The organism is Azospirillum sp. B4, assembly GCF_000333275.1.
Taxonomy (GTDB): domain Bacteria; phylum Pseudomonadota; class Alphaproteobacteria; order Azospirillales; family Azospirillaceae; genus Nitrospirillum.
The window spans coordinates 1-45,656 of the sequence record NZ_BACU01000068.1 but is presented as its reverse complement, the minus strand read 5'-3'; the positions used below and the strand labels follow the sequence as shown (position 1 = coordinate 45,656).

The window sequence follows — 45,656 nt, the reverse complement described above, 5'->3', positions numbered from 1 at the left end:
CATCACCCCGCCACCGACAATGTGCTTATAGCATAGTTACGTTGGCGCGGGGGGATTCCGTCGCAGTGAATGCGGGAACGTGCCCCAATCATGTCCCCGGGCCTGGATGTGGCAGGCACCCAGCCGGACAGGTCAACGCCAACGTGGCGACGATTGTCATCGACACGCGGCGGGAGCCATCGAATGTCACCAACGGCCAATCCCGCGTGTCCGACGCCAACTCATCATATGGGACAATCCTTCATTCTGGATGCTGGTACCTTAAGGCGGTACCCCCATCATTTTTTTATCTCAGTTGGCAATCGGATTGGTTGATGAATATAGTCCTAGGCTGACGCGCATTCCCTTGCCTGGGTGAGGCCGCTGGGCATTTATTCAATGGGGTACTATGAGTATGGAAAGCAAATCCAGCATTCGGCGCAATGGCATGGTCTATGATTCCGCTGCCAGGGTCGATGCGCTGAAAGTTCGTGGCGTGAGTGTTTCCTTTTCCGACTTAGCGGAGGATTTTCCCGACGACAAAGTGCCTTACCTCGATAAGGCCAATGTTGACGAATCGACGCTAACACCACTTCAGCGGGATTGGCGACGCGATGGATTTGTGGTTGTCCAGAATTTCCTGAGCGATGATATAATCGCTGAATACAATGAACTTCGCTCCAGCCTCCAACTTGGCAAGAAGCATTTTGCCAATTTCACCCCCTATCTGGACCATGACGTCATCCGGCGTATGACATTGAATGACAGGATTCAATCGGTACTGAAGGAACTTTTGTTCCAGGACATGGGGCTCCATTTTATTCTGACAGCCTATCACAGCACGGAGCGGGGCTGGCATCAGGACGACTACCTCAACCCGGATTATGTTTTCTCCAATTACTGTGCTGTTTGGTTCGCCTTGGACGATATCAGCCCGGATGTTGGTCCATTTGAATTTGTTCCCGGATCGCACAAATGGCCCTGCGTTCGTCGCAGCCGTGTCCAGGCGCTCCTGGCTGACGAATTCGCGAATCAAACCAATCTAGAGAAGGACGGCGGCCACTGGGCCCAATATGCCGAAATCTTCACGAACGAAGCATATGCTTCGGAGATCGAGAGACGAGGACTGCCGATCCGCCGGTTCCTCGGAAACAAGGGCGACATTCTCATTTGGCACGGCAAGCTCGTCCATCGGGGGGCGCCGCCCAACAACCCGCTTCTTGAGCGCCGGGCCATGATCAGTCATTTCAGCGGTACGACGGTTCGACGTGACATAGGGGAAGATGTCCGGCGGTACGGCGAAAATGGCTGTCACTATTGGCATTTCGAACGATGAGGAGGGTTGTCGTCACCGGGGCGACGCGCGGGCTTGGCCTTGAGTTCGCCCGTTTTTACGCGCGCTCTGGTGACGCGGTTGTGGCGACCGGAAGGAACCCTGAGGGAAATGCCGCGCTTTGCGATCTGAAAGCGGCGTTTCCGGATCGCGTGCACACGGCACACCTAGATGTTACGGACGCCGACGCCGTTTCGGCATTCGGGCAACTGATCGAATCTCTGCCGGTGGACATATTAATCAACAATGCCGGTGTCATCGGCCCGGAGGTTTATAAAGGCGAGAGCGGGCAAACACTCGAGACGTTAGAACCGCGCGTTCTGCACGATCTGTTCTCCGCCAACGCGGTGGCTCCTCTGCTGGTAACACGCGCGCTCCTTCCATCCCTGTCCCGGCATGCCGGCAGCAAGGTCTTTGTGCTCGGAACTTCGGTCGGCATCGCAGCTGAAACATTTCCCGATTATTATGGCTACGCGATGAGCAAGGCTGCGGTCCATATCGGCTTCGCCGCGTTGGCCAAAGAGCTTTCCAAGCGCGGAATTGCGGTTGGAATCCTGTCACCAGGCTGGGTTCGTACCGACTTGGGCGGCGCTGCGGCAGCGCTGTCACCGGACGAGAGTGTCGCCGGAATGGCTCGCGTCATTGATGCCTTTGGCTTGGCGGATTCGGGCCGTTTCTTCGCTTATGACGGCACACCGAAGTCCTATTGATGTTCACTCGGCCGGCCGGTCGGCGCGACGGCCACCCCCGTCCCCCTTTGGTGGGCGGTCGCAGGTAAAGCGACGGGGCGCCATTGAGTTCCTTACCGGCAACGTCCGCGCACAGCGGCCGTGACGGCATCGACATCACTGGCACCCTCGCTGCTGCCGGCTTCAACTCCACCATCTCGTCGGTTGGTTCGAAGCCTTTTGGCATGCTTGGCCCACCCGCTTCATCCGGCTCGGAACAAAATGGCCCTGGCCGGCTCGATCAGAGCCGGCCAGGGCCATTTTTCACCGGGAACTGCGCAGAACTCCGTGTTCGAGCCGGCAGGTGCTGCCTCGCGTCATATTACCCTGAACCTCTCAAGGCTGCGAAGGTGCGCGATCTGCGACGATATCGAACAAGTGCCGCTCGAATTGCCGTGCCTGCTCAATGGGGCCTGGAAACCGAATCAAATAGTTCGCGGCGCATTTGAGGCGACGCTCGACCAGTGAGGGGTCGTCCAGCAGGCGCAGCATCGCCGCCAATATCGACTCAGGGTTGGGATCCGCATACTCAAGCATTCCCGTCACCTCAGGGTCGTTGAAACGGGATTCCGGCCACTGGACATCAACGACGGGAAGATTGCATGCGAGCATTTCAAAGGGAACGTGGCTGGGGTTTGTCGGGGAGATCGAGAGGCCAACCGTACCTTCGCTGTAAAGCTGCGCAAGCGTATCCAGGTTACTGATAATTCCTAGGTTCGTGTGTGGGAAACCGACATAGTTCGGGTCCACCGAATTTGATCCGTAAAATACGATATCAAGCTCTGGCCGCAGCGACTTGAGCATCCGAAGAGCAGTCACTGAAATACCATAGCATCGCCGCGGCATTTCCGGGCGAGCAAGAAAGATAATTTTCCGCTTCTTCCGTGTTATGCCTGGCCGTTCATAATAAACGGACCGGTCAATTACCATGTCCACATGGCGGCAGTCGACATTGTAGGATTCCTTGAACTTCCTCGTCAGGAATGGTGTGTACGTGACCATGGCGAGGCCGAGTTTATAGGTGTCCTCAGCTTGGAAATATTCGTTCCCGAGCGGATAGAACCAGGGTTCGAAGTCCTGCACAAAATAGGCTGCCCGGCCACCGACGGCCAGCGCGAGGTCGCGACACCGCCGCGCCGTGGTCCAGAAAGTAGCAATGGCAAGGTCAAAAGCCAGAGGCGGCAGCCTGGTCGTTATGGTGAAATCAAATGATCCGAAGTGTTGCCCGATATAATGGGCGAGCGCCTCATCGCTCGCGCTGCTTTCGGTCAGGTTCAATACCACACGGTGCCCGAAAAGGCTCAGGTGTTGGCATAAGCGGAAGAGGCTTCTGAAGCCACCGCTGCCAGCGGATACGTCTGGTACCACGATGCAAATGTTCAGCGATCGGGCTTTGTTCACACCGCCTGATGCGGCAATCGGATAGCGGACACTAACCGCGGCCAGGTTGTTGATATAGCTTTTGCCAATGCCGGTATCCGAATATTTCTCCAGGGCCGAGGCGCGTGCCCGCTCGCCCATGGCGAGACGTAGATCCCGGTCAACCACAAGGTTTTCAATCGCCGCCAGCCAATCATCTTTGCTTCTCGCCACGAACCCTGACACGCCGTGCTCAATGGCCTCACGGAACGGTTCGGTTGCCGTGGCGACACAGGGAACAGCGAACAAGGCCGCTTCGAAAATCTTAAGTTCGCTCTTGCTTTCGCAATAGGGGTTGGGTTCCAGCGGCGCCAAGGTGATATCGACATCACTGTAAACCGGTAGCATCAGCTGGTGGGGTTGAAAGGGCAATCGACGAACGCGCCCTGCGAACTCCACCCAGGCGGGGCCTAGGTCAAGATGGCCGGCAAGCAGGAATTCCACATTGGGATGTCGGCGCATCACCTCCAGCAGGGCTTCCTCGCATTCCGCAAAGTCCGCGTGGTGCGTCCATGTCCCGCTGAAATATGCGATGACGACCCGATCGCGAACCGGCCTTGGATGCGGGAACAGTCCAGCGATCCTGCGCTCGAACGGGCCATGCGAGTTTTTGATGACCGCGGACGGCAATCCATTCCGCTGCGCGAATTCAGCCAGCAGGCGTGTCGAAAACGTTCCCACGTCCGCCGCGAAAAGGGCGGAACGGTAAAGCTCGATCCCCACTTTCGTGCCGGCGCGTTCCGCCGGACGGAGCAGGTCAATGCCGCGAATGTGCTCCGCCAGTGTCGGTTCAAAGAATAAATCGTCGATGTCATAAACGATCTGGGCTCCCAACTTATGAGCCCTATTTATTATTCTATTGATTTCTTCCACAAGGGGGGCCCTGAAGACAACCAGGCGGCCGATGCTGGCACAGCGGGCAAAGAAGGAATCCTGTTCGTAAGGAAGCAGGGTCGTCACGTGGTAACCAGCATCCTCAAGCGCATCGGCCACATTGAGAACGCGGTACCGCTTCGATTCGCCGTCCTGCAAGCCGGTCAAGAAGACGAAGTCGAAGTCTTTGGTAGGTTCGTCCTCATCGAAGGTCGCGGGCAACTCGGAAACGTGGCGAACCCCAAACAATTCGAAGATCGCGAAGGCGGCGCGTATTTGGTGGGCGCCGAATGTCATACGGAAAGCGGCAAGCAGCACGTCGAAGACGCTTGCGCGCTCAACCGACCCCGTTGAAGCCAGCTGGTCGTACTGGGCAAGGAGAGTCTCCCGGATCCAGCGATAGCACCTGCGTTCCCGGTCGGACACCATTTCCCGCATGAGAGTTACAGCAACTCCCAGCGCGTCTTTTGGCTCTCCCGCCAGTTGCGCGGCGGTGGCCCAGAAAATCATCAGAACCCGGCACATCCGTTCGGATGGCTGTGGCAGGCCTCGTTCCTTCTGCGGGACGGCCGGAGACGGCCGTTCCCATACGGCCAGCATTATGGTGCGAAGGTCGGCATAGGCGTGGCTGGGGGCGATCAGCCATTCCACGAGGCGTGACCACCATGCCAGGTCGGATTCACGATTTGGGTATCGTGCGCCCTTATAGAGCTTCCCAAGAATTGGCGTCAGCCGCTTGAACCATTGCCGGGCAAAGTCCTCCCCTTGAGGCAATAGCGTGGATACCAGACCGGCCGCGAACAGGGTGGGGCCAAGCAACGTCTTACGGTCTGCGAGGTCCAACTCCAAACCGATTTCCAGATCATGCAGCAGTGCCGACGCCGGAATGAAGGGGTTGTCGTTCTTGCGCCCGTCTAGTTGCGCCAACGCCTCACCAAGCGTGGTTATGGCATCACCCTGGTTGCCATGTGCGACGTAATCAAAGGTCTTTAGCAGCGCCCTTGACGCGTCGGTGACCCGACTTTTTTCCCAGTCGGAGAATCCATGGCGGCCTTCTTGGGCTCCATATTCAATCCAATGTGAATACGCGGATATCTTTCCGGTTCGGACGGATTCCCGCACGTCCGGATTCTGATCCAGATATGCCCGATCCCAGAACAAAATAAAATCGGACGCGACCTTGGCGATTAGAATGCCGACACCGGAAATATCTTTTTTTTGAATGGTTCCAACATTCGCCGCTTGCGATGCCTGTTGGTCTTCAACCACCGCCGTAATGTGCTTGGTCTCCACAATGCCCTCTTAGCCAATTTCAGGGTGCCTAATGATCGGAGTATACCCTGCGTCGCTCGCCCCCCGACCGATCCTCGCAAGCTGCGGCAAACTAGCATCAAATCCAACCAATTCCCATGCGCTCGTCTCGGCCAAGGTAATCCTTCAGGTCAGTCGGCGGTATGCCATATAGGGATCGATATTTGGCAAGCCGCGTGCGTCTATCGGCAGGCCTTCGTCGTCAAAGCTGACGAGGGCTTCCGGTGGCACCGGGGACCACCTCGCCTGCGCGGTGATATAGAGCCGGCTGCGTAAAACCAGACGCAGCCGCCTCTAGCTGAGCCTGTCCACGAGCAGCTTCACGCCCAAGGTGATTCCACCTTTGGGCTATCTGCTCTAGGGTCAGCGGATGGCTAGGAGGTCCGGTGTGCCGCCACTGTTTCAATCATGGCCACGCTTGCTGGCGGCGACGGCAAGCCGTGGGTCTACAGGGATGCGGGCCGGACATGTCGCCACGGCCCCACGTCCGGCCGCCAGCCGTGTGGATCCATTGACGTCAATGCACCAGGCATTTCGGCGACGTTTTTCCCGGGACCGGATGCGTCATCTACGGCAATTGGATTTAAACATCGACCTGTTTTCGGAATTAAATATCCGATTCAGATTTGCTTCTGAGCTTGCCAATGAAAGTCAAGAATAAATTCATGTGATCATAAAGTACATCCACCCTGTCAATGCCAACGCGGTCCATCAGCTTTGTAATAGAAGCATCAGTGTAAAATATGAAATGTACAGATTCAACGTACTGCGGACAGAGCATTGGTACCTGGAACATGACAATTCCGCCAGGGGCCATGGTAGCCACAATGGCTGACATGAATTCGACGGGATTTGGCAAATGCTCCAGGACATGCCAACCCACGACGACATGCGCCTGCTTGTCGATGGAACTTAGCTCAGTCGAGACAGACACATTATCCGGCTTGCCGACGACATCGCAGACGGCGCGAAACGGCTGCAGCCCCAAATCAACACCGTGAACATATTTAAAGGCCTTTGCTGCCGCAAGTAAGCCATACCCAGGCCCAAAGCCAACTTCCAGAAGAGTCAAATCCTCGACCTCGCCGATGAAGCTACGGGCAAGGTCGACAATGAACGAATGGCCTGCGACCTCTCGTCCGATATGCTCGATACCTGCGGCATCGGACGCCAAGGGATAGGCTAGCTCGGCACTCTCAATTTGGTGCTCTTGATTATTGAGGGAACCAGATTCTATTTGAGAATAAAGTGTCGAATTAAACAAAGCTATACAGGACTTGCAGATGCTGATGTCGTTAATCTCACCTTGAGGTGTGCGGACAAGTTCAAACCGTACATCATTATCACGACTGTCGCAAACTGGACATTGCATCTTTTCATTCCTGTGCCGTTAGCGCCGGCGTCTGACCCTAGTCGATGCGCCAGTTTGGCGCAGCAGTTCAAATTAAGTACGCCTTCTAAGCGCTCGGTTCTACTATATTATAACGCGATTAAAAGAGGAGGAATGGCAAAGACGGATCCGGTCCCGTACGGGGCGGTGGGGCCGGCTGCGGTATGGCCGGCGCCTTCGGGCGTGCCGCCATTCTGTTGCCTTGGGGGCAACAGCCCCGCGCCACGGCCAAGCTTTCGTCCATCACCCGGACCGCGCCAACCGACGCCAGGCCGCTTGGGCGCCGACTGTCTGGAACTCGGACAGGAATCCTGCGGCCGCGGTGAGGCGGGAAGGGTGCCCGCGCCCGCCAACCCTCCCAGGCTGTGTGTTCGCCGTGATTCCGCCACCTGAGGCCGGCATGGTTGGAGGGAGGCGGTAAGGGGCCTGATATCTCAGTAGTGTGCGGCCCCAGAGGCATCCTGTCCCGGTACCTACGCGCCGCGTGTCATGCGACAGAAGCAGGAGATACAGATGGTATTCAAGAATACCGTAAAATCAAGGATATCGACCAACATCTTATTGGTCGCCGCTTTGGCTGGAGTGTCATTTACGGTGTACAAGCTTGGCGTGGTGGTGAATACGCTGTCATCCACCGTGGCCAGCCAGAACGTCGCGTTGGCCACCATCCTGTCGGATATGAAGGCGCAGGGCTTGGAATATGGAATTTCCCCCACGCGACTTCTGGATGAGACCCGGCGGCTTTGCTCCGAGCCAATCGTTGGATTTGCGGGAACGGCCCTTTGGAACAAGAGCTGCGGGGCAGACTTGGTCAATAAGTTGGACGTTGCTGCTGCCTCCTACAGGCAGGCTTCCGTTGCAGAGGCTGACGCGACCTTGAGACCCGCTGTCTATACGCCGGGGACGATGGAATCGGGGCGGGATCAGACTCCTGAGAGGCGATATATCGCTGCGAACGCGGTAAAGCCGGATGCGCCTCAGCCAAGGCTCGAAATCTTGTCAGAAACAGTGCCTGGCGCGGCGTCAGCTGAATTGCGCGGCATATATACTGGCAACACAACGGCCCGCATGAGCGTTTCCACCGAGATTTCGGCCGCCAATGATCCGCCGGGTGCGGGCGCCGGCCCGCGCGCGGGCATTTTTTCTTTTGTCAAAAACACTGGGAGCGCCGCCGATGGGGTCGGCATCCTTGCTGACTGCGACGTTGCCGTTTCGGGGAAGACCTGCTTTGGAGGAAATGTTATCGCCCGTAGCGAGGCGGTATCAAATGCCAAGTTGGTCGGATTTGAAATCGATCAGGAATTTGCCGTGGGCTCGACCCCCAGCCCCCATTCAATCGGATTGGCGCTCAATGTCTACAGTGTGCCCCGTGGCGGCCCGGCCGTCCAGTTGGGGGCACTGGGTGGGGGTACCTGGACCAACGGCGTCCTGGTTGGACACGTCGACCAAGGCGGTACGGGGCTAGGCGTCGTCAGCGGCTCGCCACGCATGGCGTCTCTGGTCAATACGACCAACGACGGCGGGGGCTACGGCCAAGCGGCGATTGTGATTGGGCCCAACGATGGCCGCAACAATCAACGAATACTGTTGTCCGGTACCGGGGGTGGTTCCGCCTCGATTTCCGAAAGCGACAAGAATCGGCTGAACATTAGCAGCAGCGGTGATGTGGAAATCAAAGGTGGAAACGTCTCAATAGCGGCCGGAGCCGTTAGGATTGATGGTGCCCTCAGTATTGGGACGCAGACTCTCCTATCGACAGTGGTCGCGCTGGCGAATGGCGCCGGCAATAAAACCGCAGCGCTTACCAACGCGCCGGCAGCTGGCAATCCGACAAAGTGGATACCGATCAACGATAACGGTACAACCCGCTACATACCCGCCTGGTAAGGTTGGCCTTGGAGCCGATCGCCCTGGCCGAAAAACGCGTTGGCCCCGGTATCAGCGGCACGGGATCTTCACTCGTGCCGCTATGGGGCGCCTTGATGTCACGTCCGGCGACGGTGCTGACCCGTGCCGCTTGTAAACACCGTCCATATTACCGCGCGGTTGATGCCGGCTGGATGTCAACGCGCTCCGATATTTCGGCAAGCTGTTGCCGTAAAATCGCAATTTCGTGATCGCGCGCGCGCACGAACTCATCGGCCAGCGCGATCCGTCGATCACGCTCCTCTATCAAGGCAGCGGCCTCGCGAAGCTGAAGATCGCGTTCGGTCACAAGCCCATCCGCGAGTTGAAGGCGCCGATCCCATTGGCGAACCAGCGCGTTGGCTTCGTCCAACTGGCGGGCAAGGTCAGCCGCAAGCCATTCCAGAGCCGAAATACGCTTCTGGGCGGACGTGATGTGGGGCGCTTCAAACGCGTCATAAACACCCCCGATCAGCTGCCCCGTCACCGGGGTTAAAGGAACGATGCCAATTTCAAGCTGCGCGTCCGGCGGAAAGCCGGCCGTAGACCCATCGAGATTGAAGGAAATGGACCCCGGCTCAGTGCCGACACAGAAAAGTATCTGGTGTAGACCGACCGTGACGTAACGGACATTAGCGGGACTGTGCCATCGGCTAAGGTCGCCCCGCCATTTCCAATGAACGAAGCCGGAACCATCCAAGACATCCATTTGCTGGATAATGAAACAGGCGGGACCGCAACTAAATTGGATCTCGACAGCCTGCGCCGTTGACGGCAGCGGGATCCGGAGCCGTTGCGCCATGCTGTCATAGCGAAGGTCACGCTCGTGGGCAGCGCATCCGGCAGGGGATGTGACCACGCACCGGCATTTGCCTAATTCCACCCGTCGATCGACGGTGAGATCGTCGTCCCGCTGGCCGGTGACCGGATGCCAGCCGCTATTGTCTTCGGGATGCGGCAACGACGTCAAAAGCTCAGGTAGCCGGCCTTCGTTCAAATGAGCCGTGAATTCATCATAAGAACACAGCCCCAGATATGACCGCTTGTCGGCACTCACAGTTTCGAATTCTATGTCTTCAGAACATGGGTAGTCCAGGGTGAGATTACGATTGACGATAATTCCAACCCCGAAGTCTTCGTCAACCACCATCGCAGCGGATGGATTGTAACGCCGGAATAATGCAAATGCCTTAAACGTTTCCCCAACCCAGGGACCAAATTTCCGTACCCTATCCGTCCACTCTTTGCGGGGTGGGTTGCAATCATGGACAAGGAGAACGCCCCCGTCCTTCAAAAGGGAAGGCAGTGCGCGCAAAGCATAGTCGACATCCGGTCGAATATGTACTGGATCAAAGAAAATAATATCAAATTTCTTTCCTGAATACGCCTGCAATAATTCCTCAACAGAAAATATCTGCCTGGTCGCGAATATTCTTGCCTGGTATAGAAGACGCTCTGCAGTTCCTGCATCAAGAAAAGATACTTCTGGTATGAAAGCTATTTCCTTTTCTGGGCAATTCACATCAGCATAAAGATTCTCGCCATCGTATTTATTATACTCAAGGTACGACTTGAGTTTCCAAGCATGAATAAAGCTATTAGCAATGTCGGCTTTCGTCACGTGATCCCCAGCCATCATAGCTCCACTTCAATTTTAACTACCTGCCCAGCTGAAAATGCTGGACGGGGTGAAAGGTACTGTCTGAAGATTGCTGCGCCAACTTAATAACGCGCTTGGTGTCGCTGCCGTGGTATTGGGGCCGTGGTATTGGGGCCGATGGGTTCCTGTGGGTTCAGGGCAGGTGGCTGCATCAAGCCTGGCGAGGGGCGGTATGATGCCAGCTCTTGATTTTGGCTCCTGCCGCGGGAGGCCTCCGGGACGAGACTCTCGGCAAATTACGGGTGCTGTCCCAAAAAATCCGCCACGAAGGCGTTGGCTGGCCGTTCGCGCAGGTCCTGCGGCGTGCCCACCTGCTGGATGTCGCCGTCGTTCAGCGCCACGATGCGGTCGGCCATGGTCATGGCCTCCGCCTGGTCATGGGTGACGTAGACGCTGGTGGCGCCCAGGTCCTGGTGCAGGGTGCGGATCTCCACGCGCATCTGCGCGCGCAGGCGGGCGTCCAGGTTGGACAAGGGCTCGTCGAATAGGAAGGCCTTGGGCGTGCGCACGATGGCGCGGCCCATGGCCACCCGCTGGCGCTGCCCGCCGGACAGGGCCTTGGGCTTGCGGTCCAGCAACGCCGTCAGGCCCAGCTTGGCGGCCGCGGCGTCGACGGCGGCGGTAATCTCGGCGGCGGGTAGGCGGCGTTGCTTCAGGGGGAAGCTCATGTTCTCCCGCACCGTCATGTGGGGGTAGAGGGCGTAGGACTGGAACACCATGGCCAGATCCCGGTCCTTGGGCGCCAAATCGTTCACCAGGCGCCCGTCGATGCGGATTTCCCCCTCCGTCGCGTCCTCCAGGCCGGCGATCAGGCGCAGCAGGGTGGACTTGCCGCAGCCTGACGGGCCCATGAGGGCCACGAACTCGCCATCGCGGATTTCCAGGTTTATGCCGCGCAGCACCGGTCCGCCGCCATAATCTTTGCCGACGTTGGTGAGGGTGATGGTGGCCATGGGTGCCGCGTCCTCTCAGCCTTTCACGGCGCCGGCCGTCAGGCCCTGCACCAGGTAGCGTTGGATGAAAAAGAAGAAGGCGCCGACCGGCAGCAGCGCCAGCACACCCGCCGCCATCATCTGCCCGAAATCGACCGAGAACTTGGAGACGAAGCCCAGCAGGCCCGCCGGAAAGGTGCTGACGGCGGCTGACGAGTTCAGCATCAGGCTGAACAACAGCTCGCTCCACGCCGCGATGAAGACGAAGCCGCCCGTGGCCGCCAGCCCCGGCAAGGTCAGGGGCAGCACCACCCGCAGCAGGGCTTGGAAGCGGGTGGCCCCGTCCATCATCGCCGCCTCCTCCAAATCCTTGGGCACGCCCTCGAAGAAGGATTGCATGAGGAAGGTGGCGAAGGGCGCGTTGAAGGCGGTGTAGACCAGCACCAGGCCCGAGAGGCTGTTGGTCAGGCCCAGGGGCGCCAGCAGGCGGAAGATGGGCGCCACGATGATGACCAGAGGGAACATCTGGCTGACCAGCATCACCCCCACCACCCAGACCTTGCCCCTGAACCGAAAGCGGGAGAAGGCGTAGCCGGCCGCCGACGCCACCGCCGACGCCGCCAGGGCCGTGGCCGTCGCCACGATCAGGCTGTTGCGGAAGAACAGGGGGAACTGGCTGTGCCGCAGCACGGCGGCGTAATGGTCCAGCGTGACCCGGGAGGGCCATAGCCGCACCCCCTCGCCATACAGGAGGTCATCGGGCGTGACCGAGACCTTCACCAGCCAGAACAGCGGGAACAGGGCGAAGGCGACATAGAGCGCCAGCGCCAGGGCGCGGGCGACGTGGCCGGTGGTGCGGGCCATGCGGCGGCTCGTCATATCACCCCCGATCCGTCAAGGCGTGGCGCAGCACCATCACCGCCGCGGCATAGGCCAGCAGCAGCAACAACAGCACGGCGGCTACGGCGGAGGCGTAGCCGAAATCCAACCGCTGGAAGGCCAGCGTGAAGATGTAGCTGGACAGGATCTGGGTGGCGTCGGCCGGCCCGCCCTTGGTCATCACCACGATCAGCTCGGCGAAATTGGCCACCCACACCGTACGCAGCATGAGGGTGATGGCGATGGTGGGGGCCAGCAACGGCAGGGTGATGCGGCGGAACCGCGTCCAGGCGCCGGCACCGTCCATCCGCGCCGCCTCATGGATGTCCTGCGGGATGGACTGCAGGGCCGCCAGCAGGGTGATGGCGAAGAAGGGGATGCCCCACCAGACGTTGGCGGCGACCGGTCCCCACAGGGCCAGGCGCGGATCGGACAGGATGTTCTCCGGCGTGGCCAGCAGGCCAACCCCGTGCAGCCAGTGGGGCAGGGGGCCGATGACGGGGTTGAACAGCCAGGCCCAGGTCAGGCCGGAAAGGAAGCCCGGCACCGCCCAGGGCAGGAACACCAGGGCCTGCACCCCCCCCCGGCCGGCGAACGGCCGTTCCAGCAGCAGGGCCAGGATCAGCCCGAAGACGAATTGCAGGGCGACCGATACGCCCGTCCACACCACGGTGTTGCGCAGGGCCGTCCAGAAGCCGTCGTCGTCCAACATCTCCCGGAAATGATCCAGCCCGACGAAATCGCCGCTCAGCGGGTCCAGCAGGATCAGGTCGTGGAAGGCGTAGGACAGGCCGGTGACCAGGGGAACCAGCATGACCGCGCCGATCAACAACAAGGCCGGGGCGGTGTAGAAATAGGGCTCCAGCGTCAGGGCCAGGGCGCGGCGGCTCATTTGGCGCCCCCGCCTTGTCCATCCTGGGCCTGCTGGAGTTCGGCTTGCTTGCGCCGGGCCTTGGTCAGGTAGGCCGCCCACTGCTTGTTCATGGTGGCGGGGGTGATCAGGCCCAGCAGCGCCTGCTGGCTGCTGCGCACCACCAGGCTGTCGGCGAAATAGGCGAAGCCCGGGAGGTAGGTCGGCATCAGCGTGGGCACCACGTCCGGGTCGGCCAGTTCCGCGAACCAGCCCTGGTAGATGGGCCCGGCGTACAGCGGGTCGTTGGCGGCGGCGGTATAGACGGGCAGGGCGCCGGTCTGCTTGTTCCAGGCGATGTTGCCGGCGGGGCCGTTCAGCGCCACCACCAGGTCCCAGGCCAGGTCCTTGTGCGCCGCCTTGCGGAAGATGGACCAGCCGGCATAGCCCAGGGTGGGATAGGCCTTGCCGTTCGGCCCCTTGGGCCAGGGCGCCACGCCGAACTCCTCCGGCTTCATGCGGGCCTTCAGCGCGATCAGCGCGTCGGGGTCCTGGTCCACCATGGCGCAGGTGCCGGTGTAGAAGCCGGCCACCACTTCGTTGAAGCCCCAGTTGACGCTGTCCTTGGGCGCCAGGCCCTGCTTGTACAGCTCGATCAGCCAGGTGGTGCCGGCCAGCCAGCCGGGGTCGTTCAGCGCGCTGGTGCCGTCGTCGTGGAAGAAGGCGTTGCCGCCGGCGATGCTGGCCCCGAACATGACCCAGCCGTTCAGCCCGCCCGGCCCGCCGCGCAGGCAATAGCCCGACTTGCCCGGCAGCTGGGCGATCTTCGCGGCATCGGTCCGCAACTCATCCAAGGTGGCGGGTGGGCGGTCGATGCCGGCCTGGCGGAACACCACCTTGTTGTAATAGAGCGCCCGCAGGTAGAAGCCATAAGGCAGCATGTAGGCGACGCCGTCCACCGACCGCGCCACGGTCAGGGCCCGCTCGTTCAGGCCCTTGGAATCCTGCCAGCGGGCGAGGTAGGGCTCCAGGCTTTCCAGCTGGCCGTTGCCGGCGTAGAGCGACAGCCAGCGGTCCGGCATCTCCACCACGTCGGGAATGTCGCCGGCCGCCACCATGGTGGCCAGCTTCTCGAACGCCGATCCCCAGGCCAGCGACGTCACCTCCACATGTGTGCCCGGGTGCGCCGCCTCGAAACCCGCCACCAGTTGCTTCAGCGTCTCCGTCCGTTCCGGGCTGCTCAGCACCTCTACCAGCCGCAGCTGGGTGTCGGCCCAGGCGGGCAGGGCCGCCAGGGTGAGCGCGAGGGTGAGGGCCAGCCGTTTCAGCATCAGCGGGCTTTCCGCGCCACCTGAAGGCCGCGGGCCAGGTCGGCCCACAGCGCCTCCGTCCCCTCCAGCCCGACATGCAGGCGGATCATGCTGGCCGGCACCCCAAAGTCGAGGGCCGAGTTGGGGCCGGCCGCCTGGACATGGGTCACCAGCGCCGGCACCACCAGGCTTTCATGCCCGCCCCAGCTGACGCCCAGGTGGAACAACTCCAGCGCGTCGCAGAAGACGGGAATGTCGATGTCACCGTCCACGGTGAAGGAGAACAGGCCCGAGGTGCCGGTCAGCCCGGGGGGCAGCGGCCCCATCAGGGCCGGATGATGCACCTTGGTCACGTTCGGGTGCTCCGCCAGCCGCTGGGCCAGGGTCAGGGCCGACGTCTCATGCGCCTTCATGCGGATGGGCAGGGTGCGCAGGCCGCGCAGCAGCAACCAGGCCTCGAACGGCCCCAGCTTGGCGCCGATATAGGGGCAGATGGTGCGGCGGATGGTGGCCACCAGCTCGGCCCGCCCCGCCACCACGCCGGCCACCGTGTCGCTGTGCCCGCCGATGTATTTGGAGGCGGAGTGCAGCACCAGGTCCACCCCCAGCGTCGCCGGCCGTTGGAACACGGGCGTGGCCCAGGAATTGTCGATCAGGCTGATGGCGCCATGCTTCCGGGCCAGTGCGGCCAGGGCGCCGACGTCGTGCGCCTCCATCATCCAGCTGTTGGGGCTTTCCAGATACAGCAGGCGGGCGCCGGGCAGGGCCGCGTCCACCGCCGCCAGGTCGGCGCCATCGACGTAGGTGGTGGTGATCCCCCATTTCTTCAGCAGCGTCTCGAACAGGCGGTACGCGTCCGGGTAGACATGGCGGACGCAGACGATGCGGTCGCCCGGCTGCACGAACGCCAGCACGGCGCCCGAAATGGCCGCCATGCCGCTGGGGAAGCCGATGGCGTCGTCCGTCCGCTCCAGCGCCGCCATCTTGCGCTCGAACTCCGTCACCGTGGGGTTGGTGGTGCGGGAATAGACGGCGCGCGCCTGTTTGCCGGCATAGGTGTCCGCCATCTCCTGGAAGCTGGCGAAGGTGAACAACGAGGTCTGGACGATGCCAGGCACCACCGCCTCATAGGCGTGGGTGGTGTCGTCATGGGCCACCAACCGCTGGGCGATGGCGACAAAATCTTCCGGGGTGTCGGTCATGGGCGTTTCAGTCATGGGGAGGACATGGCCTTGATGTCTTCTTCGACGATGGAAAGGATGCCCAGCGTCTTCAGCCGGGCGCCGCCGGCGTCGCCGGCGCGGATGGCGTCGAACAGCTCACGGTGCAGGGCGAAGGACCGGCGGGCGAAATCGGGGCGGTCGAACGGCTTCTCGAAAAAATGCTCGAACGTCTCGCGAATTTGTTCCAGCAGCTGGCGGAACAGCGGGTTGTGGGTGGCGTCGTAGATCGCCAGGTGGAATTCCAGATCCTCCGGCCCCGCCGTGCCCTTTTCCAGGTGCACGCGCTCCATCGCCACCAGCTTCTCCTCCAGCGTGGCCAAGTCGGCGGGCGTCGCCCGCTGGGCCGCCGCCTCGCTGGCCGCCACTTCCAGCCCCCGGCGGATCTCCAGCGTCTGCAACAGCCGGTCGCGCAGCAGCCCCGTGTCGAGGATGAGGGAGACATGGACGGCGCTGGGCGTAACGGCGCGCAGCAGATAGGTGCCACTGCCCTTGCGCGTCTCGACCAGGCCCCGGGCCTGGAACTGGCGGATGACCTCCCGCACCGTGGACCGCCCCACGGCCAGCCGCGCCATCAGCTCCCGCTCCGTCGGCAGCTGGTCCCCCGGCTGCAACGCCGCCTCGGCCATGAAGGCGGCCAGGGCCGCGCTGACCGCCGCGATGCGGTCGGCGCTGGGCAAGGGGCGCAAGGCAGCGCCGGCCGGATGGGAAGGCGTGGGATCCACGGCACCTCGGATGTCGCTGGGCCTTCAGCGCTGTCCCGGCGCCGGCCCAAATTGGTCTGACATCTGATGATTGGGCGGGGCGGCGGCGCTGTCAAGGAAGACTGTCCCCGGTTTGCCAGCGTGCCACCCCTCTCCAACTGGCGATAAGGTGGCCCCGTCCCGCCAGCACCAGCCGCCGTGATAGGCGCCGTGGATGAGGATGATGGGGCGGGCGGCCATGGCTCAGGGTTGGTCCAGGAAGTCGGTGACCAGGGCGGCGATGGCCGGGGCGTGCAGGTGGAACAGGCCCAGCGCCGGCACGCCCGCCAGCTCATGGTGGCGGCTGTGGGGCACGGCGCGGTGGGCCGCCTGGCTGTCGCCGTGGAAACCCTCCGGCTCCAGCACCAACAGGGGCTGGGTCAGGCCCGGCAGACGCAGTGACAGGTCGTACTCGGCCACGGCCTCCTCCCCCCAGATGGCGTTGGGGCCCCCGCGGAAGAACTCCTGGAACAGGTCGCTCTTCAGGTCCAGGTCCATGCTGGTGGGGTAGCGGGCCATCACCCGCCGCCAGGCGGACATCAGGTGCCCGCCCTCGGCGTCCGGCCGCGCGGGCCAGGCGTTTTCCCGGGCCTTCTGCCGCTGTTCCTCGGTGAACCATGGGGGGCCCACCATCACCACCCGTCGCACCAGGTCGGGATACAGCAGGGCCAGTTCCGTGCCGATGGCGGCCCCGGTGAAATAGCCCAGCACATCCACTTGGGCCAGGCCCAGGGCTTGCGGGATGTCGGCGATCCATTGGGTGTAGTCGGCGATGCCGGGCTTCTCCACCGGGCGGAAGGATTCGCCGAACCCCGGCGTATCCACGGCCAGCACGCGCCGTCCGCCCCTGGCCCCCGCCTTGGCCAGGTGCGGCAGGATGGCGGCGAAGGTCAGGCTGGATGAGGGGCTCTGGTGCAGACACAGCAGCGGCGGGGCGCCACCGTCGCGGGGGCCGGCCTCCCGCAGGTGTATTTGGCCGCCGGGGGTGTCGACGAAGGCTCGGATGACTGTTTGCCGCGACGCTTCGTTCCTCAAGGCTGGCTCCCCACCTGATCCGGGCGCGTGCCGCCCGCCGTGTCGTTTCCCGGCCACACCGTTGCGTGGGGGAGATGCCCTCGCCACAGCGCGGTGGCGGCGTGGCCGTCAGGCGGATAGAGCGGCATGCCGCGCTGTCGCGCCGGACGCCGGGCGGCGAGGGTCGGCTTTTCCGCACTGGCATGGGGATAAGGGCGCGTCATGGGCACATCGTTGGAAAGCGACTACAAGGCGGTCTACGGCAACCGCATCGGCTTCGGCGGCAAGCCGGCGCTGGTGCTGGTCGATTTCGTGGAGGCCTATTTCGCCCCGGAATGCGACCTGTACGCCGGGGTGGACGCGGCCCTGGCCTCGGCCCTGCGTATCCGCGCCGCGGCGCGGGCGGCGGGTGTGCCCGTCATCCTGACCCGCGTGACCTATCAGGCCAGTGGCCTGGATGGCGGCCGCTTCTTCCAGAAGGCCCTGCCGCTGCGTCACTTCCTGCCCGGCAGCCCCTACGGCGCCTGGCCCAAGGGGCTGGAGCCGCAGGCGGATGAACTGATCGTGTCGAAGCAGTATCCCAGCGCCTTCTTCGGCACCAGCCTGGCCTCCACCCTGACGGCGGCCGGCATCGACACCGTCATCCTGACGGGGCTGACCACCAGCGGCTGCGTGCGCGCCTCCTGCATCGATTCCTGTTCCCACGGGTTCCGCACCATCGTGGCAGCGGAGGCCTGCGGCGACCGCCACCCCGACCCGCACCGGGCCAACCTGTTCGACATGAACGCCAAATACGCCGACGTCCTGCCGGAGGATGAGGTGGTGGCCTACCTGCAGGGTTTGCCGGCGCGCTGAGGATGCGTGCCAGGGGCACGAACACGTGCCCCTGTAGGCTGCGACCGCAGCCGCCGGACCGTTTTGGGGAGCGTCAGCGGACCGAAACGGGAGGAAGCCAAGCAGCCGGATGGCTGCGCCCCGGCGCTGAAGGACGCATCAGACTCCCTTCTAAATGGCGGCGGTGAAGGGCTGGCCGAATCTCCGCCGCCACGCCCTGCAACTCGCCCAGGTACTTGGCCGCCGCCGCCTCCAGCGTCAGGGCGTTGGCGAAGAAGCTCATGGTCAGCGAGGCGATGGCCCGGTCCTGGTACAGCACCGGCACCGCGATGCTGGAGGTCTTGCCCGGGTTGGCCGTGTACTGGTTGCGCGATTGCGTGGCGTATCCCTGGCGCCGGATGTCCTCCAGCGGGCCGGCGTTGCCCAGCATGACCGTGCCCATGCGGTCTTCCGTGCTGTCCAGGCGCTGCATGCCCCGCAGGATGGACTGGCGCTCATCCTCCGCGCAGAAGGCGGTGTAAACCTTGCCCGAGGCCGATTCCAGCAGCGGCAACTTGAAGCCCGGATGATAGACGGAGAAGGTCAGCGAGGTCATGGCGTGCGTGGTGTCGCGCAGCACCATGGAATTGCCCACCCGCGTTGCGATGGATACGGGCCAGCTGACCTTGCGGCACAGCGCGATCAGCAGGGGGTGGGCCACGGTGACCAGCAGGTCGTCGTCTTGGTACCCCACGCTCAGCGTCTTCACCAGGGCCGTCACCCGGTATTTCTTTTGCGCCGGTTCCTGTTCGATCAGATATTCGTACAGCAAGGTCTGGACGATGCGGCACACCGTGGGATAGGGCAGGTCCGTCTCGTTCGCGATTTCCATCAGCGTCAGCGAGTGGTGCCGGTTGATCGCCTGTAGAACAAGAATGGCCCGGCTGATGGCCCGGATGGGAATGCCCCTGTCCATAACGCCCCCTGATTTATTCGCCTCGCGGTTTCCGCATCCTGCCCAAGCTGTTCGGCGGGCGCCCTGTTCGATGGCCGCCGTATTCGCCTGGCGAATATATTATTAGCCCAACCTCGACCGGTTGAGCGCTGCTGAACCAGCACCGCCCCACTCATGAAGTTGGGCATGGGGCGGGGGGCTGAAGCGCGATGGGCATCATCCGGCACAATACTCCGCCCCTGGATCTGACGGTGCAGGTGGTGGTGGTCGGGGCCGGCCGGGGCCTCAGCGCCGCTCTGGCCGCGCCGACACCGCCCACGCCGGCCGCGTGGCGAAGGAATCGCCCGACACCCTGGCCTGGCTGCCCTTGCCCAGCGCGGATGCCCCCAAGGATATCCACCAGGCGGTCAGATTGGCCATGGCCTGGGGCATCCGGCGGCCCCGTCAAGGATACTGAATCCAGGGCGAAGTAGAGGCATGGGGATTACTGGGCGGTTCAACGCCAGGGGCAAATGAACACCCCGAATTGATCCGCGCCATACTGATAATGGGATGTTTGCATGAAGAAGACAAAGGTCATTGTCGCAGGCGCGGGCCCGGTGGGCACGGTCGCGGCCTATTATCTGGCGCGGGCGGGGATCGAGGTGGTGCTGCTGGAGGCTGGCGTCGACTGCGCCATGGACCTGCGCGCCTCCACCCTGCATCCGCCGACGTTGGAGATGCTGGACACGTTGGGCATCACCCCCACCCTGCTGGAACGGGGGCTGAAGGCGCCCGTCTACCAGTTCCGTGACCGGGGCAGCGGCGACGTCTACGCTTTCGACATGTCGGAACTCGCCGACATCACCCGCTATCCCTTCCGGGTGCAGTGCGAACAGTACCACCTGTCGCGCCTGCTGGCCTCCAAGCTGGAGGCGGAGCCCAACGCCGCCGTTTACTTCAACCACCGCCTGGTCCACTTCGAGCAGGACGACGATGGCGTGACGGTGACGGCCGAGACCCCCGTCAGCCTGGAACGCTTCCGCGCCGACTACCTGATCGGCGCCGATGGCGCCAGCAGCCTGGTGCGCAAGTGGCTGGGCATCGAGTTCGACGGCTTCACCTACCCTGAGAAGTTCCTGTGCCTGACGACGGAAACGCCGCTGGAGCAGTACATCGATGGCCTGTGCCACGTGAACTACGTGTCCGACGCCAAGGAGTGGCTGGTGCTGCTGCGTGTGCCGTCGCTGTGGCGCATCCTGGTGCCGGCGGGCGACGCCTCGGACGAGACGCTGGTGTCGGATGAGAAGAAGAACGCCGTGTTCGGCGGGCTGATCGGCCTGACGGACGAGGTGAAGACCCACCACCGCACCATCTACCGGGTGCACCAGCGGGTGGCCAAGACCTTCCGCGTCAACCGCGTGATGATCATCGGCGACGCCGCCCACCTGAACAACCCCATCGGTGGCTTCGGCATGAACAGCGGCATCCATGATGCCTTCAACCTGTGCGCCAAGCTGGTCGAGGCTTACCGCAACGGGGCGGAGGGCGGTGGCGGCGCCGAGGCGCTGCTGGCCCGTTTCGACCGCCAGCGCCGCACGGTGACGCATGACTTCACCCAGGCGCAGACCATCAAGAACATGGAGTTCATGAAGGAAGGCCAGGCGGCTGGCCATCGCAAGCGCCACGCGGAAATGCAGCGCATGACCGAGGACCCGGTCGCGCGGCGCCAATACCTGATCACCCAGTCCATGTTCGGCAGCCTGCGTCAGGAGGCGGAGATCCAATGACCATCGCTCACAAAGATCGCTACGTCCCCGGCCGGGACGCCCAGGGTTGGCGCCTGAAGCTGGGCGTGCTGGGCCCGTCCACCAACACCACGGTGCAGCCGGACATGGAGGCGATGCGCCCCTACGGCGTCACCAACCATTACAGCCGTATCATCGTGGATGACGCCCAGGCGGTTTCGGACGAAACCTTCCGCATGGGCACCACCCTGATCTCCGACAACACCATAGACGCGGTGAAGGGCGTGCTGACGGCCAAGCCCGACTATCTGGTCATGGGCATGTCGGCCATCACCTTCTACGGTGGCCAGAAGGGGGCGGAGGCGTTCCAGCAGCGCATCCGCGACGTCACCGACATCGGCGCCTCCATCGGCGCCACCTCGGTGGCGGAAGCCCTGCGCGCCTATGGCGGCATCAAGAAGGTGGCCTTCGTCTCCCCTTACTTCCCCACCGCCAATGCCGAGGTCACCCGCTTCCTGGGCGACAACGGCTTTGACGTGGTGCGGGACACGCCGTTGCGCTGCCCCAGCTGGACCGCCATCGCCCAGGTGCAGGAGCCCGAACTGCGCGAGGTGCTGAAGAAGCTGGACGGCGACGACGTCGACGCCATCGTCCAGGTGGGCACCAACCTGTCGATGGTGCGCCTGGCGGCGGCGGCCGAGCTGTGGCTGGGCAAGCCGGTCATCGCCATCAACACGGCCACCTATTGGCATGCCCTTCGCGCCTGCGGCATACAGGACAAGATCTTCGGCCTGGGGCGCTTGCTGGAAGAGTTCTGATCGGCGCCCGTCCGACGACGCCTGGGATGCCTAAGCAGACTTTCCGAACTCCGCCCACACATGGGCGGGCTCGGAAACCTGCTTAGGCCGCGGCTGTGGCCGCCGGAGATTTTTGGGCCGGAGATTTCTGGGGAGCGGAGCGGACTGGAAATCGAGGATAGCCAAGCGGCCGGATGGCCGCGCCGGCGCCTGAGGTACTTGAATAGCGGGGACTATGAAGGGCGGCGCCCCGGGGGAAAGGGGTGCCGCCCTTGAACAGGGAGTGGAGTTTGCATGGAATACGATTACGTCCCCTTGCCGCAGCGCGGCCGGCTGGCCTGGCCGGATGACAAGCGCGTGGCCCTCATCCTCACCTTCAACCTGGAAACCTGGGACCTGACGAAGGACACGGACAAGCCATACTATGCCGGCGGCCCCGCCATCCTGCCCGACATCCTGCCCGGCAACACCCCGGACTTCCCCAACTACACCTGGCGCGAATACGGCCAGCGCGTGGGCATCTGGCGGCTGTACGAGCTGTTCGACGAACTGGGGGTGAAGGCCAGCTGCACCACCAACGCCGTCACCTTCGAGCGGCGCAAGGCCATGGTGGACGCCTGCCTGGAACGCGGCTGGGAGCTGCTGGCCCACAACTACGAGCAGGGTGAGCTGCTGACCAACTTCGCCCACGCGCCGGAGAAGGAGCGGGACGTCATTCTCCGCTCCATCGAGATGTATGAGCGGCATGTGGGCCGCCGTCCGGTGGGCTGGCTGTCGTCCTCGTTGCGCGGCACGCTGAACACCGCCGGCATCCTGGCGGAGCAGGGGTTCAAATTCTATTGCGACATCATGAACGATGACCAGCCCTTCATGATCCGCACGGACAAGGGCCCCATCGTCGCGACGCCCTATTCCAACGAGATCAACGACTTCACCTTCATCACCCGCAAGAACTTCACCACCGACCAGTTCCGCGACGCCCTGATCGAGGAACTGGACGTGCTGTATGCGGAAGGGGCCAAGTCGGCCCGCATCATGAACGTGGGCCTGCACCCGCACGTCTCCGGCCGCGCCCATCGCGTCCGCGCCCTGCGGGAATTCATTCAGTATGCCAAGTCCCTGCCGGGCGTGTGGTGGGCCACCCGCGAGGAGATCGCGGACTGGTACCTGACCCAGCAGGAAAGCCATATCCCCGGGCAGTTGGGGAAGTAAGCCTTCCCGAAGGGGAAGGCGGGGAAGGGGGCCCGGTCCGGCGACGGATCGGGCCCTTTCCCATTCAGCCGCGCCCGGGCCAGCTCAGGCCCGCGCACGTGCCGCCGGCTGCCTAACCCGGTAGCGGAGGCCGCACCCGCGCCCCTGGCGCCCAATCCCCTTTCCCGATCCCGGCCCCGTGCCGCAGCCCCGCCGCCTGACCCGTGGCGGTGGCATGGGCTTGTCCGCGCCATCCGTTCCCTGATCGCATTTTTGATGCGCAGAAATGCAGAAAACCCGTTGCATGGAATTTCATAACGTGGCACTGATATTTCAAACAACGGGCACTGGCATCTCGCTGCCATAAGCCATCGATCAAGGGAGAGGACGTTCATAATGAAGCGTACGTTGATGGGGCTCGCCCAAGGTGTCGCGTGCTGCGCCCTGCTGCATGCCATGGTAGGCACCGCCTTCGCCCAGCAGGCGGCGGCCCCGGCCACCCCTGCCGCCGGCGCCACAGCCACCGACGACCAGGGCCTGGAAGAGATCGTGGTCACGGGCATCAAGCGCTCCCTGCAGGTGGCCACCGAGATCAAGCGCAATTCGGTCAACGTCGTCGACAGCATCGCCAGCGAAGACCTGGGCAAGATGCCGGACCAGAACGTGGCCGAATCCCTGCAGCGCATCACCGGTGTCGCCATCGACCGCAACCGCGGCGACGGCCAGTTCATCTCGGTTCGCGGCCTAGGCCCCCAGTTCAACACCGTCACCCTGAACGGCCGCACCCTGGCCACGGAAAACGTGGGGCGTGAGTTCAGCTTCGACGTCCTGCCCTCCGAACTGATTTCCGGCGCCGACGTCTACAAGAGCCCCAGCGCCAACATCAACGGCGCCTCCATCGGCGCCACGGTGAACATCCGCACGGTGCGCCCGCTGGAGCAGAAGCAGGATCTGGTGGTGGCCGGCAGCGCCCGCGCGCTGTATGGCGAGCTGGCGGACAGCACCAACCCGTCGCTGTCCGGCGTCGTCAGCTGGCACAACCCGGAATCGACCTTCGGCGTGGCGCTGGTGGCCTCCTATGAGAAGCGCGACAGCCGCGACGATGAATTCGACATCGGCGCCGGCCATGTGAAGCGCGGCAACGTCGACCCGACCGACTATTGGTACGGCCGCACCGCCCCCAGCGTGGGCAGCTTCACCGGCGTGGACATGCCGTCCAACCTGTCGCCGTTCTTCTATGAGACGTCGCGCAAGCGCACCGGCCTGAACGGTACCGTCCAGTACCAGCCGAACGACAACCTGACGTTCACGCTGGACGGCTTCTACACCAAGATGGACCAGATCGACCAGTCGCAGGGCCTGGCCTACGACTTCTCCTCCGGCACCCTGGTCGACCAGGTGGTCAAGAACGGCTCCGCCGTCTATCAGAAGATCGTCGGCGGCACGGTGGACGAGATCGTCACCTACACCCCGCGCCTGACGGAAACCTACCTGGTGGGCCTGAACACCGCCTGGCACAAGGACGCGTTCAAGCTGGTGTTCGACGCCTCCACCTCGCAGGCGACGCGCAACGGCAAGGAAGACAGCATCTTTTCCACCATCCGCCGCCGCGACATGACCATGACGTTCGACCGGCGCAACGGCAACCCGATCTACGACTATAACTTCTATTCGCCCACCATTTCCAACGTCGCGACCGACGTGAACAACGTCGGCGCCCACTACAACCTGTGGGGCGGCACCGACTACAAGGATGAGGTCAACGAGGCGAAGCTGGACGGCACCTGGGATCCGGGCGGCGGCATCTCCATCTCCGCCGGCGCGTCGCACCAGGAACGCACCAAGACGGCGGACGCCATCAGCCAGCCCGGCTCCGTGGCCTGCGCCTATTGCGGCGGCGCGGTGCTGCTGCCGTCGTCGCTGTTCACGCCGACCACCATGGACTTCTTCTCCAAGTACAAGAGCGACAACATCATCCGCAACTGGATCACCTATGATCCCAAGGCGATGGTGAACTACCTGATGTCCCGGCCGGAGGGCATCTACACCCGGCCCGTGGCCGACCCGGCCGCCAGTTCCCGCGTGAAGGAGAAGGTGAACCTGGGCTACCTCATGTTCGACCTGAAGACGGAGATCGGCGGCCTGCCCCTGTCCGTCAACACCGGCGTGCGCATCGAGGACACGACCTACACCAGCGCCGGCGCCGCACAGACGGTGCTGAGCGCCAAGCCCAACGGCCTGGGCCAGAACCTCATCGTCCTGTCGGATGTCCAGCCCATCAGCTTCAGCGGCCATTACACCGATATCCTGCCCTCGCTGAACGTGAAGTTGGACCTGACCAACGACCTGGTGGCGCGCTTCGCCACCTCCCGCGTCATGACCCGCCCGACCCTGTCCGACCTGTCGCCGGCCCAGACCATCCTGTCCAACCCGGGCAACGAGCAGATCACCAAGGGCAACCCCGACCTGAACCCCTTCCGCGCCTCGCAGGCGGAATTCGGCCTGGAATGGTACTTCCAGCCCCTGTCCATGCTGTCGGCCGCCGTGTTCTACAAGAACATCGACAGCTTCGTGGCCCAGGCCACGACGCCGCAGAAGGTGGACCAGGTGGTGTTCCAGGTGACCCAGCCCACCAACGGCAAGGGCGCCACGGTGAAGGGGCTGGAGGTCGGCTACCGCCAGGTGTTCGACATGCTGCCGGGGCCATTCGACGGCCTGGGCGGCCAGGCCAGCTTCACCTACGTGGAAAGCGACGCCAAGTATGCCAACGTGGTCAGCGGCGCCAGCTATGGCCTGCAGGGCCTGTCCAAGTACTCCTACAGCCTGGTCGCCTTCTATGAGAAGCACGGCATCCAGGCGCGCCTGGCCTACACCTGGCGCGACCGCTTCCTGCAGGTGGCCAGCGGCCGCAACGGCGACCCGGAATACTTCGACGCCTACGGCCAGCTGGACGCCAGCCTGTCCTACGACCTGACGGAGAACATCTCCCTCACCCTGGAGGGCCTGAACCTGACGGACGAGAACGAGTTCATCTACTCCACCACCCCCGACCGCACCAAAGAGTACCGCACCACCGGCCGCCGCTACGCCGCCGGCGTGCGTGTGAAGTTCTAAGCTCCCCGTTTCACCCGCCCATTACTTCCACCAACCTCCCATCCCCATCCCGGCAACGGGGTGGGGTTCTTTTTTGGGTGAAGGCAGGCCCGCGCGCTCCCCGGGATGGGGAGCGCGCGGAGCCGCATCCTCAACGCGTCAGCGCAGGCCGCCGCTGGCGGTCAGCCGTTCGCCGGTCAGCCAACGGGCGTCGTCGGAGGCGAGGAAGACGGCGACGGCCGCGATGTCGTCCGGCCGGCCTGTGCGGCCCAATGGGGTCTGCGCCACGAAGCCTTGTTCGAGGTCGGAGCCGATGACCCCGGCGGTATGCGTGCCTTCGGTCTCGACAATGCCCGGGTTGATGGCGTTGACCCGGATCTTGCGCGGCCCCAATTCATTGGCCAGCACACCGGTGATGACGTCCACCGCGCCCTTGGTCCCGGTATAGACGGCCGAGTTCGGCATGAGCGCGCTGGTGACGGCGGACGAGATGTTGATGATGTTGCCACCCTCGCCCAGGTGCTTCGCAGCCGCCTGGGTGGTCAGCAGGAGGCCCAGCACGTTGACGTCGAATATGCGGCGGTAATGCGCCTCGGTCACTTCCTCGATGGCGGCGAATTCATAAACGCCGGAGTTGTTGACCAGGATGTCCAGGCGGCCGAACGCCTCGACCGCCGCCGCGATCAGGCCCTGCGCCTGGTCCGCCTTGGTGACATCGCCCTGTACGGCGATGGCCTTGCCGCCAGCCGCCGTGATCGCCTGGACCACCGTGTCCGCGCCGGCCTTGCTCGATGCGTAGTTGACCACCACGGCGGCCCCTTCCGCCGCCAGCGCCTTGGCGATTCCGGCGCCGATACCCTTGGACGCGCCCGTCACCACGGCGACCTTTCCCGTAAGCTTGGCCATGTTTTCCATTCCCTTGAGCCTGGCAGCCACCGAAGGGCGGCTTTGCACCATAGTTCGGAACATCAGAACTATTGAAGCGGCCAACAACCCCCTCATATTAAAAAAATCATGAGACCCTTATTTCATCCATCGGTTGAGGAGGTCCGGCCAGAGGCGATCCTCCACGCCCTGTCCGATCCGGAGCGGGCGGCCATCTTCGCCGAGATTTCCGGGGCAGGGTGCGTGCAGGCGTGCTCGGCGGTCGCGGTCGTCGGCGACCGGACCATCCCTAAGTCATCGCTGTCCCACGACATCAAGGTGCTGCGCGAGGCCGGCCTGATCCGCTGCGAACGCCACGGCGTGGAGATGCGCAACCATTCCCGCTGCGGCGAGATCGAGGGGCGCTTCCCCGGCCTTCTGGCCTCGATCCTGAGCGCCTACGCCTTGGTGGCGCGGGAGCCCGGGGTAGGGTGATCCCGGCGTGGGGGTGATCACGTCGGGATGGGCCGTTTAATCTCCTCACGCCGCGCATGCGGGTCGGTGCTATGGCGTAAAGTCAGGCGCGGCCGAGAGTCCAAGGTAGAGGACTCCCACGTATGAGAAGCACGGCATCCAGGCCCGCCTGGCCTACACCCCCGGACCATGAGGCCCCGGGCGTGGTATATAAGGAGAGCCTTGCAACAGGCTCAGCGGCTCCCGATATAGTTGTTCGTGTCAATCAAGACACGCCCTTATGGAGAGAGATTTTGAGCAATCCACTTGATAATGATAACGCTCAGAACGCCGCCGCTATCCAAGCCGCCGCATCGCTCGCGGCGGCGGTGATAGCTAGAGGGACTGGACCGGCGGACCTGGACGTGGCCGCTGGCATCTTTTTCAAATTCCTCAATAAGATCACTGGCAACACCGACATCAAGAAGATCCACTTCAACAGTCACGTGTAGGCGGTGGTCACTCTACTTTCTGCGTCGCTAACCAGGCGCGGTCCATGACCCGCAAGGACAGGGCAGGCGGCGTAGCGGGGGGCATCCCCGCCGCTACGCCGCCTTTAATAACTCAACCACCCTTGGCGCCTAACAGGACACCGAAGCCGAAGGTCACCATGTGCTGCACTGCATTTGCGGCCGACTGGCTTTTTTTGGGCGCCAGAAACCCCGCATAGAACAAGCCCAGCATCAACGCCGCGATCAGCCCCAGCGCCACGAACAAGACGATGCGGAAATCCTCATAGGGCATATGGAACGGCGTGCTGGGCGCCGTGCCGGTATCGGCATAGGCAGTGCCAATGATAGAAATGAAGTCCTTCATGTAAAAGCCGACTGCAATGATAACAAGTGACAGGCTTGTCCTACTAAATGTAGATAATGCAAGCGGGGCTGTCAATTCTGAGAATATGGAAGCGTGAATTTTCTGTATTGCCTTCAATTCCGCGGATAGTACGGTTTCTGCTTTTATTCTAGAGTATTCGAGCGGAATATCAGTCCCATCATGTAATAATACACGATACCTCTTGGATTTGGAGTTTAGAGCAAGGCGCAGATCGGCAATAATTTGTTCAGATAGCTCGTCCTGTGACGGCGTCTTTTCGAAACGTGGCACACTATGAAGCAGATGTTTATACAGAGGAACGCCTTCTAATTTAGGCCTGTCTGGTACTTTGAAATTGAAAGAGGTTCTGAATGTAGGACGCTGTTTCTGTTCATTATCCTTGTCCAAAGTCATGCACTCCCCCGCGTCGTTATCCTCGAATTGTTAATCTCGCGCGAATATACGACCATAATTATAGCAAGGCGTGTCGGGGAAGTCACCGCCCGCCGCAAAATTTGCGGTCTCGTGGCGTAGTCATGACGGTTCATCGGTCCGTTGCATGGGCCACCATGCCTGGTCCATCACGTCCAGGGCGTCCAGCGATGAACATCGCCTATATACTATTCGCGATATTGGCTTCCGTGGTGATCGTTTGGCCATCAATGCCTATCTTGGGCGGAAAGCGACCGCCGTATCCGGACAGCAGCTCCACCACCGCCCCCGAACCCCTCACGCCAAGATCGACCGATCAATCTCCTGGATGGTGCGCACGCCGGTCAGCGCCATGGCGACCTTCATTTCCTTGGCGTAGATCTCCAGCAGCTGGGTGACGCCGGCCTCGCCGCGCGCGGCCATGGCGTAGAGCCAGGCGCGGCCCAGAAGCACGCCCTTGGCGCCCAGGGCCAGCATGCGCACCACGTCCAGGCCGGAGCGGACGCCGCCGTCGGCCAGCACGGTCAGGCGGTCGCCCACCGCGTCGGCGATGGCGGGCAGGGCCTTGGCGGAGGACAGCACGCCGTCCAGCTGCCGGCCGCCGTGGTTGGAGACGACGATGCCGTCGGCGCCGATGTCGGCGGCGGCCCGGGCGTCGTCGGGGTCCAGGATGCCCTTGATGATCAGGGGGCCGTCCCAGCCCTGGCGGATCCACTCCAGGTCCTGCCAGCAGATGGACGGGTCGAAGTTGGACCCCAGCCAGCCCATGTAGTCGTTCAGGCCGCTCTTGTCGCCCAACACCGGTTCCAGGTTGCCCAGCCGGTGGGGGCGCCCGTGGAGGCCCACGTCCCAGGCCCAGGCTGGCTTGCCCATGGCCTGCAGCATGCGGCGCAGGGGGGCGTTGGGGCCGGACATGCCGGAATGGGCGTCGCGGTAGCGGGTGCCGGGCACCGGCATGTCCACCGTGAACACCAGGGCCTTGGCCCCCAGCGTCCTGGCGTTGGCCAGCAGCTCGCGCATGAAGCCGCGGTCGCGGATGACGTAGAGCTGGAACCACAGCGGCCCGTCGGTGCCGGCCGCCACCTCCGCCAATGAGCAGATGGAGACGGTGGACAGGCAGAAGGGCAGGCCCGCCCGGTTGGCCGCCCGCGCCGCCTGCACCTCCCCCCGGCGGCGGAACATGCCGGCGATGCCAACCGGCCCCAGGGCCACGGGCATGGCGAGGTCCTGCCCGAACAGGCGGGTGCCCAGCGTGATGTCGGCCACGTTCTTCAGCACGCGCTGGCGCAGCGCCAGGTCGGCCAGGTCGTCGACGTTGCGGCGCATCGTCTGCTCCGTCCCCGCGCCGCCCTCGGCATAGTCGAACAGGAAGCGGGGAAGGCGGCGCCGGGCCGCCTCCCGGAAATCACGCGGGGAGGAAATGATCATGCGGGAGTCTCCATGCTTGCCCTTTGATCGTGACCGATCAAAGGCCGCCCCTCAATCGCCGGGCGCCAGCATCCGCTGGCTTGGCTTCCTCGATTTCCAGTCCACTGCGTTTCCCGGAAATCTCCGGCGGACGCGGTCGCGTCCTACAGTGGCATGAAAACCTCATGCCACTGGTATCTAACGGTGGCGCGGCCGTCAGGCGTTCGACCAGCCGCCGTCGATGACGTTGATCGTGCCGGTAGTGTAGGAGGAAAGGTCGGAGGCGAGATAGAGGGCCAGTTCCGCGATCTCCTCCGGCCGGCCGATGCGGCCCATGGGCTGGCGGGCGACGAAGGCGGCGCGGGCGGCGTCGGCGTCGCCCGTGGCGGCCAGGCGCTCATCCAGCGAGGGCGACTGCACCGTGCCGGGGCAGATGGCGTTGCACCGGATGTTCTGGCCCACGAAGTCCACGGCCACCGACTTGGTCAGGCCGATGACGGCGGCCTTGGTCACGCCATAGGCGAAGCGGTTGGCCACACCCAGCACGGACCCCGCAACCGACGACATGTTGACGATGGACCCGCCGCCGCGCGCGATCATGCCCGGCAGGAAGGCCTGGATCATGCGGAAGGCCGCCTTGACGTTCAGGTCGTAGGAGAAGTCCAGGTCCTTCTCCGCCGTCGTGGCCAGCGTGCCGGCGTGGACGTAGCCGGCGCAGTTGAACAGCACGTCGATGCCGCCGATGTCCCCGGCCAGCGCCTGGATGGCGGCACCGTCCAGCAGGTTCAGGGTGCGGGTCTCAACGCCGGTCATGCTGGCCAGCGTGTCCGGGTTGATGTCCAGCGCGATGACCCGCGCGCCCTCGCGCGCGAACAGCTCCGCACTGGATCGGCCGATGCCCTGGCCGGCGGCGGTGACGATGGCGGTCTTGCCTTCTAGGCGTCCCATGGTGGCGTTTCCTTTGGTTTTAGGCAGGGATAGGCGCGTCGGCGCGCAGCAGGCCCTGGTGCTTCAGCTCCGCCCACAGGGCGGCGGGGATGGGGTGGCGTACCAGGCTGGTGGCCCGCTCCACTTGGCCGGGGCTGTTCATGCCCGGGATGACGGAGGCCACCTGGCCATGGGCCAGGGGGAATTGCAAGGCCGCCGCCGCCAGGGGCACGCCGTGGGCGTCGCACATCGCCTCGATGGCCGCCACACGGGCCACGATGTCGGGTGGGGCCGGCTGGTATTGATAGTGGACGGGGCCCGGGCCCTTCACCCCGGTGGCCAGGATGCCGGAGTTGTAGGGGCCGCCGATGACGATGCTGACGCCCCGCCGCGCGCACAGCGGCAGGAACACGTCCAGGGGCGACTGGTCCAGCAGGGTGTAGCAGCCGGCCAGCAGCATCAGGTCGTAATCGCCGTGGGCCAGCGCCTCGACGCACACCTCCCATTCGTTCACGCCCAGGCCGATGGCCCCCACCGCGCCGCCGTCGCGCAGCTCCCGCAGCGCGCGGTAGCCGCCTGCCATGAACTGCCGGAACGTCTCCGCATGGCGGTCGCCCTGGGCGTAGCGGCCAATATCGTGGACATAGAGGATGTCGATGCGCTCCCGCCCCAGCCTCTGCCGGCTGGCCTCATAGGAGCGCATGACCGCGTCGTAGGAATAGTCGAAGCGGCTCTCGAACGGTTCCGGGGTGACGAAGCCCTGGCGCGCCTGGGTCAGGTCGGCGTCGGGCACCGGGTCCAGCCGCCGGCCGACCTTGGTGGAGATGATCAGCCTTTCATGCGGGTCCAGGGCCGGCAGGTAGCGGCCCAGGCGCTTCTCCGACAGGCCGAAGCCATAGTGCGGGGCCGTGTCCAGGTAGCGGATGCCGGCGCCCAGGGCCGACCGGACGGTGGCCTCGGCGTTCTCCTCCGGCATGGCGCGGTAGAGGTTGCCGATGGGCGCGGCCCCGAAGCCGAGCGCGCCCAGTGATGATGGGTCCAGCGCCATGCTATTCCACCGCGTTTTGGGCCATTGGGCTCCAGGCCACCGTCCGCTGGCGCTGGGTGCCCAGGCCGTCGATGCCCAGCTCGATCACGTCGCCGGGCTTGAGGTAGGTGGGCGGGGTCTGGCCCAGGCCCACGCCGGCGGGCGTGCCCGTGCTGATGATGTCGCCCGGCATCAGGGTCATGTAGCGGCTGATGTAGCTGACCAGGTGGGCGACGCCGAACACCATCTCCGCCGAGGTGCCGTTCTGGTAGCGGCGGCCGTTGACCGTCAGCCACATGCCCAGGGCCTGCGGGTCCGGGATTTCGTCCTTGGTCACCAGGAAGGGGCCGATGGGGCCGAAGGTGTCGCAGCTCTTGCCCTTCACCCACTGGCCGCCATGCTCCAGCTGGAATTCCCGTTCCGACAGGTCGTTGATCAGGACATAGCCGGCGACGTGGTCCAGCGCCTTGTCCAGCGGCACGTGGCGGGCGGTGTCGCCGATGACCACGCCCAGCTCCACCTCCCAATCCGTCTTTACCGAGCCGTAGGGGATGACGACGTCGTCGTTGGGGCCGCAGATGGCCGTGGTGGCCTTCATGAAGAGGATGGGTTGGCTGGGCAGGGGCAGGTTGGATTCCGCGGCATGGTCGCGGAAGTTCAGGCCCACGCAGATCATCTTGCCCACGCGTCCCACGGCCGGCCCGATGCGCTGTCCCGGCGGCAGGGCGGGCAGCGTGGCCGGGTCGAGGGCCGCCAGCCGCGCCAGGCCGGCGCTGGTCAGCACCTCGCCGGCGATGTCGTCGACGATGCCGGTCAGGTCGCGCGGGGTGCCCTGGGCATCCAGCAGGGCGGGGCGTTCGTGGCCGGGGGCGCCGTAACGGGCCAGTTTCATCACGTATCCATTCGGTTGAGACGGTTGAGTCGCAACTGATATATTAGATATGCGATGTCATATGTCAACGATGCCGGGACTCCGACTTAGAACATGCCCAGGATGCGTTGCAAGGCCGCCTGGAAGTGCACGGTCAGCGCCGCCTCCGCCCGGTCGCCATCCCGGTCGGTGCAGGCCTGCAGCACCTCGATATGCTCATTCAGGGTGCGCAGGGCCAGCGGCTGGGTGATCAGCCGTTCCAGCCGGATCAGGGTGACATAGTTCTTCAGCCGGCGGGCCGTCGTCTCGATCAGCGGGTTGCGCAGGCAGGCGATCATGGCGCCATGGAAGCGCTGCTCCAGCCCCTCCAGCGTCTGGGTCAGGGCGGCGGTCAGGCCGTCCTTCTCTATGGCGGCGATCAGCGCCCGGTGGTCGGCCAGCAGGGCCGCGATCTCCGCCGCGTCGCCGGTTTCGGCGTAGGTGCGGGCGGCCGCGCGCTCTATGATGGAGCGGAACTGATAGGTCGAACGGGCGAATTCGAAGTCGGGCTTCAGGAACTGGATGCCGGAGCGGGGATGGATGGTCAGCACCCCCTCCGCCTCCAGCACGCGCAGCGCGTCGCGCAGCGGCTGCACCGGGATGCCCAGCAGCTGCACCAGGTCGTTCTGCGACACGAAGGCGCCGGCCGGCACCTTGCGGGCGAACAGTCCCTCCAGGATGGCGCTGTAGGCGATCTCGCTCAGGCGCTTGCCCTCCGGGGCGCTGCCGGACTCCTCGACCGCCGCGTTTGCCGCTTGCTTTTTGCGTGCCGCTGCCATATCTAATCCATGTCCTGATATTTCAGATATCGATATCTGAATAGAGTGTAGCGGTGAAAATGCAGATCGTCGACTTCCGCATCACACGATTCCAGTTTGCCCGAGATCGGGTCATCGGGGATAGCCAAGTCCGTGCCGATGACGTTCATGTCGCAGCCCTGGAACTGGTCGGTTCCGATGGCTCGGCGGGCCTGGGATTCATCCAGTCGCTGTTCTTCCCCCTGCCGGCGGAGGCGGAGATCATCCGCGTCTTCCAGTCGGAGGTGTGGCCCGGGGTGGAGGGGCAGCAGTCCGGCGCCCTGGCCCACCGGGTGACCCGGCCACGCGGCGGCACCGCCCGGCGCTACACCCTGCCGTTCGAGGAGGCCTTGCAGCAGGCCGTCTGGGACCTGTTCGCCAAGTCGGTGGGCCTGCCGCTGTGGCGGCTGCTGGGGGCCCGCAAGCAGAAGGTGCGGGCCTACGCCTCCGGCCTGGATTTCCACCTCGAAGATGGGGATTTTCAGACCCTTTTCGCCCGTGCCGCGTCCGATGGCTTCACCGCCTTCAAGATCAAGGTGGGCCATCCGGAGATCGAGCGCGACATCCACCGCCTGGACCTGCTGAAGCAGGCGGTCGGTGCCGGTGCCACCGTGATGGTGGACGCCAACGAGGCCTGGTCGCCCAAGCAGACCATCCTGAACCTGGACCTGATGCGCAAGGCGGGGCATGAGATCTTCTGGCTGGAGGATCCCATCCAGCGCAACGATTTCGACGGCCTGCGCCTGCTGCGCCAGACGGCCGGCCACACCCTGATCAACAGCGGCGAATACCTGGACGTGTCGGGCAAGCGCGCGCTGATCGAGGCGGGCGGGGCCGACATGCTGAACGTCCACGGCCATGTCACCGACGTCATGCGCATCGGCTGGCTGGCGGCGGAGAAGGTGGTACCGGTGACGCTGGGCAACTCCTTCCTCGAGATCGGCGTCAACATGGCCTTGGCGCTGCCGGAGGTCGAGTGGCTGGAATATTCCTACCAGAACTTCGATCATCTGGTGGAGGAGAGCTATCGCATGGAAGACGGCTACATTCACGGCCGGGAGGTGCCGGGCCACGGCCTGGTGCTGAGCGAGGAGGCGCGGCGCGTCTGGCGCCGGCCGGCCATCCTGGACCGCGCCGACCTGGGTGCCGCACCGCCGCAGGTCCGCCTGGCGCGGGCTGGCTGAGCCCATGCTGATCGACGCCCACCTCCACCTCTGGGACCCGGCGCGCTTGCGCTACGACTGGCTGTCCCATGTCCCGCCCATCGCGGGGGCGCACACGCCGCTGGAATGGGCGGCGCTGGGGTTGCCCGTCGAGCAGGCGGTGTTCGTGCAGGCGGACTGCGATCCGGCCCGGGCGCTGGATGAGGTGGACTGGGTCGCGGGCCTGGCGGACCGCGTGCCGGTGGGCGGCATCGTGGCATACGCGCCCCTGGAACGGGGGGCGGGGGCGCAGGCGGCGCTCGACGCCCTGGCCACGCGGCCGCTGGTGTGCGGCGTGCGCCGGTCGGTGCAGAACGAACCGCTGGCCTTCGTCACCGACCCTGATCACCTGGACGGCATGGTGCGGGCGGCGACGGCGGGGTTCAGCCTGGACATCTGCGCCCGCGCGCCACAGCTGCGGGATGTGGCCCGGGCGCTGGACCATCTGTACACGGCGGTGCCGGACGCCGTCACCGTGCTGGACCACCTGGGCAAGCCCGACATCGCCACCCATGGCGGCGACATCCGGGCCGACGGCTGGGCCGACGCCCTGGCCCGGCTGGCGCGCTTTCCCAACCTGGCCTGCAAAATCTCCGGCCTGACCACCCAGGCGCGATGGGACGGCTGGCGGGCGGAAGAGGTGCGGCCCTACGTGGACCACGCCCTGGCCTGCTTTGGCGCCGGGCGCTGCCTGTTCGGCGGCGACTGGCCGGTGGTGGACCTGGCCGGGGGCTACCCGGCGTGGCTGGCGGTGTTCCAGGACATCGCCGCCGGCTGGACCCAGGCGGATCGGGACGCCGTGTGCCACCAGGTGGCCCGGCGTGTCTACCGGCTGGGCGGCGGATGACACATCGATAAGCGACAGATCGACAGCGGCCCCACCCAAGAGGGCCCGTCATGACGGCAGTCAGGGAGAGATCAACCAAAGATGAGCGACATTCCCATGGACGTCCCCCTTTCCTCCGCCCCGGCGGCCAGCCAACATGTCACGGGGCGGCGGCGTTGGGTCCTGCTCTGGTCGCTGCTGGTCAATTTCTTCGTGCTGCTGGCCCTGTACAACGGGGTCATCTCGGTGCTGCTGCCCAACCAGGTGGCGGCGCTGGACCCGGCGGCGAAGGCGGCGAACCTCGCCATCGTCATGTCCATCACCTCCATCTTCTCGACGCTGACCACCCCCATCGCCGGCGCCCTGTCCGACAGCACCCGGTCGCGCTGGGGTCGGCGGTCGCCGTGGATCGCCCTGGCCTCGCTCATCGGTTCGATGTGCCTGTTCGGCGTGTCGCTGGTGACGTCCCTATGGTCCATCACGGTGCTGTGGGTCATGGCGGCCATCGCCTACAACGCCATGCAGGGGCCGCTGTCCACCGTGGTGGCCGACCGCTTCGCGCCGGCCAACCGGGGGACGGCCTCCGGCTTCATCGGGGCGGGCATGACGGCCGGCGGCACGGTGGGCATCATCGTGGCGGGACAGCTGGCCGGCCAGCTGGTGCTGGGCTACCTGGTGTTCGCGGCGGCGGTTGCCGCCTGTTGCGTCGCCTTCGTCTTCCTGAACCGCGAGGCGTCGTCGGCGCATCTGAGGCCCGCGCCCTTCAGCCTGGCAGCCTTCCTGCGCGGCTTCTGGATCGATCCGCGCAAGTATCCCGATTTCGGCTGGGCCTTCCTCGGCCGCTTCACGATCTACATGGGATACCAGGGGGTGGTGACCTACCAGCTCTACATCCTGCGCGACTACATCCAGCTGTCGGTGGACCAGGCCAACGCCGTCATCGGCAACATCTCCGCCATCACCTTCGTCATGCTGCTGTTCTCCGGCTTGGTGTCCGGCTTCCTGTCGGACAGGGTGGGGCGGCGCAAGCCCTTCGTCTTCTTCTCCTCCGTCATCATGGCGGCGGCCTGCGTGGTCCCGCTGATCACCCCGACGGTGGAGGGGATGTACCTCTATGCCGGTATCGTCGGGTTGGGCTATGGCGCGTTCACGGCGGTGGACATGGCGCTGATGACCCAGGTGCTGCCCCAGGACACCGGGTCCACCGGCAAGGACCTGGGCATCCTGACCACCGCCATCAACATCCCGCAGGCCATCAGCCCGGTCATGTCGGCCTGGTTGCTGGGCCTGTCCGGCGGCGATTACAGCGTGCTGTTCATCGCCGCCATCATCTTCGTCTTCCTGTCGTCATTCTTCGTGCTGCCGATCCGGTCAGTACGCTGAGGCGGCAAACGCCCGGCGCATTGGAAGCAAACGCTGTAAAGGGAGGGTGGGCGATGGGATCGCACGCGGCGCGTTTCGGCCTGTTGACCTTGCTTTTGATATCGGCGCCGGGCTGGTCGCAGACCCCGCCCGCCCCCGATTTGCCGCCCGCCCATCAGCCGGAACGGCTATACGGGGAAAAGCTGCTGGCGACCATCAGGATACCGCAACGGCCGCCGTCGCCGCCCGTGGTCCTGTCGGTATCGCCCGCCGGGTCTGACGCGGGCGACGGGTCGCCGGCCCATCCCTTCGCCACGCTGGCCCGTGCCCAGGCCGCCGTGCGGGACCTGAACCGTGACCGGGACGTCGTCGTGCGATTGACCGACGGGGTGTACCGTCTGGCGGAGCCGCTGCGCTTTTCCGCGGCCGATGGCGGGCAGGCGGGGCACCTGGTGCGCTGGGAGGCGTCGGACGGCGCCAAGCCGGTGATTTCCGGCGGCGACACGGTGACCGGCTGGCGGCTGGCCGACGCGGCCAAGGGGATATGGGCGGCCGACATCCCGCGCGGCGTCGATCCGCGCCAGATCTGGGTCAACGACCGCCTGGCCCGCCGGGCGACGCTGGAGGTGGCGCGCCAGGCCTTCCGTTTCCATGACTGGGGGATGGAGATCGTCGATCCGGCCTGGCGCGGCCTGGCCGACCTGCCCGACCAGCAGCGGATCGAGGTCGAGGGTACGGGCTGGTTCACCGACCGGCACGCGACGGTGGAACGGATCGAGGGCGACCGCATCGTCATGCGGCAGCCGGGCTGGCGGAACAACATCATCGGCTATGACACCATCGCACGGCCGGTTTCGGAGGCGTCCGCCCGGCTTTTCCTGGTCAACGCCCTGGCCTTCCTGCGCGAACCCGGCCAGTGGTATGCCGATCCGGCCGCCGGCCGCCTGTACTACAAGCCCCGCGCCGGGGAGGAAATGGCGACGGCGTCGGTGGTCCTGCCGCGCCTGTCGCTGCTGATGTCCATCGCCGGCACCTATGACACGCCGGTCAAGGACCTGCAGTTCAAGGGACTGAGCTTCCAGCATACCAGCTGGCTGGAACCATCCGGCCCGCAAGGCTATGCCAGCCAGCAGAGCGGCGCGTTCCTGGCCGGCCACCTTTCCGACTATCCCCTGGAGCCGATACGGGACTGCTCGTGGGGCTGCTGGGCGTTCGAGGCCGCCCGCAACCACTGGAGCCAGCAGCCGGCGGCGATCCAGGTGGCCGCCGCGACCCGCATCCTGTTCGAGGGCGGCGAGTTCGCGCATCTGGGACAGGTGGCGCTGGGCATCGGCACCAATGCCGACGCCAACGATAGCGGCATCGGACTGGGCGCCGTCGCCGTCGAGGTGTCGCGCAACCTGTTCACCGACCTGTCAGGGGGCGCCATCATGGTGGGCGGCGTCACGCCGGATGCCCACCATCCGCCGCGCCCCGAAATGGCTGTCCGCGACATCCTGATCCGCAACAACCGGATCAGGACCGTGTCACAGGATTATCGGGAGCAGGCGGCCATCCTGGTCACCTATGCGACGGCGCCGGTGATCCTGCATAACGACGTGTCGGACACGCCGTACGACGGGATCGACGTCGGCTGGGGCTGGGGCGTCAACGATCCGGGCGGAAGCTCAGCCTATCGGACGCGGGAACGCGGCTATTACGACCAGCCGGGCAACCTGGTTTATGACACGCCCACCATCCTGCGTGACGCCGTCATCGTCGGGAACCGCGTGCATTCCGTGAAGCAATGGTATGGGGACGGCGGCGCCATCTACCATCTGTCGGCCGATCCCGGCGGCCTGATCGCCGAGAACTACATCTACGACGTCCCCGGCGGCATTGGCATCTACCTGGACGAGGGGTCCCGGTACCTGACCGTGCGCAACAACGTCGTCGACAGGGTCGATGTCTGGCTGAACGTCAACACCCTGGACTTCAACCTTCCCCGCCGTACGGCCATGGACGACCTGGCCTCAGGCAACTGGTACCGCGACGGGCGGGCGCGGGGAACGCTGACCGACTACCTCAACAACCGTCTGGTCGACAATGTCGAGGTCAAGGGTGACACATGGCCGGCCGGCGCGCGGGCGGTGATGGACCGCTCAGGCGTCCAGCAGGACGACGCGCCCCGGCGTTGACGGTCGCCGCTTCCGGTGGTCACACCTGTTCCTTCAGGGAATGGATGCGCTCCATGGCCACCCAGGTCTGGCCGGCCGGCGTGCCCGGCAGGGGCTGCTGGAACGTGCCCATCAGCCGGTCCCATTCCTGGACCTCGGGGTTGGCCGCGTCGCTGGTCGCCTTGGCCGCGGGGTCGAAGTCGGGGCCGACCTCCATGATCAACACCATGCGCGTGCCGTGCAGCCAGATTTCCAGGTCGCGGATGCCGTCGCCCCGGATGGCATCGACGACGGCCTTCGGCACAGCGCCCGGTCCATGCCAGGCCTTGTAGCGGGCGATCAGCTCCGCATCGTCCCGCAGGTCCACGGTGAAGCACAGGCGGCGTGTGTCGCTCATTTTGCACCTTCTGAAGTTTTTATTTCCATATCTGAGATATCACATCACGCTTCTGAATTGACAAGGCCGCATTTGGGGGCCTTAATCCCCGTCAAAGCACGGGCCGGAACCAGGTCCAGAACCAAGCTTACGGAGGATACGGATGGCCCGTCTTTATGGACAGGACCGATCCCGCCGCGACGTGGCGGCCCACACGGGCTCGCTCTCCCAATTCGCCGGCGTGCGGCTGATGACGCTGGGTGATGGCGTCGAGCGCGGCGTGCGCCTGCTGGAATTCCGCACGGGCAGCGGCCTGCGCTTCACCGTCCTGGTCGAGCGGGCCATGGACATCGCGGATTGCGAGCATAATGGCCGCGCCGTCGGTTGGCACTCCCCCTCCGGTTTCCGCCATCCCAGCCTGCACGAGTATGAGGGGGAGGGGGGCCTGGCCTGGTTCCGCTCCTTCTCCGGTCTGCTGGTCACCTGCGGGCTGGACCACATCCTGTTCATGGATGAGGACGCGGCCGACCATTACGTCTATGGGCCCCGCACCGGCGTCAAATCCTCCCTGCACGGGCGCATCGGCACCATTCCCGCGCGCCTGACCGGCTATGGCGAGCGCTGGGACGGCGACGACTGCTGGCTATGGGCGGAGGGCGTGGTGCAACAGTCCACGGTGTTCGGGGAGGACCTGCACCTCATCCGCCGCATCGAGGCCAAGGTGGGCACCGATGAGATCCGGCTGCACGACCGGGTGGTCAACCACGGCTTCTACCGCACGCCCCACATGTACTGTTACCACATCAACGTCGGGCACCCGGTGCTGGCGGAGGGGTCGCGCTATGTGGCGCCCATCCGCGACGTGGTCTGGGCCTCCCACGCTGGCGACGACTACCGCCGCCAAGGTGTGGGCTACCGCACCCTGCCGGCGCCGCGCCGCGATTTCCATGAGCAGGTCTGGCAGCATGAGATGGCGGCCGACGCCGCGTCACGCGTGCCCGTCGCCCTGGTGAACGAGGCCATCGGCTTCGGCCTGGAGGTGGAGACGGACAAGCGCCAGTTCCCCGCCATGTATGAATGGCAGAACCTGCAGCAGGGCCATTACGCCCTGGGCATCGAACCGTCCACCAACCACGTCTTCGGCAAGCCCTTCGCCAAGCAACGCGATGAGCTGATCTGGCTGGAGCATGGGGAGGAGCGGCGGTACGATACCGTCTTCCGCATCCTGCCCGATGCCGCGTCCGTGGCCGCGTCCATCGCCCGCATCCAGGGCATCGCCCGCCAGCCGGACGTGGACTACCCCGTCCCCTCGGGCGACTTCCGCCCCATCGTGCGCGGTTGAAAGGGGGACGGAAGCCATGTCCATCCGGGGCAAAACCATCCTGTATACCGGTGCCGCCGGCGGCCTGGGCCTGCCCGCCACCCTGCACTTCCTGCGCGAGGGCGCCACGGTGCTGGCCGTCGATCATGACGCCGCCAAGCTGGCGGCCCTGGTGGACGCCGCCGCCGGCATCGATGCCGGGCACCTGGTGCCGATGCGGGCCGACCTGTCGGACCTGGCGGGCTTCCACGCCCTGCTGTCAGCCCAGGCCACGGCGCTGGGCGGGTTGGACGTGGTCATCAACAACGCCGCCATCTACCCGTCCAAGCCGTTCGAGGACTACAGCGTCGAAGACCATCAGGCGGTGCAGCGCGTGAACGTCGATGCCGGCATCGTGGCGGTGCAGGTGGCGCTGCCCCACATGCGGGCGCAAGGCTGGGGCCGCATCATCAACATCGCCAGCATCACCTTCTACGGGGGCTGGGCCAACCTGTCGCCCTACGTCGCCTCCAAGGGCGCGCTGGTCGGCCTGACGCGGGCCTGGGCGCGGGAGTTCGGCGCCTATGGCGTCACCGTCAACGCCCTTTCCCCCGGCGCCTTCCCCACGGACGCGGAGAAGATCCATCCGGATCCGGAGGGCTATACCCGCTTCGTGCTGGACCATCAGTCGGTGAAGCGGCGTGGCCACCCCGGCGACATCGCGGCGGCCCTGTCCTTCCTGGCGTCGGACGCCGCCGGTTTCATCAGCGGCCAGACCCTGAACGTGGACGGCGGCTGGGTCATGCATTGAGGCGCCGCTCTGTTTCCCATTGTTTCACTTAGTCCTAGGACGACACCATCATGGGCATCCTCAGCGGATACCGCGTTCTCGATTGTTCCATCGCCATGGCCGGTCCCTTCGCGGCGCAGCGCCTGGGCGACCTCGGCGCCGACGTCATCAAGGTGGAGCCGACCAGCGGCGAATGGCAGCGCCATGCCTCGGCCGGTGGTGCCCGCGGCAACAAGATCAACGTCTCCTTCCTGTCGCTGAACCGCAACAAGCGCTCCCTGGCCGTGGATCTGAAGGCGCCAGAGGGGCGGCAGATCCTGCTGGACCTGGTGAAGGACGCCGATGTCTTCCTGCAGAACTACCGCCCCGGTGTGGCCAAGCGCCTGGGCGTGGATTATGAGACACTGTCGGCCATCAACCCGCGCCTGATCTATGTCTCCATGTCCGGCTATGGCGAGGATGGCCCCTATGTGAACTATCCGGGGCAGGACCTGCTGTTGCAGGCGCTGTCCGGCGCCATGCTGTCGGCCGGCAGCGCCGACCAGCCGCCGCAGCCGGCCGGGCAGTACCTGGTGGACGCCATCACGGCCTACACCGCGTTCGAGGGCGCCCTGGCCGCCCTGCTGCACCGGGAACGGACGGGGGAGGGGCAATTGGTCCAGGTCAACATGCTGGACGCCATCACCACCATCCAGATGCAGGAATTGTCTGTCTTCACCGTGGGCAACAAGCCGCAGACCCGCTCGGCCGAGGCGCACGCCCATTGCTACATCCGCGCCCCCTATGGCGTGTTCAAGACGACGGATGGTTACATCGTCGTCGCCATGGCCGGGCTGGACAAGCTGGGCCGGCTGATCGACGAGCCCTTCCTGCAAGGTCTGAACGATGAGGCCGACAGCTGGACGTTCCGGGACGAGATCTTCGCCTGCATCCGCATCCGGCTGCTGGGCCGCAGCTCGGCGGAATGGCTGGAGCTGTTCCGCGCCCATGACATCTGGTGCGGCCCGGTCTACGGCTACGCCGACCTGGTGGCCGATCCGCAGATCGCCCACAACGGCACCTTCATCTCCTACGACCACCCGACCGAAGGCCGGGTGAAGACGCCGGGCTTCCCCATCCGCTTCTCCAAGACGCCAGCCACGCTGGAACGCGGCGCCCCCTTGGTGGGTGAGCACACGCGCGAGGTCCTGGCGGGCCTGTCCCTGTCGCAGGCGGATATCGAGCGCCTGCTGGCCGCCGGTGTCGTGGGGGCGCCGTGAGCCCCTTCATGTCGACTGATGCGCCGCATTACCGCGCGCTGACCTGGGACCATCCGCGCGGCTACAACGCCCTGGCGGCAGCCGCCGCCGCGGTGGACCCCGCGCGCGACGGGCTGACCCTGACCTGGGACAGGCACTCGCTGGAGGATTTCGAGAAACATCCCATCGCGGATCTGTGCCGGCGCTATGACCTGATCGTGCTGGACCATCCCCATGTGGGCGACGCCGTGGCCGGCCAGGGCCTGGTGCCGCTTGAGCAGTTGTTTGGCGCCGATGAGATCGTGGCCTGGGGCCAGGACGTTATCGGCCCCTGCCTGTCCAGCTATCGCTACGCCGGCCGGCACTGGGCCCTGCCGCTGGACGCCGCCACCCAGGTCATGGCCTACCGGCCCGACCTCATCGACGGGCCGGTGCCGGTGACCTGGGACCAGGTGGTGGCGCTGGCCGGGCGGTGCCCGGTGGCCCTGTCGCTGGCGGGGCCGCACGCCGCCCTGTCTTTCCAGTCCATCTGCGTGGCCCTGGGCGAACCGCCGGCGGAGGCCGATCCCGAACGCTTCATCGGGCAGGAAACGGGCACGGCGGCGCTGGACCTGATGGCGCGGCTGGCGGCGACCAGCCCGGCGGCGGTGGCGGACCTGAACCCCATCGGCATCCTGGGCCGCATGGCCAGCGGCGATGACGTGGCGCTGTGCCCGCTGATCTACGGCTATGTGAACTACACCCGTGCAGAGGCGGGCGGGCACCCGCTGCGCTTCGGCGACGCCCCCCGGCGGGCGCCGGGCGGCCGGCCGGGATCGACCCTGGGCGGCACGGGCATCGGCATCACCGCCCGCGCCCAGGTCACCCCGGCGCTGCTGGACCATCTGCGCTGGCTGATGTCGGCCGGCGCCCAGGCCGGCTTCATCCCCGACCATGACGGTCAGCCCAGCCTGCGCTCCGCCTGGGCCGATGCCGGCGTCAACGACCATTGGGGCGGCTTCTATCGCGACACTGCCGCCACGCTGGAGGCTGCTTTCGTCCGGCCCCGCCACCCCGGCGCCATCCCATTCCAGACGGCGGCCTCGGCCCTGATCCGCTCGGCTCTGACCGATAGTCGGCCGCACGGCGCTGTCATCGACGACCTGCAAGACCTGTACGCCGCGTCCCGGCAGCCGGGCCCAGCCGGACAGGGGGAGAGATGAATTGACCGATGAAGTGTTGTTCAGCGTGGACGGTCCCGTCGCCACCCTGACGCTCAACCGCCCGCAGAAGCTGAACTCCGTCACGCCGGAGATGGCCAAGGCGCTGACCGACGCCGTGCACGCGTGCAACGGCAGCGACACCATCCGCGCCGTCGTCATCACAGGGGCGGGGGAACGGTCGTTCTGCTGCGGGTCGGACATCCGGGAGCTGGACAGCTACGCCACGCCCTGGGATTTCCGCAACCGCGCCGACTATTGCGACGCCATCCACCATTGCCTGAAACCCACAATCGCCGCCGTCAACGGCTACGCCTTCGGCGGCGGATTGGAGACGGCGCTGTCCTGCGACATCCGCATCGCCGCCACCAACGCCCAGTTCGCGGCACCGGAGATCAAGCTGGGCTGGATCGGCGGCGGCGGCATGGCGGCCTTCCTGGCCCATTCCATCGGCGCGTCCAACGCCGCCCTGATGATCATGACGGGCGATCCGGTGGACGCGCCCCGTGCCCTGGCCTGGGGCCTGGTCAGCGCGGTGGTGGAGCCGGCGGACCTGCTGCCCCGCGCCCAGGCGTTGGCCGCCACCATCGCCGCCCGCGCCCCCATCGCGGCGGAGACGGCCAAGCTGAACCTGCGGGCCGCCGTCTCCATGCCCCTGGCCCAGGCCATGGCGTATGAGCGCGACCTGCAGACCATCTGCTTCGCTACCGCCGACGCGGCGGAAGGCCGCGCCGCCTTCAAGGAAAAGCGGCCGCCCGTCTTCCGGCGGCGCTGAGGACCCCGATGATGACCCAGTTGCTTCCCGCCGATCCCCAGGCCCTGCTGTTCGGCCGTGTTTTCCGTCCCGACCGGGGCGGCCCCTCCGTCGTGGCGGTGCGCGACGGGCGGCTGGTCGATGTCAGCGGCACCTTCGCCACGGCCCGCGACCTGTGTGAGAAGGCGGACCCGGCCCTGGTGCTGCGCGCGGCGGCGGGGGAGGATATCGGCGCCCTGGCCGAGATCCACGCCAACACCGACCCCGCCGGCCGCGACGCTACCCGCCCCTGGTTGCTGTCGCCCATCGATCTGCAGGCGGTGAAGGCGGCGGGCGTGACCTTCGCCACCTCCCTCCTCGAACGGGTGATCGAGGAGAAGGCGCGGGGCGACGCGGGGGCCGCCGCCGCCATCCGCGTGCAGGTGGAAAGCCTGGTGGGCCAAGATCTGCGCAGTCTTCGCCCCGGGTCGCCGCAGGCCATGGCGCTGAAACAGACGCTGATCGCCGCCGGGGCGTGGAGCCAGTATCTGGAGGTCGGCATCGGCCCGGACGCGGAGATTTTCACCAAGGGCCAGCCACTGTCCACCGTCGGCACCGGGGTGGAGATCGGGGTGCACCCGGCCTCCACCTGGAACAAT

General features: G+C 65.0%; 38 protein-coding genes and 2 pseudogenes. 20 read left to right on the top strand and 20 right to left on the bottom strand.

Annotation, left to right across the window (positions count from 1 at the left end):
• The first annotated feature begins 394 nt into the window (after positions 1-394).
• Entirely contained in the window at positions 395-1,315 is a 921-nt protein-coding gene (locus I55_RS34030) for a phytanoyl-CoA dioxygenase family protein (RefSeq protein ID WP_159107093.1), read from the top strand.
• Positions 1,312-2,022 carry an SDR family oxidoreductase gene (locus tag I55_RS02755; RefSeq protein ID WP_044558959.1) on the top strand — a complete coding sequence of 237 codons (711 nt, stop codon included), beginning with the start codon at positions 1,312-1,314 and terminating at the stop codon, positions 2,020-2,022. Before I55_RS34030 ends, I55_RS02755 begins: the two co-directional genes overlap by 4 nt.
• 354 nt (positions 2,023-2,376) lie before the next feature.
• On the opposite strand, the gene I55_RS02750 is transcribed toward I55_RS02755, so the two are convergent.
• On the bottom strand, positions 2,377-5,625 hold the full coding sequence (locus tag I55_RS02750; RefSeq protein ID WP_148293548.1) for a glycosyltransferase: 3,249 nt from the start codon (positions 5,623-5,625) through the stop codon (positions 2,377-2,379).
• A 625-nt stretch (positions 5,626-6,250) separates the two neighbouring features.
• Positions 6,251-7,015, bottom strand: coding sequence for a bifunctional 2-polyprenyl-6-hydroxyphenol methylase/3-demethylubiquinol 3-O-methyltransferase UbiG (locus I55_RS02745; RefSeq protein ID WP_083900789.1), 765 nt, complete (start codon positions 7,013-7,015; stop codon positions 6,251-6,253).
• A 507-nt stretch (positions 7,016-7,522) separates the two neighbouring features.
• Here I55_RS02745 and I55_RS35670 point away from each other — a divergent pair.
• Complete coding sequence (locus tag I55_RS35670; RefSeq protein WP_148293547.1) at positions 7,523-8,920, top strand: hypothetical protein; 1,398 nt, start codon at positions 7,523-7,525, stop codon at positions 8,918-8,920.
• A 148-nt stretch (positions 8,921-9,068) separates the two neighbouring features.
• On the opposite strand, the gene I55_RS35665 is transcribed toward I55_RS35670, so the two are convergent.
• From I55_RS35665 to I55_RS32660, 8 genes and pseudogenes are all read right to left on the bottom strand, one after another.
• Positions 9,069-10,559 carry a hypothetical protein gene (locus tag I55_RS35665; RefSeq protein ID WP_148293546.1) on the bottom strand — a complete coding sequence of 497 codons (1,491 nt, stop codon included), beginning with the start codon at positions 10,557-10,559 and terminating at the stop codon, positions 9,069-9,071.
• 287 nt (positions 10,560-10,846) lie between these two features.
• Positions 10,847-11,551, bottom strand: a pseudogene (locus I55_RS02730) (ABC transporter ATP-binding protein); the annotation flags it as partial.
• Between the two features lie 15 nt (positions 11,552-11,566).
• A complete protein-coding gene (locus I55_RS02725) occupies positions 11,567-12,409 on the bottom strand; it encodes a carbohydrate ABC transporter permease (RefSeq protein WP_044558953.1) in 843 nt (280 codons plus the stop codon).
• A 1-nt stretch (position 12,410) separates the two neighbouring features.
• The gene (locus I55_RS02720; RefSeq protein WP_044558951.1) at positions 12,411-13,301 is read right to left on the bottom strand and encodes a carbohydrate ABC transporter permease; all 891 of its coding nucleotides are present in this window, start codon (positions 13,299-13,301) and stop codon (positions 12,411-12,413) included.
• Positions 13,298-14,590, bottom strand: a complete 1,293-nt coding sequence (locus I55_RS02715) for a sugar ABC transporter substrate-binding protein (protein WP_044558950.1) — start codon at positions 14,588-14,590, stop codon at positions 13,298-13,300. The genes I55_RS02720 and I55_RS02715 overlap by 4 nt, the downstream gene beginning before the upstream one ends.
• On the bottom strand, positions 14,590-15,771 hold the full coding sequence (locus I55_RS02710; RefSeq protein ID WP_044558949.1) for a PLP-dependent transferase: 1,182 nt from the start codon (positions 15,769-15,771) through the stop codon (positions 14,590-14,592). Before I55_RS02710 ends, I55_RS02715 begins: the two co-directional genes overlap by 1 nt.
• An 11-nt stretch (positions 15,772-15,782) precedes the next feature.
• Positions 15,783-16,514 (bottom strand): FadR/GntR family transcriptional regulator, encoded by a 732-nt coding sequence (locus tag I55_RS02705; protein ID WP_044558947.1) that lies wholly within the window; start codon positions 16,512-16,514, stop codon positions 15,783-15,785.
• A gap of 222 nt (positions 16,515-16,736) precedes the next feature.
• Positions 16,737-17,567 carry an alpha/beta fold hydrolase gene (locus tag I55_RS32660; RefSeq protein WP_049973771.1) on the bottom strand — a complete coding sequence of 277 codons (831 nt, stop codon included), beginning with the start codon at positions 17,565-17,567 and terminating at the stop codon, positions 16,737-16,739.
• A gap of 201 nt (positions 17,568-17,768) precedes the next feature.
• On the opposite strand from I55_RS32660, the gene I55_RS02695 reads away from it, so the two are divergent.
• Positions 17,769-18,401, top strand: coding sequence for an isochorismatase family protein (locus I55_RS02695; protein ID WP_044558946.1), 633 nt, complete (start codon positions 17,769-17,771; stop codon positions 18,399-18,401).
• Positions 18,402-18,474: 73 nt separating this feature from the next.
• Here I55_RS02695 and I55_RS02690 read toward each other — a convergent pair whose 3' ends face one another.
• Both I55_RS02690 and I55_RS38915 read right to left on the bottom strand, forming a co-directional pair.
• Positions 18,475-19,335, bottom strand: a complete 861-nt coding sequence (locus tag I55_RS02690) for a helix-turn-helix domain-containing protein (protein WP_064742458.1) — start codon at positions 19,333-19,335, stop codon at positions 18,475-18,477.
• A 264-nt stretch (positions 19,336-19,599) separates the two neighbouring features.
• A complete protein-coding gene (locus tag I55_RS38915; RefSeq protein WP_286364284.1) occupies positions 19,600-19,734 on the bottom strand; it encodes a hypothetical protein in 135 nt (44 codons plus the stop codon).
• Positions 19,735-19,874: 140 nt separating this feature from the next.
• On the opposite strand from I55_RS38915, the gene I55_RS02685 reads away from it, so the two are divergent.
• The 4 genes from I55_RS02685 to I55_RS02670 all read left to right on the top strand — a co-directional run bounded on the left by I55_RS02685 (position 19,875) and on the right by I55_RS02670 (position 26,143).
• Positions 19,875-21,083: an NAD(P)/FAD-dependent oxidoreductase gene (locus I55_RS02685; protein ID WP_044558945.1), complete on the top strand. Its 1,209-nt coding sequence runs from the start codon at positions 19,875-19,877 to the stop codon at positions 21,081-21,083.
• Positions 21,080-21,859 (top strand): arylmalonate decarboxylase, encoded by a 780-nt coding sequence (locus I55_RS02680; protein ID WP_044558944.1) that lies wholly within the window; start codon positions 21,080-21,082, stop codon positions 21,857-21,859. Before I55_RS02685 ends, I55_RS02680 begins: the two co-directional genes overlap by 4 nt.
• A gap of 273 nt (positions 21,860-22,132) precedes the next feature.
• Positions 22,133-23,050: a polysaccharide deacetylase family protein gene (locus tag I55_RS02675; protein WP_044558943.1), complete on the top strand. Its 918-nt coding sequence runs from the start codon at positions 22,133-22,135 to the stop codon at positions 23,048-23,050.
• A gap of 375 nt (positions 23,051-23,425) precedes the next feature.
• The gene (locus tag I55_RS02670) at positions 23,426-26,143 is read left to right on the top strand and encodes a TonB-dependent receptor (protein ID WP_252180988.1); all 2,718 of its coding nucleotides are present in this window, start codon (positions 23,426-23,428) and stop codon (positions 26,141-26,143) included.
• Positions 26,144-26,281: 138 nt separating this feature from the next.
• Here I55_RS02670 and I55_RS02665 read toward each other — a convergent pair whose 3' ends face one another.
• The gene (locus tag I55_RS02665; RefSeq protein WP_044558965.1) at positions 26,282-27,028 is read right to left on the bottom strand and encodes a glucose 1-dehydrogenase; all 747 of its coding nucleotides are present in this window, start codon (positions 27,026-27,028) and stop codon (positions 26,282-26,284) included.
• A gap of 108 nt (positions 27,029-27,136) precedes the next feature.
• Between I55_RS02665 and I55_RS02660 the strand changes: the two genes are divergently transcribed.
• A complete protein-coding gene (locus tag I55_RS02660; protein WP_044558941.1) occupies positions 27,137-27,481 on the top strand; it encodes a helix-turn-helix domain-containing protein in 345 nt (114 codons plus the stop codon).
• Between the two features lie 272 nt (positions 27,482-27,753).
• The gene (locus I55_RS35660) at positions 27,754-27,951 is read left to right on the top strand and encodes a hypothetical protein (RefSeq protein ID WP_148293545.1); all 198 of its coding nucleotides are present in this window, start codon (positions 27,754-27,756) and stop codon (positions 27,949-27,951) included.
• Between the two features lie 112 nt (positions 27,952-28,063).
• On the opposite strand, the gene I55_RS35655 is transcribed toward I55_RS35660, so the two are convergent.
• The 6 genes from I55_RS35655 to I55_RS02630 all read right to left on the bottom strand — a co-directional run bounded on the left by I55_RS35655 (position 28,064) and on the right by I55_RS02630 (position 33,797).
• On the bottom strand, positions 28,064-28,729 hold the full coding sequence (locus I55_RS35655) for a hypothetical protein (RefSeq protein ID WP_148293544.1): 666 nt from the start codon (positions 28,727-28,729) through the stop codon (positions 28,064-28,066).
• Between the two features lie 315 nt (positions 28,730-29,044).
• Entirely contained in the window at positions 29,045-30,175 is a 1,131-nt protein-coding gene (lldD, locus tag I55_RS02650) for an FMN-dependent L-lactate dehydrogenase LldD (RefSeq protein WP_044558939.1), read from the bottom strand.
• A gap of 195 nt (positions 30,176-30,370) precedes the next feature.
• A complete protein-coding gene (locus I55_RS02645) occupies positions 30,371-31,102 on the bottom strand; it encodes an SDR family oxidoreductase (protein ID WP_044558937.1) in 732 nt (243 codons plus the stop codon).
• 19 nt (positions 31,103-31,121) lie between these two features.
• Positions 31,122-32,129, bottom strand: coding sequence for an aldo/keto reductase (locus I55_RS02640; protein WP_044558936.1), 1,008 nt, complete (start codon positions 32,127-32,129; stop codon positions 31,122-31,124).
• Position 32,130: 1 nt separating this feature from the next.
• Entirely contained in the window at positions 32,131-33,000 is an 870-nt protein-coding gene (locus tag I55_RS02635; RefSeq protein ID WP_044558935.1) for a fumarylacetoacetate hydrolase family protein, read from the bottom strand.
• Positions 33,001-33,086: 86 nt separating this feature from the next.
• On the bottom strand, positions 33,087-33,797 hold the full coding sequence (locus I55_RS02630) for a GntR family transcriptional regulator (protein ID WP_044558934.1): 711 nt from the start codon (positions 33,795-33,797) through the stop codon (positions 33,087-33,089).
• A 59-nt stretch (positions 33,798-33,856) separates the two neighbouring features.
• Between I55_RS02630 and I55_RS02625 the strand changes: the two genes are divergently transcribed.
• The 4 genes from I55_RS02625 to I55_RS02610 all read left to right on the top strand — a co-directional run bounded on the left by I55_RS02625 (position 33,857) and on the right by I55_RS02610 (position 39,382).
• Entirely contained in the window at positions 33,857-34,999 is a 1,143-nt protein-coding gene (locus I55_RS02625) for a mandelate racemase/muconate lactonizing enzyme family protein (protein ID WP_044558933.1), read from the top strand.
• 4 nt (positions 35,000-35,003) lie between these two features.
• Positions 35,004-35,864: an amidohydrolase gene (locus I55_RS02620; RefSeq protein WP_044558963.1), complete on the top strand. Its 861-nt coding sequence runs from the start codon at positions 35,004-35,006 to the stop codon at positions 35,862-35,864.
• Positions 35,865-35,945: 81 nt separating this feature from the next.
• Positions 35,946-37,226, top strand: coding sequence for an MFS transporter (locus tag I55_RS02615; protein ID WP_044558932.1), 1,281 nt, complete (start codon positions 35,946-35,948; stop codon positions 37,224-37,226).
• A 53-nt stretch (positions 37,227-37,279) separates the two neighbouring features.
• Complete coding sequence (locus I55_RS02610) at positions 37,280-39,382, top strand: right-handed parallel beta-helix repeat-containing protein (RefSeq protein WP_044558931.1); 2,103 nt, start codon at positions 37,280-37,282, stop codon at positions 39,380-39,382.
• 19 nt (positions 39,383-39,401) lie between these two features.
• Here the strand turns inward: I55_RS02610 and I55_RS02605 are convergent, their stop codons facing one another.
• The gene (locus I55_RS02605) at positions 39,402-39,758 is read right to left on the bottom strand and encodes an L-rhamnose mutarotase (RefSeq protein WP_044558930.1); all 357 of its coding nucleotides are present in this window, start codon (positions 39,756-39,758) and stop codon (positions 39,402-39,404) included.
• 142 nt (positions 39,759-39,900) lie between these two features.
• On the opposite strand from I55_RS02605, the gene I55_RS02600 reads away from it, so the two are divergent.
• The 6 genes and pseudogenes from I55_RS02600 to I55_RS02575 form a co-directional block, all read left to right on the top strand.
• Complete coding sequence (locus tag I55_RS02600) at positions 39,901-41,079, top strand: aldose 1-epimerase family protein (protein ID WP_044558929.1); 1,179 nt, start codon at positions 39,901-39,903, stop codon at positions 41,077-41,079.
• A 16-nt stretch (positions 41,080-41,095) separates the two neighbouring features.
• Entirely contained in the window at positions 41,096-41,848 is a 753-nt protein-coding gene (locus I55_RS02595; RefSeq protein WP_044558928.1) for an SDR family NAD(P)-dependent oxidoreductase, read from the top strand.
• A gap of 50 nt (positions 41,849-41,898) precedes the next feature.
• Entirely contained in the window at positions 41,899-43,086 is a 1,188-nt protein-coding gene (locus I55_RS02590) for a CaiB/BaiF CoA-transferase family protein (protein WP_044558927.1), read from the top strand.
• An 8-nt stretch (positions 43,087-43,094) separates the two neighbouring features.
• Entirely contained in the window at positions 43,095-44,267 is a 1,173-nt protein-coding gene (locus tag I55_RS02585; protein WP_044558962.1) for an ABC transporter substrate-binding protein, read from the top strand.
• 1 nt (position 44,268) lies between these two features.
• Complete coding sequence (locus I55_RS02580; protein ID WP_044558926.1) at positions 44,269-45,039, top strand: enoyl-CoA hydratase/isomerase family protein; 771 nt, start codon at positions 44,269-44,271, stop codon at positions 45,037-45,039.
• Positions 45,040-45,050: 11 nt separating this feature from the next.
• Positions 45,051-45,656 (top strand): annotated as a pseudogene (locus tag I55_RS02575) (fumarylacetoacetate hydrolase); the annotation flags it as partial.

Excerpts from the sequence above, each read along its gene's own strand:
- I55_RS34030 (WP_159107093.1), top strand. The coding sequence starts at position 395 with ATGGAAAGCAAATCCAGCATTCGGCGCAATGGCATGGTCTATGATTCC.
- I55_RS02755 (WP_044558959.1), top strand. The coding sequence starts at position 1,312 with ATGAGGAGGGTTGTCGTCACCGGGGCGACGCGCGGGCTTGGCCTTGAG.
- I55_RS02745 (WP_083900789.1), bottom strand. The coding sequence starts at position 7,015 with ATGCAATGTCCAGTTTGCGACAGTCGTGATAATGATGTACGGTTTGAA.
- I55_RS35670 (WP_148293547.1), top strand. The coding sequence starts at position 7,523 with ATGCGACAGAAGCAGGAGATACAGATGGTATTCAAGAATACCGTAAAA.
- I55_RS02725 (WP_044558953.1), bottom strand. The coding sequence starts at position 12,409 with ATGACGAGCCGCCGCATGGCCCGCACCACCGGCCACGTCGCCCGCGCC.
- I55_RS02720 (WP_044558951.1), bottom strand. The coding sequence starts at position 13,301 with ATGAGCCGCCGCGCCCTGGCCCTGACGCTGGAGCCCTATTTCTACACC.
- I55_RS02715 (WP_044558950.1), bottom strand. The coding sequence starts at position 14,590 with ATGCTGAAACGGCTGGCCCTCACCCTCGCGCTCACCCTGGCGGCCCTG.
- I55_RS02710 (WP_044558949.1), bottom strand. The coding sequence starts at position 15,771 with ATGACCGACACCCCGGAAGATTTTGTCGCCATCGCCCAGCGGTTGGTG.
- I55_RS02695 (WP_044558946.1), top strand. The coding sequence starts at position 17,769 with ATGGGCACATCGTTGGAAAGCGACTACAAGGCGGTCTACGGCAACCGC.
- I55_RS02690 (WP_064742458.1), bottom strand. The coding sequence starts at position 19,335 with ATGGACAGGGGCATTCCCATCCGGGCCATCAGCCGGGCCATTCTTGTT.
- I55_RS38915 (WP_286364284.1), bottom strand. The coding sequence starts at position 19,734 with ATGGCCAATCTGACCGCCTGGTGGATATCCTTGGGGGCATCCGCGCTG.
- I55_RS02685 (WP_044558945.1), top strand. The coding sequence starts at position 19,875 with ATGAAGAAGACAAAGGTCATTGTCGCAGGCGCGGGCCCGGTGGGCACG.
- I55_RS02680 (WP_044558944.1), top strand. The coding sequence starts at position 21,080 with ATGACCATCGCTCACAAAGATCGCTACGTCCCCGGCCGGGACGCCCAG.
- I55_RS02675 (WP_044558943.1), top strand. The coding sequence starts at position 22,133 with ATGGAATACGATTACGTCCCCTTGCCGCAGCGCGGCCGGCTGGCCTGG.
- I55_RS02670 (WP_252180988.1), top strand. The coding sequence starts at position 23,426 with ATGAAGCGTACGTTGATGGGGCTCGCCCAAGGTGTCGCGTGCTGCGCC.
- I55_RS02665 (WP_044558965.1), bottom strand. The coding sequence starts at position 27,028 with ATGGCCAAGCTTACGGGAAAGGTCGCCGTGGTGACGGGCGCGTCCAAG.
- I55_RS02660 (WP_044558941.1), top strand. The coding sequence starts at position 27,137 with ATGAGACCCTTATTTCATCCATCGGTTGAGGAGGTCCGGCCAGAGGCG.
- I55_RS35655 (WP_148293544.1), bottom strand. The coding sequence starts at position 28,729 with ATGACTTTGGACAAGGATAATGAACAGAAACAGCGTCCTACATTCAGA.
- lldD (WP_044558939.1), bottom strand. The coding sequence starts at position 30,175 with ATGATCATTTCCTCCCCGCGTGATTTCCGGGAGGCGGCCCGGCGCCGC.
- I55_RS02645 (WP_044558937.1), bottom strand. The coding sequence starts at position 31,102 with ATGGGACGCCTAGAAGGCAAGACCGCCATCGTCACCGCCGCCGGCCAG.
- I55_RS02640 (WP_044558936.1), bottom strand. The coding sequence starts at position 32,129 with ATGGCGCTGGACCCATCATCACTGGGCGCGCTCGGCTTCGGGGCCGCG.
- I55_RS02635 (WP_044558935.1), bottom strand. The coding sequence starts at position 33,000 with ATGAAACTGGCCCGTTACGGCGCCCCCGGCCACGAACGCCCCGCCCTG.
- I55_RS02630 (WP_044558934.1), bottom strand. The coding sequence starts at position 33,797 with ATGGCAGCGGCACGCAAAAAGCAAGCGGCAAACGCGGCGGTCGAGGAG.
- I55_RS02625 (WP_044558933.1), top strand. The coding sequence starts at position 33,857 with ATGCAGATCGTCGACTTCCGCATCACACGATTCCAGTTTGCCCGAGAT.
- I55_RS02620 (WP_044558963.1), top strand. The coding sequence starts at position 35,004 with ATGCTGATCGACGCCCACCTCCACCTCTGGGACCCGGCGCGCTTGCGC.
- I55_RS02615 (WP_044558932.1), top strand. The coding sequence starts at position 35,946 with ATGAGCGACATTCCCATGGACGTCCCCCTTTCCTCCGCCCCGGCGGCC.
- I55_RS02610 (WP_044558931.1), top strand. The coding sequence starts at position 37,280 with ATGGGATCGCACGCGGCGCGTTTCGGCCTGTTGACCTTGCTTTTGATA.
- I55_RS02605 (WP_044558930.1), bottom strand. The coding sequence starts at position 39,758 with ATGAGCGACACACGCCGCCTGTGCTTCACCGTGGACCTGCGGGACGAT.
- I55_RS02600 (WP_044558929.1), top strand. The coding sequence starts at position 39,901 with ATGGCCCGTCTTTATGGACAGGACCGATCCCGCCGCGACGTGGCGGCC.
- I55_RS02595 (WP_044558928.1), top strand. The coding sequence starts at position 41,096 with ATGTCCATCCGGGGCAAAACCATCCTGTATACCGGTGCCGCCGGCGGC.
- I55_RS02590 (WP_044558927.1), top strand. The coding sequence starts at position 41,899 with ATGGGCATCCTCAGCGGATACCGCGTTCTCGATTGTTCCATCGCCATG.
- I55_RS02585 (WP_044558962.1), top strand. The coding sequence starts at position 43,095 with ATGTCGACTGATGCGCCGCATTACCGCGCGCTGACCTGGGACCATCCG.